Origin of the sequence: Pseudomonas sp. NPDC087803, from assembly GCF_044742995.1 — a bacterium.
Classification (GTDB): Bacteria; Pseudomonadota; Gammaproteobacteria; order Pseudomonadales; family Pseudomonadaceae; genus Aquipseudomonas.
The window spans coordinates 9,832-66,034 of record NZ_JBIUVO010000015.1; the positions used below are offsets into that span (position 1 = coordinate 9,832).

General features: G+C 60.9%; 52 protein-coding genes (1 of these 52 cut by a window edge). 28 read left to right on the top strand and 24 right to left on the bottom strand.

Annotation, left to right across the window (positions count from 1 at the left end):
* Positions 1-62 precede the first annotated feature (62 nt).
* Entirely contained in the window at positions 63-1,052 is a 990-nt protein-coding gene (locus ACIOUG_RS11325; RefSeq protein ID WP_401065355.1) for a sulfate/molybdate ABC transporter ATP-binding protein, read from the top strand.
* Between the two features lie 87 nt (positions 1,053-1,139).
* Here the strand turns inward: ACIOUG_RS11325 and ACIOUG_RS11330 are convergent, their stop codons facing one another.
* Positions 1,140-1,667, bottom strand: coding sequence for a DUF962 domain-containing protein (locus ACIOUG_RS11330; RefSeq protein WP_401065358.1), 528 nt, complete (start codon positions 1,665-1,667; stop codon positions 1,140-1,142).
* Between the two features lie 82 nt (positions 1,668-1,749).
* On the opposite strand from ACIOUG_RS11330, the gene ACIOUG_RS11335 reads away from it, so the two are divergent.
* On the top strand, positions 1,750-2,427 hold the full coding sequence (locus tag ACIOUG_RS11335; protein ID WP_401065360.1) for a Crp/Fnr family transcriptional regulator: 678 nt from the start codon (positions 1,750-1,752) through the stop codon (positions 2,425-2,427).
* Between the two features lie 172 nt (positions 2,428-2,599).
* On the opposite strand, the gene uraH is transcribed toward ACIOUG_RS11335, so the two are convergent.
* A complete protein-coding gene (gene uraH / locus ACIOUG_RS11340; protein ID WP_097086822.1) occupies positions 2,600-3,010 on the bottom strand; it encodes a hydroxyisourate hydrolase in 411 nt (136 codons plus the stop codon).
* Between the two features lie 11 nt (positions 3,011-3,021).
* Positions 3,022-3,513: a heme-binding protein gene (locus tag ACIOUG_RS11345; RefSeq protein WP_401065363.1), complete on the bottom strand. Its 492-nt coding sequence runs from the start codon at positions 3,511-3,513 to the stop codon at positions 3,022-3,024.
* A 136-nt stretch (positions 3,514-3,649) separates the two neighbouring features.
* On the opposite strand from ACIOUG_RS11345, the gene ACIOUG_RS11350 reads away from it, so the two are divergent.
* The gene (locus tag ACIOUG_RS11350; RefSeq protein ID WP_401065365.1) at positions 3,650-4,330 is read left to right on the top strand and encodes a heavy metal response regulator transcription factor; all 681 of its coding nucleotides are present in this window, start codon (positions 3,650-3,652) and stop codon (positions 4,328-4,330) included.
* Positions 4,320-5,705 carry a heavy metal sensor histidine kinase gene (locus ACIOUG_RS11355; RefSeq protein ID WP_401065368.1) on the top strand — a complete coding sequence of 462 codons (1,386 nt, stop codon included), beginning with the start codon at positions 4,320-4,322 and terminating at the stop codon, positions 5,703-5,705. The genes ACIOUG_RS11350 and ACIOUG_RS11355 overlap by 11 nt, the downstream gene beginning before the upstream one ends.
* Positions 5,706-5,837: 132 nt before the next feature.
* Here ACIOUG_RS11355 and ACIOUG_RS11360 read toward each other — a convergent pair whose 3' ends face one another.
* The gene (locus tag ACIOUG_RS11360; protein WP_401065371.1) at positions 5,838-6,842 is read right to left on the bottom strand and encodes an AraC family transcriptional regulator; all 1,005 of its coding nucleotides are present in this window, start codon (positions 6,840-6,842) and stop codon (positions 5,838-5,840) included.
* A 100-nt stretch (positions 6,843-6,942) separates the two neighbouring features.
* Here ACIOUG_RS11360 and ACIOUG_RS11365 point away from each other — a divergent pair, with 100 nt between their 5' ends.
* Entirely contained in the window at positions 6,943-8,016 is a 1,074-nt protein-coding gene (locus ACIOUG_RS11365; RefSeq protein WP_401065374.1) for a fatty acid desaturase, read from the top strand.
* 103 nt (positions 8,017-8,119) lie between these two features.
* Here the strand turns inward: ACIOUG_RS11365 and ACIOUG_RS11370 are convergent, their stop codons facing one another.
* Genes ACIOUG_RS11370 through ACIOUG_RS11380 form a run of 3 tightly spaced genes read right to left on the bottom strand, consistent with a single transcriptional unit; the run spans position 8,120 to position 12,154 of the window.
* Complete coding sequence (locus tag ACIOUG_RS11370; RefSeq protein ID WP_401065375.1) at positions 8,120-9,730, bottom strand: arylsulfatase; 1,611 nt, start codon at positions 9,728-9,730, stop codon at positions 8,120-8,122.
* A 13-nt stretch (positions 9,731-9,743) separates the two neighbouring features.
* Positions 9,744-10,559: an ABC transporter ATP-binding protein gene (locus ACIOUG_RS11375; protein ID WP_401065378.1), complete on the bottom strand. Its 816-nt coding sequence runs from the start codon at positions 10,557-10,559 to the stop codon at positions 9,744-9,746.
* Positions 10,556-12,154, bottom strand: coding sequence for an ABC transporter permease (locus ACIOUG_RS11380; RefSeq protein WP_401065381.1), 1,599 nt, complete (start codon positions 12,152-12,154; stop codon positions 10,556-10,558). Before ACIOUG_RS11380 ends, ACIOUG_RS11375 begins: the two co-directional genes overlap by 4 nt.
* A gap of 397 nt (positions 12,155-12,551) precedes the next feature.
* On the opposite strand from ACIOUG_RS11380, the gene ACIOUG_RS11385 reads away from it, so the two are divergent.
* Positions 12,552-13,565 carry an ABC transporter substrate-binding protein gene (locus ACIOUG_RS11385; protein ID WP_401065384.1) on the top strand — a complete coding sequence of 338 codons (1,014 nt, stop codon included), beginning with the start codon at positions 12,552-12,554 and terminating at the stop codon, positions 13,563-13,565.
* A gap of 85 nt (positions 13,566-13,650) precedes the next feature.
* Here ACIOUG_RS11385 and ACIOUG_RS11390 read toward each other — a convergent pair whose 3' ends face one another.
* On the bottom strand, positions 13,651-14,571 hold the full coding sequence (locus tag ACIOUG_RS11390) for a LysR family transcriptional regulator (protein WP_401065386.1): 921 nt from the start codon (positions 14,569-14,571) through the stop codon (positions 13,651-13,653).
* Between the two features lie 181 nt (positions 14,572-14,752).
* Between ACIOUG_RS11390 and ACIOUG_RS11395 the strand changes: the two genes are divergently transcribed.
* Complete coding sequence (locus ACIOUG_RS11395) at positions 14,753-15,673, top strand: TauD/TfdA dioxygenase family protein (protein WP_401065389.1); 921 nt, start codon at positions 14,753-14,755, stop codon at positions 15,671-15,673.
* 110 nt (positions 15,674-15,783) lie between these two features.
* Here the strand turns inward: ACIOUG_RS11395 and ACIOUG_RS11400 are convergent, their stop codons facing one another.
* Positions 15,784-17,400 carry an alkaline phosphatase family protein gene (locus tag ACIOUG_RS11400; RefSeq protein ID WP_401065391.1) on the bottom strand — a complete coding sequence of 539 codons (1,617 nt, stop codon included), beginning with the start codon at positions 17,398-17,400 and terminating at the stop codon, positions 15,784-15,786.
* A 190-nt stretch (positions 17,401-17,590) separates the two neighbouring features.
* On the bottom strand, positions 17,591-18,535 hold the full coding sequence (locus ACIOUG_RS11405) for a LysR family transcriptional regulator (protein ID WP_401065394.1): 945 nt from the start codon (positions 18,533-18,535) through the stop codon (positions 17,591-17,593).
* Between the two features lie 165 nt (positions 18,536-18,700).
* Between ACIOUG_RS11405 and ACIOUG_RS11410 the strand changes: the two genes are divergently transcribed.
* The 15 genes from ACIOUG_RS11410 to ACIOUG_RS11480 all read left to right on the top strand — a co-directional run bounded on the left by ACIOUG_RS11410 (position 18,701) and on the right by ACIOUG_RS11480 (position 32,569).
* Positions 18,701-21,061, top strand: a complete 2,361-nt coding sequence (locus tag ACIOUG_RS11410) for a TonB-dependent receptor (protein ID WP_401065397.1) — start codon at positions 18,701-18,703, stop codon at positions 21,059-21,061.
* Between the two features lie 23 nt (positions 21,062-21,084).
* Positions 21,085-22,428: an aryl-sulfate sulfotransferase gene (locus ACIOUG_RS11415; protein WP_401065399.1), complete on the top strand. Its 1,344-nt coding sequence runs from the start codon at positions 21,085-21,087 to the stop codon at positions 22,426-22,428.
* A 189-nt stretch (positions 22,429-22,617) separates the two neighbouring features.
* Positions 22,618-22,944 (top strand): hypothetical protein, encoded by a 327-nt coding sequence (locus ACIOUG_RS11420; protein WP_003220553.1) that lies wholly within the window; start codon positions 22,618-22,620, stop codon positions 22,942-22,944.
* A 164-nt stretch (positions 22,945-23,108) separates the two neighbouring features.
* Positions 23,109-23,432, top strand: coding sequence for a hypothetical protein (locus ACIOUG_RS11425; RefSeq protein WP_401065402.1), 324 nt, complete (start codon positions 23,109-23,111; stop codon positions 23,430-23,432).
* Positions 23,433-23,484: 52 nt separating this feature from the next.
* Positions 23,485-23,820, top strand: coding sequence for a hypothetical protein (locus ACIOUG_RS11430; RefSeq protein WP_401065405.1), 336 nt, complete (start codon positions 23,485-23,487; stop codon positions 23,818-23,820).
* 274 nt (positions 23,821-24,094) lie between these two features.
* Positions 24,095-24,910 carry an energy transducer TonB gene (locus tag ACIOUG_RS11435; RefSeq protein WP_401065407.1) on the top strand — a complete coding sequence of 272 codons (816 nt, stop codon included), beginning with the start codon at positions 24,095-24,097 and terminating at the stop codon, positions 24,908-24,910.
* 86 nt (positions 24,911-24,996) lie between these two features.
* Positions 24,997-25,722 (top strand): MotA/TolQ/ExbB proton channel family protein, encoded by a 726-nt coding sequence (locus ACIOUG_RS11440; protein WP_401065410.1) that lies wholly within the window; start codon positions 24,997-24,999, stop codon positions 25,720-25,722.
* 1 nt (position 25,723) lies between these two features.
* A complete protein-coding gene (locus ACIOUG_RS11445) occupies positions 25,724-26,125 on the top strand; it encodes a biopolymer transporter ExbD (RefSeq protein WP_003220570.1) in 402 nt (133 codons plus the stop codon).
* Between the two features lie 291 nt (positions 26,126-26,416).
* The gene (locus ACIOUG_RS11450) at positions 26,417-26,998 is read left to right on the top strand and encodes an alpha/beta hydrolase (protein ID WP_401065412.1); all 582 of its coding nucleotides are present in this window, start codon (positions 26,417-26,419) and stop codon (positions 26,996-26,998) included.
* 56 nt (positions 26,999-27,054) lie between these two features.
* Complete coding sequence (locus ACIOUG_RS11455) at positions 27,055-27,975, top strand: sigma 54-interacting transcriptional regulator (RefSeq protein ID WP_401065414.1); 921 nt, start codon at positions 27,055-27,057, stop codon at positions 27,973-27,975.
* Positions 27,976-28,230: 255 nt separating this feature from the next.
* Positions 28,231-29,028, top strand: a complete 798-nt coding sequence (locus tag ACIOUG_RS11460) for a MetQ/NlpA family ABC transporter substrate-binding protein (RefSeq protein WP_401065417.1) — start codon at positions 28,231-28,233, stop codon at positions 29,026-29,028.
* A gap of 578 nt (positions 29,029-29,606) precedes the next feature.
* Positions 29,607-30,272 carry an amino acid ABC transporter permease gene (locus tag ACIOUG_RS11465; RefSeq protein ID WP_401065419.1) on the top strand — a complete coding sequence of 222 codons (666 nt, stop codon included), beginning with the start codon at positions 29,607-29,609 and terminating at the stop codon, positions 30,270-30,272.
* Positions 30,253-30,912, top strand: a complete 660-nt coding sequence (locus ACIOUG_RS11470) for an amino acid ABC transporter permease (protein WP_401065420.1) — start codon at positions 30,253-30,255, stop codon at positions 30,910-30,912. Before ACIOUG_RS11465 ends, ACIOUG_RS11470 begins: the two co-directional genes overlap by 20 nt.
* Positions 30,909-31,691, top strand: a complete 783-nt coding sequence (locus ACIOUG_RS11475; RefSeq protein WP_401065422.1) for an amino acid ABC transporter ATP-binding protein — start codon at positions 30,909-30,911, stop codon at positions 31,689-31,691. Before ACIOUG_RS11470 ends, ACIOUG_RS11475 begins: the two co-directional genes overlap by 4 nt.
* The gene (locus ACIOUG_RS11480; protein WP_401065424.1) at positions 31,688-32,569 is read left to right on the top strand and encodes a transporter substrate-binding domain-containing protein; all 882 of its coding nucleotides are present in this window, start codon (positions 31,688-31,690) and stop codon (positions 32,567-32,569) included. The genes ACIOUG_RS11475 and ACIOUG_RS11480 overlap by 4 nt, the downstream gene beginning before the upstream one ends.
* A gap of 120 nt (positions 32,570-32,689) precedes the next feature.
* Here ACIOUG_RS11480 and ACIOUG_RS11485 read toward each other — a convergent pair whose 3' ends face one another.
* Complete coding sequence (locus ACIOUG_RS11485; protein ID WP_401065425.1) at positions 32,690-33,850, bottom strand: AAA family ATPase; 1,161 nt, start codon at positions 33,848-33,850, stop codon at positions 32,690-32,692.
* Positions 33,851-34,110: 260 nt separating this feature from the next.
* Here ACIOUG_RS11485 and ACIOUG_RS11490 point away from each other — a divergent pair, with 260 nt between their 5' ends.
* From ACIOUG_RS11490 to ACIOUG_RS11500, 3 genes are read left to right on the top strand one after another with little or no spacing between them, the layout of a single operon-like run.
* Positions 34,111-35,214, top strand: coding sequence for an efflux RND transporter periplasmic adaptor subunit (locus tag ACIOUG_RS11490; protein ID WP_401065427.1), 1,104 nt, complete (start codon positions 34,111-34,113; stop codon positions 35,212-35,214).
* Positions 35,211-36,275 (top strand): efflux RND transporter periplasmic adaptor subunit, encoded by a 1,065-nt coding sequence (locus ACIOUG_RS11495; protein WP_401065428.1) that lies wholly within the window; start codon positions 35,211-35,213, stop codon positions 36,273-36,275. Before ACIOUG_RS11490 ends, ACIOUG_RS11495 begins: the two co-directional genes overlap by 4 nt.
* Positions 36,272-39,325: an efflux RND transporter permease subunit gene (locus ACIOUG_RS11500; RefSeq protein WP_401065431.1), complete on the top strand. Its 3,054-nt coding sequence runs from the start codon at positions 36,272-36,274 to the stop codon at positions 39,323-39,325. Before ACIOUG_RS11495 ends, ACIOUG_RS11500 begins: the two co-directional genes overlap by 4 nt.
* Before the next feature lie 98 nt (positions 39,326-39,423).
* On the opposite strand, the gene ACIOUG_RS11505 is transcribed toward ACIOUG_RS11500, so the two are convergent.
* The 12 genes from ACIOUG_RS11505 to ACIOUG_RS11560 all read right to left on the bottom strand — a co-directional run bounded on the left by ACIOUG_RS11505 (position 39,424) and on the right by ACIOUG_RS11560 (position 51,817).
* Positions 39,424-40,053 carry a class I SAM-dependent methyltransferase gene (locus tag ACIOUG_RS11505; protein WP_401065434.1) on the bottom strand — a complete coding sequence of 210 codons (630 nt, stop codon included), beginning with the start codon at positions 40,051-40,053 and terminating at the stop codon, positions 39,424-39,426.
* Between the two features lie 136 nt (positions 40,054-40,189).
* The gene (locus ACIOUG_RS11510; protein WP_401065436.1) at positions 40,190-40,834 is read right to left on the bottom strand and encodes a methionine ABC transporter permease; all 645 of its coding nucleotides are present in this window, start codon (positions 40,832-40,834) and stop codon (positions 40,190-40,192) included.
* Complete coding sequence (locus ACIOUG_RS11515; protein WP_401065438.1) at positions 40,824-41,945, bottom strand: methionine ABC transporter ATP-binding protein; 1,122 nt, start codon at positions 41,943-41,945, stop codon at positions 40,824-40,826. Before ACIOUG_RS11515 ends, ACIOUG_RS11510 begins: the two co-directional genes overlap by 11 nt.
* A 2-nt stretch (positions 41,946-41,947) precedes the next feature.
* Entirely contained in the window at positions 41,948-42,757 is an 810-nt protein-coding gene (locus ACIOUG_RS11520) for a MetQ/NlpA family ABC transporter substrate-binding protein (protein ID WP_401065440.1), read from the bottom strand.
* A 119-nt stretch (positions 42,758-42,876) separates the two neighbouring features.
* Positions 42,877-44,229, bottom strand: coding sequence for an LLM class flavin-dependent oxidoreductase (locus ACIOUG_RS11525; protein WP_401065443.1), 1,353 nt, complete (start codon positions 44,227-44,229; stop codon positions 42,877-42,879).
* Entirely contained in the window at positions 44,229-45,422 is a 1,194-nt protein-coding gene (locus tag ACIOUG_RS11530) for an SfnB family sulfur acquisition oxidoreductase (RefSeq protein WP_401065444.1), read from the bottom strand. The genes ACIOUG_RS11525 and ACIOUG_RS11530 overlap by 1 nt, the downstream gene beginning before the upstream one ends.
* Positions 45,423-45,445: 23 nt before the next feature.
* Entirely contained in the window at positions 45,446-46,687 is a 1,242-nt protein-coding gene (locus tag ACIOUG_RS11535) for an SfnB family sulfur acquisition oxidoreductase (RefSeq protein ID WP_401065446.1), read from the bottom strand.
* Between the two features lie 394 nt (positions 46,688-47,081).
* On the bottom strand, positions 47,082-47,846 hold the full coding sequence (locus ACIOUG_RS11540; protein ID WP_401065449.1) for a hypothetical protein: 765 nt from the start codon (positions 47,844-47,846) through the stop codon (positions 47,082-47,084).
* Positions 47,847-48,313: 467 nt separating this feature from the next.
* Positions 48,314-49,063 (bottom strand): L-cystine ABC transporter ATP-binding protein TcyN, encoded by a 750-nt coding sequence (gene tcyN / locus ACIOUG_RS11545; RefSeq protein ID WP_401065451.1) that lies wholly within the window; start codon positions 49,061-49,063, stop codon positions 48,314-48,316.
* Between the two features lie 3 nt (positions 49,064-49,066).
* The gene (gene tcyL, locus ACIOUG_RS11550) at positions 49,067-49,732 is read right to left on the bottom strand and encodes a cystine ABC transporter permease (RefSeq protein ID WP_003220607.1); all 666 of its coding nucleotides are present in this window, start codon (positions 49,730-49,732) and stop codon (positions 49,067-49,069) included.
* Positions 49,732-50,532 (bottom strand): cystine ABC transporter substrate-binding protein, encoded by an 801-nt coding sequence (gene tcyJ / locus ACIOUG_RS11555; RefSeq protein ID WP_401065453.1) that lies wholly within the window; start codon positions 50,530-50,532, stop codon positions 49,732-49,734. Before tcyJ ends, tcyL begins: the two co-directional genes overlap by 1 nt.
* A 292-nt stretch (positions 50,533-50,824) precedes the next feature.
* Positions 50,825-51,817, bottom strand: coding sequence for a D-cysteine desulfhydrase (locus ACIOUG_RS11560; protein WP_401065456.1), 993 nt, complete (start codon positions 51,815-51,817; stop codon positions 50,825-50,827).
* 189 nt (positions 51,818-52,006) lie between these two features.
* Here ACIOUG_RS11560 and epsC point away from each other — a divergent pair, with 189 nt between their 5' ends.
* Positions 52,007-52,933 carry a serine O-acetyltransferase EpsC gene (gene epsC, locus ACIOUG_RS11565; RefSeq protein WP_401065459.1) on the top strand — a complete coding sequence of 309 codons (927 nt, stop codon included), beginning with the start codon at positions 52,007-52,009 and terminating at the stop codon, positions 52,931-52,933.
* Positions 52,934-53,391: 458 nt separating this feature from the next.
* A complete protein-coding gene (gene betT / locus ACIOUG_RS11570; RefSeq protein WP_169842759.1) occupies positions 53,392-55,353 on the top strand; it encodes a choline transporter BetT in 1,962 nt (653 codons plus the stop codon).
* A gap of 24 nt (positions 55,354-55,377) precedes the next feature.
* Here betT and ACIOUG_RS11575 read toward each other — a convergent pair whose 3' ends face one another.
* Entirely contained in the window at positions 55,378-55,638 is a 261-nt protein-coding gene (locus ACIOUG_RS11575) for a hypothetical protein (RefSeq protein ID WP_003220613.1), read from the bottom strand.
* 395 nt (positions 55,639-56,033) lie between these two features.
* On the opposite strand from ACIOUG_RS11575, the gene ACIOUG_RS11580 reads away from it, so the two are divergent.
* Positions 56,034-56,203: the 5' portion of a type II toxin-antitoxin system HicA family toxin gene (locus tag ACIOUG_RS11580; protein ID WP_401065462.1), read on the top strand. The gene runs 13 nt beyond the window's last position; 170 of the gene's 183 nt are visible here — the first part of the coding sequence; its start codon is at positions 56,034-56,036; the stop codon falls past the right edge of the window.

The following is a 56,203-nucleotide window of genomic DNA, read 5'->3' on the forward strand; positions in this document are numbered from 1 at the left end:
TGAAGCAGTGGAGAGAAAACCGTATCAACCGCCTGCGCGCCAGCGCCGCGGAGGAATAATTCATGTCGTTCGAAGTGCGTAACGTCAGCAAGAATTTCAATGCGTTCAAGGCGCTGGACAACATCAGCCTGGACATCCACAGCGGTGAACTGGTGGCGCTGCTCGGCCCGTCCGGCTGCGGCAAGACCACGCTGCTGCGGATCATCGCCGGCCTGGAGACCCCGGATCAGGGCAACATCGTGTTTCACGGCGAAGATGTCTCCGGCCACGACGTGCGTGATCGCAACGTCGGTTTCGTGTTCCAGCACTACGCCTTGTTCCGGCACATGACGGTGTTCGACAACGTCGCGTTCGGCCTGCGCATGAAACCGAAAAACCAGCGCCCGAGCGAAAGCCAGATCGCGACCAAAGTTCACGAACTGCTGAACATGGTGCAGCTGGACTGGCTGTCGGATCGCTACCCGGAACAACTGTCCGGCGGTCAGCGTCAGCGTATCGCCCTGGCCCGTGCCTTGGCGGTGGAACCGAAAGTGCTGCTGCTCGACGAACCGTTCGGCGCCCTCGACGCTAAGGTGCGTAAAGAGCTGCGCCGCTGGCTCGCACGCCTGCACGAAGACATCAACCTGACCTCGGTGTTCGTGACCCACGACCAGGAAGAAGCGATGGAAGTCGCCGACCGCATCGTGGTGATGAACAAGGGCGTGATCGAGCAGATCGGCTCGCCGGGCGACGTCTACGAAAACCCGGCCAGCGATTTCGTTTATCACTTCCTCGGCGACTCGAACCGCTTGTTGCTCAGCGACGACAACCACGTGCTGTTCCGTCCGCACGAAGTGTCGTTGTCCAAGCATGAACTGGAAGATCACCACGCCGCTGAAGTGCGTGATATCCGCCCGTTGGGCGCGACCACGCGAGTGACGTTGAAGGTAGAAGGGCAGACGGATCTGATCGAGGCTGAAGTGGTGAAGGATCACGACAGTCTGATCGGTCTGGCCAAGGGTGAAACGCTGTTCTTCAAGCCGAAGGTCTGGCAGAAAGTCGCGAGCCTCTAAAGGCAAAAGATCGCAGCCTGCGGCAGCTCCTACGGGGAAATGCATTCCAACGTAGGAGCTGCCGCAGGCTGCGATCTTTCAAGCGGCCTAAGCCGCCGCTTTACCATTCGGATTGACCCGCACCACCCCCGCCCGCGCTTCGATCTGCTCTTTCAACTCATGTCGCATCCCCAGCAGGAACGCCACTTCGGCCACCACAAACAGCGGCCCGACAATCAGCCCGCTCACGTCATCGACAAACGCCGGTTTGCGCCCCTCGTAGTGGTGCCCGACAAACTGGATCACCCAGCCAATCACGAACATCGCCAGCCCGCTGCTCAGCCAGACCATGGTGCTCTGCTGCGCCAGCGCATGCCCGGCCCAGACTGACAGGCCCATCAGCACCGTCATCAGCACGCCGAGCTTCACTTCCAGACGCAGATAGAACCACGCCGAGGCCAGTGCCAGCAGCACCGCCGGCGATAGCCACAAGCCACCCAGCGACCACTCTGGTCGCGACAACAACACCGCCACCGCCACCACGATCAGCGGAATACCGATAAAGTGGCTGGCGATGTTGCGCGGGTCGCGGTGGTAGGCGGCGTATTGACTGAGATGGTCGACGAGGCTTTTCATTGTTGTTCCTCCTGTAGGGTGAGAGCAGCATGCCCCGGGTTCGGCGTTCGCTCTGTCAGGCAGGCGACAATTGGGAGTGTTCATGGATAAGCGTTCACGGCTGTTGACCGGGCAATGGTTCAGTCATCTGCCGGCATCCTTTCAGGATAGTCTGCTGGCGGCGGCCCGCGAGCGGCGGCTGACGGCGGGGCAGCGCCTGTTCCAGCGCGGTGATGCGCCGTGCGGCTTGTACGCGGTGCTCGACGGCGCGATCCGGATCGGCGCGGTGAGCGAGCAGGGCAAGGAGGCGTTGCTGAGCCTGGTCGAAGCGCCGCACTGGTTCGGCGAAATTTGCCTGTTCGACGGCCAGCCACGCACTCACGATGCTTATGCGGTCGGGCCGTGCACCCTGCTGAATATCCCGCAGGCCACGCTGCTGAAAATCCTCGACGAGCAGCCGGTGTACTGGCGGCATCTGGCGCTGCTGATGAGCCACAAGCTGCGCCTGACCTTTATCAATCTCGAACAGTTGAGCCTGTTGCCGGCCCCGGCGCGTCTGGCCCATCGCTTGCTGATGATCGCCGAGGGCTACGGTGAAATTGATGCGCCACGCCGTGTCCTGCAACTGCCGCAGGAACAGTTGGCGTCGATGCTGTCGTTGTCACGGCAGACCACCAACCAGATCCTCAAGGATCTGCAGGGGCAGGGGATTATCGGCTTGGGGTACGGCGAGATCGAGATTCTCGATGCCGAGCGATTGCGGGCCCTCGCCACGCCCTAAAACTTCACACCGATCCATTGCTGGAGTGGGCCTCTGTGGTGAGGGGATTTATCCCCGATGGGTGGCGCAGCCGCCCCCAAACCTGTGATGAGGTTCGGCGACTGCTGCGCAGTCGGTCGGGGATAAATCCCCTCACCACAGAGCTCATTCCTACAGGGTATTTGTGCGGTAGTCAGGAGCCGCGATAGGTCGAGAACCCATAAGGGCTGAGCAGCAGCGGGATGTGGTAGTGCTGGTCAGTCTGCTTCACTTGGAAAATCACCGGAATCTCCGGGAAAAACGTCTCGCGCTTGTTCTTCTCGAAATACTCGCCGGTCTTGAACACCACCCGGTATTCGCCCGCCTCGAAAGGCTGTTTGGCCGGGAACAGTTCGGCGATGCGCCCCTGTTCGTTGGTGGTGCCTTGGGCCAGTGGCTGCCAGTTCTGGCCGACGTGTTTTTCCAGGGTCACGTTGACGCCCGGCGAGGGCAGGCCGTTTTCCAGGTTGAGCACGTGCACGCTCAGCGGGTTGCCGGCGGCCAGCGCCAGGCTGGAGAAGGCACTCAGGCCGAGTGCGGCGAAGGTCATGCGCAGGGTGGTCATGGTCAGTCTCCTTATTGGGAGCGGGTCAGGGTCAGGCCGGCCTTTTCGGCGGCTTTGATTGCACAGTTTTCGTCCTGCTCGCCGCCACCGGATCCGGCCACACCCATGGCGCCGACCAGTTCATCAGCGGCGAACAACGGAATCCCGCCGCCGAGCAACAGCAGCTCATCGAGGGTGTTGAGATTGGCGGTTTCCGGGTTGCTGCGGGCGCGCTCGGCGAACAGCCGGGTCGGGGTTTTCGTCGACAGCGCGGTGTACGCCTTACGCTGGCTGGCAGCGGTGTTGTGCGGGCCGATGCCGTCGCCGCGCAGGGTCACCAGCAAGTTGCCGCCACGGTCGAGCACCGACACCGTGGCGGTGCAATTGCTCAGCGCCGTGTCGGCCAGCAGGCGTGCGGTTTTCAGATCCAGGTCAGCGTGGCGCGGCAGTTCAGGGGCGGCGAGAACGCTGGCGCTGAGGCCGAGGGCGAGGGCGAGGCTGGCTGCAAGGTATTTGACGGTCATGGACAGGCTCCAAAAGCGAAGGACATCACCTTAGCCGCCGCTCTTCGTCAGAACCCCGTCAGTCGGATTACAAGTTTGTAATGGGCAACGCCGCCGAAGGCGCCTAGCCTGTGGGCCTGATCAATCGAGGTGTGCCATGCGTTTGCTGGTCGTAGAAGATGAAGCCAAAACCGCGAATTTCCTTGCCAAGGGCCTGGGCGAGTCGGGTTTTGCCGTGGACGTGGCGCTCAATGGCCTCGATGGGCGCTATTTCATCGAGCAGCAGGCCTACGACCTGATCATCCTCGACGTGATGCTGCCGGGCCTCAACGGCTGGCAACTGCTGCAACTGATCCGCCAGCGCGGCGCCACCCCGGTGTTGTTCCTGACCGCCAAGGACGCCATCGAAGACCGCGTGCGCGGCCTCGAACTGGGCGCCGATGATTACTTGCTCAAACCCTTCGCCTTCGCCGAACTGCTCGCGCGGGTGCGCACGCTGCTGCGACGCGGACCGCTGCGCGAGGCCGAGTCGTACAGCATCGCCGACCTGGAAATCGACGTGCTACGGCGTCGGGTCAGTCGCGGCGGCCAGCGCATTGCCCTGACCAACAAGGAATTCGCCCTGCTGCAATTGCTCGCCAGCCGTCAGGGCGAAGTGTTGTCACGCACGCTGATCGCCTCGCAGGTGTGGAACCTGAATTTCGACAGCGACACCAACATGGTCGAAGTCGCGGTGCGCCGCTTGCGGGCCAAGGTCGATGACCCGTACATGCCGAAACTGATCCACACCGTGCGTGGGGTCGGCTATCAACTGGAAGCGCCCGACGATGCGCGCTAGGTCGATCGCCTGGCGTCTGGCGCTGGCGTTCGCCGTGGTCTGTGCGTTGGTGTTGAGCGCGATCGGTGTGTTTCTCTACCGCTCACTCGACTCGGAGATCGCCTCTCGCGATGATCTGGCGTTGCTCGGCCGCCTCGAACAGGTACGTGCCCTGCTCGCCGACAGTGACAGCCTCGGCGCTTTGCAGGCGCGGCCACGGCTATACCAGAACATGCTCGGCAACCTCGAAAGCCTGTTGCTGGTGCGGCGGGCCGATGGCTCGAACGTGATCGCGATCAACCCGCGCCAGCGCGAGCTGCCGCCATTGAACGCAATCGCGCGCGAGCAAACGCCACAGCGCCGCGATGTGCTGACCTGGCAAGCACCGGACGGTGCCGAGCTGGCGCTGTTGTCCGGCGACGCTCAAGGGCCGAACGGCGAACCGCTCACCGTGATCGCCGGCAAAGTGCTCACTGAACGGGAACAGATGCTCGCCAGTTATCGCTTGCGCCTGTACCTGGCCGTCGGGCTGGGCGCGCTGCTGGCGTTCGCGCTGGGGCTGGTGCTGCTGCGCCGTGGTCTGCAACCGTTGCGCCAGTTGAGCGCAGCGGTGCGCGGGATTGATCTGCGCAGTCTCCACCAGCGTCTGCCCGCCAGCGGCACCCCCGCCGAACTGCTCGAACCGGTGCAGGCGCTCAACGGCATGCTCGCGCGGCTGGACGACAGCGTGCAGCGGCTGTCGCAGTTTTCTGCCGACCTCGCGCATGAGATCCGCACCCCCTTGCACACCTTGCTCGCCAGCAACGGCCAGGCGCTGAATCACCCGCGCAGCACGGTGGAGTATCAGGAGCTGCTGGCGTCGAACATGGAAGAGTTCGAACGCCTCAAGCGCATGGCCGAGAACCTGATGTTCCTCGCCCGCGCCGAACAGGCGGAACGGGCGCTGGACTTGCGCACGCTGGAGCTGCACAGCGTCGGCAGCGAGTTGTGCGATTACTTCGAAGCCCTCGCCGATGATCGCCAGTTGCGCCTGGAAAACCGCCTGCACGGCGAACTATTGGCCGACCAGCAACTGCTGCAGCGCGCCCTCGGTAATCTGCTGGCCAACGCGGTGCGCCACGCCGATGCAGGCACGCCGATCAGCCTGCGCCGCCGCGATGAATCGGGCGTGTGCTGGTTACAGGTACACAACCACGGCCCGATGATCGCGCCGGAACATCTGGGCAAACTGTTCGACCGCTTCTATCGCGTCGACCCTTCACGGGCGCAGCCTGGGGATTCCGGTGGGTTGGGGCTGGCGATTGTGCAGTCGATCATGCAGTTGCATGGCGGGCGGGTGCGGGTGAGCAGTGATGTCACTGGGACTGTGTTTGAGCTGGGTTTTGAGGTGATCTGACTGGCGCCTTCGCGGGCAAGCCCGCTCCCACAGGTTTATCGGGTGTACATGAGTTTTGTGTACGACACGGACACTGTGGGATCGGGCTTGCTCGCGAAGAGGCCAGTTGCTTCAGCACCAATTCCGGATCAATCAACGCAACTGATCGCGAAACTGCCCCGGCGTCATTCCCGTCCAGCGCTTGAATGCGCGGCTGAAACTGCTGGTGTCGGCAAACCCCAGCAGATAACTGACTTCACTCAACGAACACTGCGGATCGCGCAGGTGCAGCAGCGCCAGATTCTCGCGGCTCTCGTTGAGCAGCGTGTCGAAGCGACAGCCTTCATCCGCCAAGTGCCGTTGCAGGCTGCGCAGGCTCAGGTGCAAGGCCTGGGCAATGCGCTCGGCGCTGGGTTCGCCTTCGGGCAGTTGTTCTTCGATGGCGTCGCGCACCTTGCGTTCCCAGGTCAGCGGTTTGAGCTGGGCCAGGGTGCGCTTGAGCACCGCTTCGTTGTGTTCGGCCAATTCCGGATTGGCGTCGTCGAGGTGGCTGTCGAAGTCGGTGAGGGCGAACTCCAGGCGATCTTCGGCGCAGGAGAAATGCACCGGGGCGCGAAACACCTTGTGCCACTGATGCGCATCGGACGGTTCCGGGCGGCGCAGGTACACCGCCAGCGGCGCGTAGTCGCGCCCGAGGCGATTGCGGCAGGTGCGCACGTAGATCGCGGCAAACGCGTCGATGGCTTCGAAGGCCGGTGCGGGATTGCCTGACGGAATTTTCAGACGGAACAGGTAGCGGTCATCGCTGCGGCTCAGCTCCAGTTCCAGCGCATCGCTGACCACCGGGTGATAACGCACGATGCGCTCGAACACTTCGCGCAGGCTGCCGCTGGCCACCAGCGCGTAACCGAGCGCGTGGAACGTAGTCGGGCTGACGAACCGCGACACCCGCAGGCCGATCGCCGGATCCCCGCTGAACTGCACCGCCAGTTGCCACAGGCGCGTGGTGCCGGACAACGGATAACGCGCGTTCGGGTCGTCCATCAACTGCGGGTCGAGCCCGGCCTGTTGGCACAGGCCGAGACTGTCCAGCCCCAGCGCATCGAGTTGCTTGCGCAAGGCACGGGTCCAACTGGCGAGCGAGGTCGGTTCCTTCATGCTGATTGGCGCTTCCGGTCAACAGGTTGGCGTTCACGGCTACCATCAATGGAGCTTTCGCAAGGCAGGATGCGAACATCAATGACCAGAGGATGGAAGCATGGACCGTACTTCTGCAAGTCCCCAGCGACACAATGCCGCCCAGCGATCAGCACATATTCGCGAAGTAGTGCTGGCCAAGGGCGTCGAACTGCGTGAGCGCTACCCGATTCTGCAGCATCAGGATGCCCTCGGCGCCGGCATTCTGGCCTTCGCCCTGGCCGGGATGATCGGCTCGGCAGCGCTGTACATCACCGGTCATATGGCGTGGTGGGTGTGCCTGCTGCTGAATGCGTTTTTCGCCTCCTTGACCCATGAGCTGGAACACGACCTGATCCACAGCATGTATTTCCGCAAACAACGGGTGCCGCACAACCTGATGATGGGCCTGGTGTGGCTGGCGCGGCCGAGCACGATCAACCCGTGGATTCGTCGCCACCTGCACCTCAATCATCACAAGGTCTCCGGCACCGAAACCGACATGGAGGAGCGGGCGATCACCAACGGCGAGCCATGGGGTTTTGCGCGCTTGCTGATGGTCGGCGACAACGTGATGTCGGCGTTCATCCGCATGCTGCGGGCCAAGACCTGGGCGCACAAATTCAGCATCATCAAGCGCACCCTGAAGGTCTACGCGCCGCTGGCGCTGGTGCATTGGGGCGCGTGGTACGTGTTCCTCGGTTTTCATGCGGCGAATGGCATCGCCTACCTTATGGGTTCACCGATTGAATGGTCGGCGACCATGCTGTCGGTGATGCAGGTGATCGACATCGCGGCGGTAGTGATCATCGGCCCGAACGTGCTGCGCACCTTTTGCCTGCACTTCATCAGCTCGAACATGCATTACTACGGCGACATCGAGGCGGGAAATGTGCTGCAGCAATGCCAGGTGTTGAACCCGTGGTGGCTGTGGCCGCTGCAGGCGTTCTGCTTCAACTTCGGCAGCAGCCACGGGATTCATCATTTTGTGGTGAAGGAACCGTTTTACATCCGGCAGATGACCGTGCCGGTGGCGCATAAGGTGATGCGCGAGATGGGCGTGCGCTTCAATGATTTCGGCACGTTTGGGCGGGCGAACCGGTTTGTTCGTCGGGATGAAGTGGTAGCGGAGGAGGCGCGTACGGCTCAGGCTTGATGGTGAATTTGCGGGCCTCTTCGCGAGCAAGCCCGCTCCCACAGGGGAACGCATTCCAACAGTGGGAGCGGGCTTGCTCGCGAAGGCGCCGGATCAGGCAACCTCAATCCGGCTGAAACGGCGAAGCACTGAGAATCACCCCGGTCTCTTCCACATACTGCTGCCAATGCCCGATCAAGGTGCTGAGCTTGTCCGGCTGACTCGCCGCCAGATCATGAATCTCCCCCGGATCGCTGCTCAGATCATAAAGCTGCCAGGTCGCCGGCCCTACCGGCCCAGGGATCCACACCGCTTTCCACGACCCTTGGCGGATCGCTCGGCGGCCAAACAATTCCCAACCGGTGACGGTGTGCTCGTCGTGCACTTGCGCCGTCTCGCCGGACAAAAAGCCCAGCCATGATTTGCCGCGTAGCGGCGCCACCGGTTTGCCGTGCCATTGCTTGCCGGGATGACGCACGCCGGCCAGATCGAGAATGGTCGGGGTGATGTCCATCACCGTGCCGAAGCCATGGCTGATCTGCCCTTTGATCGGCAATTGCGGATAGTGCAGCAGCGCCGGTACGCGAATCCCGCCCTCGGTGGTGAACGCCTTGAACAGCCGTGACGGCGCGGTCGCCACTTGCGCCCAGCTCGGCCCGTACCAGACGTAGGAATTGGCGCGGCCAATGTTGTCGAGGCTGTTGTCGTAATGCTGATTGAGGTAGGTCAGCAGTTCCGGGCCGAACTTGGGAAACGCCTCCAGCAGTGCGCCCTCGGCACCGTTGTCGGACATGAACAGGATGAAGGTGTTATCGAGTTGGCCCTGCTGGCGCAGGTAATCAACCACGCGGCCGATGTTCCAGTCCATACGCTCGACCATGGCCGCGTAGACCTCCATGGCCCGTGCGGAAATCTGCCGTTGCTCATCACTCAGCGCGTCCCATTGCGCATTCAGTTGAATCAGCGGATGCGGCTCGACGTCCGACTCGATCAGCCCCAGCGCCTTGAGTTTTTCCAGGCGCTCCAGACGCAAGACTTCGGGGCCGGCGTCGTAGCGGCCACGGTATTTTTCGACCACCTCGGCCGGTGCCTGCAACGGCCAGTGCGGTGCGGAGAAAGGCAGATAAGCGAAGAATGGCCGGCTCTGATCGCGCTCCTTCAGGTACTGCAACAGCTTGTCGCCGAAGGCATCCGAGGAATAGAAATCCTTGGGCAATTCGTCGACAAAGGTGTCGTCTTCGATGTACAGCGCCGGGGTCGATTTCAGCAGGCCCGGGGTGTGTTCGTCGTAGGTCGGCTCGAAACCATAGTGGTTGGCCGCGCCCGGCAGCAGCGAGAACGAGCGCTCGAAGCCGCGAGCCTGCGGCGCCAGTTCAGCGGTCAGGCCGAGGTGCCATTTACCGCTCATCAAGGTTTGATAACCGGCCTCGCGCAGCAGCTCGGGCAGAGCGACCACGCGGTCGTTGAGATAGCCTTCGTAACCCGGTTTGCCGATCAACTCCGGGGTCAGCGCTTCGGCCATGGTGCCGATGCCGGCGATGTGGTGGTCGGTGCCGGTCAGCAGCATCGAGCGGGTTGGCGAGCAGGTCGGCGCGGTATGGAAATCGGTCAGGCGCAGGCCGTTATTGGCCAGCGCATCGAGGTTCGGCGTGGCGATTTCGCCGCCGAACGCGCCGATGTCGGAGAAGCCGAGATCGTCGGCCAGAATCACCAGAAAGTTGGGGCGTTGCGGCATCGAAAAACTCCTCTCAGCAGGCAATGAACGACAGCGGCAGATCGCGGATCTGGGCCGGCAGGCTCGGTTGGTAATGGTCGTCACTGGTCAGTTCGTGCAGCAACTCCTCACGCAACTGATGGAAGTCGAAACTGCTGCGCTGGCGCGGATGCGGCAGGGCAATATCGACCACCTGCTTGATCCGTCCCGGACGCGGCTCCATCACCACCACGCGGTCGGCGAGAAAAATCGCTTCTTCGACGTCGTGGGTGACGAGGATCGTGGTGATTTTTGCCCGGTCGCGGATCGCCAGTAGCTCGTCCTGCATCTGCTGGCGGGTCAGCGCATCGAGGGCGCCGAAGGGTTCGTCGAGCAACAGAATCCGTGGGCTGGCGACCAGTCCGCGAGCAATCGCCACGCGCTGGGCCATGCCGCCGGAGAGCTGGTGCGGATAGGCGCGGGTGAAATCGCGCAGGCCGACCAGGTCGATGAAGTCGTTGATGCGTTGCTGCTTTTCGGCGGTGCTCAGCGGCTCGTTGACCAGGCCGAGGCCGATGTTGTCGGCCACGGTCAGCCACGGGAACAGCCGGTGCTCCTGAAACACGATGCCACGCTCGCCGCCGATGCCACTGACGGCTTTGCCATCGACGCTGATCTGCCCGCGAAACTGCGTATCCAGACCCACCAGCAAGCGCAGCAAGGTGGATTTGCCACAGCCGCTGGACCCGACGATGGCGACAAATTCACCCTCGGCGATGTCGAGGTTGAATTCGCGAATCGCCTCCAGTTCGAAGCCGTCGACGTCGAAGGATTTGCCTACGTGGGTGAAGCTGACAATCGGTGCGTTCATGCGTGTCTCCAGCGAGTGGCGCGAATTTCCAGGCGTTGGCCGATGAGGTTGAGCAGGGCGCCGGTGAGGCCGACCAGCAGCATCCCGGCCATGATCAGGTCCATGCGCAGCAGTTGTTGGGCGCCGATCATCTGGCTGCCGATGCCGCCGTTGGACGGCATGAAATATTCGGCGCCGATGGTGCCGAGCCAGGCGTAGATCAGGCTCAGGCGCAGCCCGGCGAAAATCCCTGGCGCCGCCCCCGGCAGCACCAGTCGGCGCAGGCGCTGACCGAGGCTCAGGCGCAGCACCTGCGCGGCTTCGTTGAGTTGTGGCGAAAGGTTGGCGACGCTGCGCTGGGTGGCGATGAACAGCGGAAAAAACGCAGCAAGAGCGACAAACACCCACTTCGCCAATTCACCCAAACCGAACCACGCGGTGAGCAGCGGCACCCAGGCGAAAATCGCGATCTGGCGGACGGCGGCGAGGGTCGGGCCGAGCAGCCGTTCGCTGGTACGCGACAGGCCCAACAGCAGACCGAGGGCAAAACCGAGGCCGCCACCCAACAGCAACCCGCCCAGGGTGCGACCGAGGCTCAAGGCCATGCCGCTGATCAGCGTGCCGTCGAGCAGACCGTTCTTGGTCGTGTCCAGCACCGCCAGCGGGCTGACCAGAATGTTCGCGTCGACCCACTGCTGATCGCTCGCCACCTGCCACAAGCCGATCAGGCCCAGCGGCAGCAGCCACGGTTGCAACCGCTGCCAGCCTTCATAACGCGGGCCACGGCGGATTTCCGCAGTCGCCGGGTGCGGCCAGTGCACCAGTTTGCGGTCGAGAAAACCGATACCGCGATCCATCACCACGCCGAGCACGCCGATGACCACGATGCACACGAACACGATGTCGAGCATGAACAGTTGCCGTGCCCAGACCATCAGGTAACCGATGCCTTCGCTGGACGCCAACAGCTCCACCGCCAGCAATGAAGTCCAGCCAGCGGCCAGCGCCAGGCGCACGCCGGCCATGAACGCCGGCAGTGCGGCGGGCAGCACCAGTCGGCGGATCAGCAGGTACGACGGCAGGCGTAATACGGCCGCGGCTTCGCGCAGTTTCGGTTGCGCATCACGAACGCCGACCAAGGTGTGCAGGGTCACCGGCACCACGATGGCCTTGATCAGCACCACCAGTTTCAGCACTTCGCCGATGCCGAAAAACACCATGAACAACGGAATCCACGCCAGCGTTGGCACTTGTGCCAGACCGGCAAATGTCGGGAAGACCAGGCGTTCGAGACGCCGGCTGAAGCCCAGCGCAGCACCCAGCACCGCGCCGGCGGAGATACCTGCCAGCAAGCCCCAGAGCAGGCGTTGCAGGCTGATCCACAAATGACTCCACAGTTCGCCTTGGGACAACTCGACGGCGCTGCTCCACACCAGCGATGGTGCTGGCAGGATCTGCTCGCTCATCCATTGATTGCGTGCGGCCAGCCACCACAAGGCGAACAGGCTGATCGGCAGCAGCCATGGCAACAGACGCTGGTTGAGGCTTGGCCACGCTCGCCGACTTTTCAGAGGCGGCGCGGGCAGCGGCAGGCTGAGCAGGGAATCACGGGCCATGGGTGACCTCCGTTGTCGGGTTGGATCGGGAGCAAGATCAAAAGATCGCAGCCTTCGGCAGCTCCTACAGGGGGGCGTGTCCGTAAATTCGCTCCTGTAGGAGCTGCCGAAGGCTGCGATCTCTAGCGGCATTAGCTAAAAACAAATTGTTATAAGAGATATTTAAAATCTTGAATTTGGAGATAAGCAGCGCCATTTAAGGCTTCCAGCGCATCGCGCATCCAATGCATTCGAAGAATATTTTCGATGCTGTTAATGCATACGCCGCTGCAACCCGCGTCGTTGCTTGCTTAGCGTCAAAAGCTATAAAAATGTGCATTTATAGTATTTAAGCGAAGGTCATGCTTCGGCCTACTTTCGGCTCCTCAACGCCTGTCGTGATCAAGGAGCCGCACCCATGAACCTTCCCTTCAAACGAGTCTTCAGTCTGTTTGCCATCCCGGCACTGGCGGGTCTGCTGGCGTTTACCGCGCAGGCCGACGAACTCAAGGAAATCAGGATCGCCGTGCCCGACCTGAGCGCCGGCACCCAGCACAGCGGCGGCGGCGTGGTGGACGTGCTGCGTGATCGGCAGATCTTCGAAAAAGCCTTCGCCGATCAGGGCATCAAGATTCAATGGAGCTTCTTCAAGGGTGCCGGGCCGGTGATCAACGAGGCATTTGCCAACGGTCAGATTGACCTGGCGTATCTGGGCGACCTGGCGGCGATCATCGGCAAGTCCAATGGCCTCGACACGCGGCTACTCAGCGCCACTGCGCGTGGGGTGAAGCAATATCTGGGCGTGGTGCCGGGCTCCGGGATCAAGACCCTGCAGGATCTGAAAGGCAAGCGCGTGGCGATCTTCCGTGGCACCGCCACGCAGTTGTCGTTTGACGCGGCACTGGCCAGTCAGGGCTTGAGCGAGAAGGATCTGAAAGTGATCAATCTCGATTTCAGCGGGGCCACCGCCGCGCTGGCGGCCAAGCAGATTGATGCGTCGTGGGGCAGCTCAGGTCTGGCCGCTTTGCAGAGCAAGGGTCTGGCCGAATTGCCGCTGAACACCAAGGATCTGGGCGGTGCCGGCAGCGTGCAGTCGGTGTTGGTCGGAACGGGCAAATTTGTCGACGGTCATCCGGAGGTGGTGGCGAAACTGCTCAAGGCGCAGCAGCAGGCCGTGGAATGGTTGACTCAGGACAGCAACAAGGCCGCTTATGTACAACTGGTGTCGGGTCTGGCGAGTTATCCACCGGTGATTCTGACCGAGGATTTGAAGGATCAGAAATTGAGCGAGGTATTCCCGTCGACGCTCGACCCGGTATTCCTCGGCAAATTGCAGGACTCGGTGGACCTGGCGGCGCAGCAGAAGCTGATTCGCAAGCCGTTCAAGGTCAGCGATTGGGTGGCGCCTGAACTGGCGGCGGCCAAGCTGTAAAAGCAAAAGATCGCAGCCTTCGGCAGCTCCTACAGGAGAACCCATTCCCATGTAGGAGCTGCCGAAGGCTGCGATCTTTTGATCTTCAAACGGCCACGCTGATTGTCTGCTTATCCACCGCCACCAACGTCTCGATCATCGCTCTGGCTGCCGGTGACAAGCGAAACCCGGTACGACTGACAATCCCGCAGCGTGCATTCATGCTCTCCAGATTCTGCGGCAGATTGCGCCAATGCAGCAGCGCCAGCGAACCCTGGGCAATGTCCTCGTAAAACGCCTCTTCCGTGCCGATGCCGATGGCATTGGATTGCAGCACCACTTTCACCAGCGCCGGGAAATGCTCGGTCTCGATGGTCGGCGAAAAATCGATGCGTCCACTGAGGTTCGCCAGCAGTTTGCGAATGCCCGGCGGGATCAGTGTGGTCGCCAGCGGGTAATCGAACATGTCGTTGGTCGACAGGCTTTCCTTGGCCAGCAGCGGATGCCCGGGCCGGCAGAAAAACACCCCGCGCTTAGGCGTCAGGGCCTGGGTCTGGAAGTTCGGATCGGCTTCGAAGTGGCGGATGTCGGCGATGAAGAATTCGATCTCTTCGCGGCTCAGTGCGCGGCTGAGTTTTTCCCAGTTATCCACCTGAAAACAGGTGCGCACTTTCGGGTGCGCGTTGATGAATTGCGCCACCGCATCCGGCACCAGTTTCACCGCCGGGGCCGGGCCGCAACCGAAGTGCAGTTCACCGGCATCGAGCTTGGTCATCTGCGTCACTTCGGCGCTCAGCAGCGCCGCGCCTTGCACCAGGGTCAGGGCGTGTTGCAGCACCACCTGGCCTTCAGGCGTCGGACGCAGATCCTTGTTGCCGCGATCCACCAGCACACAGCCGAACTCTTGCTCCAGCCCTTGAATGCTGCGGCTGAACGCCGGTTGAGTGATGCCCATGGCGTCCGCCGCACGGACAAAACTGCGGTGTTCGTTGAGGGCGATGAAGTAGCGCAACTGGCGAAGATCCATATGCTTTTCCGGCATCCTAAAAATAGCTCGAAGGCATTTGCGACGAGGGTTGCTTGAGGTTTTAAATGCAAGCTCTTATTCCGTCAACGAAGCATGTGAATATCTATTAGATGTAAATGGAATATAGATAGAGCGATGTTTCGCTGCCGTCCAACCGCAAGCAGTCGATGAGGGTCTACCCATGAGCAATGCCGCACTCGCTGTAAAACCCGCTGTCCACGCGCTGGAAATCCATCCGGTGGCCGGCCGTATCGGCGCCGAGATCCGTGGCGTGCACCTGTCCGGTGAACTGGACGCCGCCACGGTCGAAGCCATCCAGCAGGCGCTGATCCAGTACAAGGTGGTGTTCTTCCGCGAGCAGACCCAGCTCGACGATCAGCGCCAGGAAGCCTTCGCCCATCTGCTCGGCGAACCAGTGGCGCATCCGACCGTGCCGGTGCGTGAGGGCACGCGTTATCTGCTGGAACTGGACGGGGCCGAGGGCCAGCGCGCCAACTCCTGGCACACCGACGTGACCTTCGTCGACGCCTACCCGAAAGCCTCGATCCTGCGCTCGGTGGTGGCCCCGGCCTTTGGTGGCGACACCCTGTGGGCCAACACGGCGACTGCGTACAACGAACTGCCGAGCGAGCTGCGTGAGCTGGCGGACAAACTGGTCGCCGTGCACAGCAACGAATACGACTACGCCGGGGCCAAGCCGGACGTGTCGGCGGAGAAGTTGGAGCGCTATCGCAAGATCTTCACCTCGACGGTCTACGAGACCGAGCATCCGGTGGTGCGTGTGCACCCGATCAGCGGCGAGAAAAGTCTGCTGTTGGGGCACTTCGTCAAACGCATCAAGGGTTATTCGCAGGCCGATTCGGCACATTTGTTCGGCCTGTTGCAAAGCCATGTGATCCGTCAGGAAAACACCGTGCGCTGGCGCTGGAAGGCCGGTGATGTGGCGATCTGGGACAACCGTTCGACTCAGCATTACGCGATTGATGATTACGGCACTCAGGATCGCATCGTGCGGCGGGTGACGCTCAAGGGGGAAGTGCCGGTTGGGACTTCGGGGCAGCGTAGTCAGACGATTAAAGGTGCCGAGCTCGTCGGCGTCTGATCGGGCCCTTTCGCGAGCAAGCCCGCTCCCACAGTGGAAGTGTGTTGAACACAATGGATGTGAACGACACAGAACCCTGTGGGAGCGAGCCTGCTCGCGAAGCTTTTATTTCACCAAACGCCAATCTGCACGACTTTCTCGGTCTCCGGCTCGCCATAGCGAAACCGCTGCCCACGCAGATCAATCTCCTGATGACTGATCGTGGTCCGCCGCTTCAAGCCGCGCACCCACTCGAACAGATACCCCGCATGCTCCTCGCGCACCGCCGCGTAATCAGGATCATCACCCAGGTCGCGCAGCTCCTGTGGATCACTCAGCAGATCAAACAACTGCGGCCGGAAGCCGTCGTACGCCAGGTATTTCCAGCGCTCGCTGCGCACCATGGTCATGCGGCAACGGTCGATCGGTTGGCCAAGTCGCTCGCGTGCCGGGGCCTGGAAGGCGTAGTCGTATTCGCTGATCGCGTAGCGACGCCAGTCGGGATTTTCGCCGTGCAGCAGCGGGATCAGCGAGCGTCCTTCCAGCCGATGCTCGGCGCCGGGCAAGCCCAGTGCCTGCAGAAACGTCGGCAATGCATCAATGGTTTCCGCCAGCCGCTCATCCACCGTGCCCCGAGTGATATCTGCTGCGGCGCGTGGGTCGCGCACGATCAATGGCACGCCCACCGCTTGCTCGAGCAAAAACTCCTTTTCGCCCAACCAGTGGTCGCCGAGAAAGTCGCCGTGATCGCTGGTGAACACGATCAACGTGTCATCCCAACGCCCGTTGCTCTGCAGAAAATCGAACAGCCGCCCGAGTTGATCATCCACTTGCTTGATCAGGCCCATGTAGGTGGGGATTACATTCAATCGTACTGAGTCACGGGAGAAGTTGAGACTTTCCTCGTGTTGACGAAACGCCGTGTATACGGGGTGCAGGCTGACTTCGGAGGGTGTCGCGCGGACCGCTTCGAGAATCGATTTCGTACTGTACAAAGCGTGGTATGGCGCCGGTACGATGTAGGGCCAGTGCGGTTTGATGTAGGACAGGTGCAAACACCAGGATTTGTCACCTTGCTCGGTGATGAAGTCGATGGCTCGATTTGTAGTGTAGACAGTCTCTGAGAACTGCTCGGGAATTCGCGCTGGCAAATGCGCATGCCGCATCTGCCAGCCGCTGAGGATTTCGCCGTTCTCGCCTTCGGCGGCGTTGGCCCAGTCGTGCCAGGGATTGCGCCCGTCGAAACCCTGCTCGCGCAGGTAGTGGGTGTAGGGCGCGGATTCGCGTTTGTCGTCGAACACCGGGTCGTCGGGGAAAATCCCGTCGTGGCGAAAGTACGGTTCGAAACCGACCTCGTTGAGCACCTCGGCCTGTGCGCTGTCCGGGTTGATCGCCAGGCGCTGCAGGGCATCGACGTTGGCCGTGGCGTGGGTCTTGCCGACCAGTGCGGTGCGAATGCCGTGGGGGCGCAGGTAGTCACCGATCGTCAGTTCTTCCAGCGGCAGCGGCACGGCGTTCCATGCGACCTGATGGCTGCTGACGTAGCGCCCGGTATAGGCCGACATTCGCGACGGCCCGCAGATCGTGCCCTGGGTGTAGGCACGGCTGAAGCGCACGCCGGCGGCGGCCAGGCGATCGATGTTCGGCGTGTGCAGATGCGGATGGCCATAGCAGGACAGGTAATCGCGGCGCAGTTGATCGCACATGATGTACAGCACGTTGCGCACGGAGTTTTGCGGGTTGGACATGAGGTTCACCGGTCAGAAAGACAGGCAAGGGTTGTCGCTTTCGGCGGGGGTGTTCGGCAAGTGCATTTGGGGAATGGGTTTTATGCAGTGGTTGCATCGGTGCCTGGGCTGACGCTATCGCGAGCAGGCTCACTCCTACAATTGGAATGCGATCCATTGTAGGAGTGAGCCTGCTCGCGATAGTGATATATCAGACGGCAAAATTCTCCAGCGAACACACCTCCTCATCCACCGCATCAATCGCCTTGATCTGCTCAATCATCGCCTCGGCCAGCGGCGACAACCGATACCCCGCCCGACTGACGATCCCGTAGCGGGTGTACAGCTCCTCCAGATCATCCGCCAGACCCTCGATCCGCAAACACACCAGCTCACCCTTGGCCTGGTGCAGTGCATCGGAATACGCCCCGACAATCCCGATGGCATCCGAACGCAGCACCACGCTGAGCAGACTTGAGCTGTTTTCGCATTCGACATTGGGGCTGAAATCCGGACGGCCGCTGAGGTCGACGATGACCTTGCGCAGGTTCGGCGGACGAATGCTGACCGCCATTGGATAACTCATCAGTTGGTCGGCCGAGACCCGTTCAAACGCCGCCAACGGATGCCCGGCACGGCAGCAGAAATGCCATTTGCGTGGCCGCAGGCGGTAAGTCAGGTAATCCGGGTCGGCCTCGAAATGTCGGGTGTCGGCGACGAAGAATTCAAACTCCTCACTGAGCAGGCGTTTGCTCAGGCTTTGCCAGTCATCGACCTGGAACTGCACCCGCGCTTTTGGATAGCGACCGATGAAGGTGCCGATCGCGCGCGGGATCAATCCGGCTGCCGGCGCCGGGCCGCAACCGAAGCGCAGCTCGCCCGCCTCCAGCCCATTGAACTGACTGATCTCGTTGGCCATCTGCTGCGCGCCGCTGACCAGTCGCCGCGCGTGTTCGAGCAGGACCTGACCCTGCTTGGTCGGCGGCAGATCCTTGCGCCCACGGTCGACCAACTGACAACCGACGCTGTGCTCCAGCGCCTGAATGCTGCGGCTGAACGCCGACTGCGACAGGTTCACCGCCTGCGCGCCGGCGACGAAGCTGCGTTGTTCGGCGAGGGCGATGAAGTGTCGAAGTTGGCGCAAGTCGATATGCATTTTTCACATAAAAAATATCCGGGAAATGCATTGGATATGCATTAGGTCGACTCCTTATAAAGGCAATCTCTTATGCAGTAAATATTTGTAAATCCATAAATAAATAACTGAAAAGAATATGCAGCACTGAAGATGTCTGTGTGTTTTTTGACCAGGAGCCGCGCCATGAGTCCGTTGAACCTTGCGTCACCCTTAACGCCACGACGGCTCAAACGCCTGCCTCTGGCCCTGTTGCTGGCGGGGAGTGCCAGCTGGACTCACAGCTACGCCGCCGACGCCGACACCCCGGCGCCAGTCCCCGCCGGCAAACCGGCGGCCAACAGCTCGCAGCTGGAAACCGTGACCGTCACCACCCGCCGCCGCGAAGAAAGCTCGCAGGATGTGCCGACGCCGATGAGCGTGGTCAGCGGCCAGACTCTGGAGACCCAACGCGTTTACCGGATTCAGGATTTGCAGCAACTGGTGCCGAGCGTCAACGTCGCCTACATGCATGCGCGCCAGTCCAGCGTGTCGATTCGCGGCCTCGGCAACAACCCGGCCAGCGACGGTCTGGAGGGCAGTGTCGGTCTGTACATCGACAACGTGTATCTGGGCCGTCCGGGGATGGCGGTGTTCGACCTGATGGACATCGAACAGCTCGAAGTCCTGCGCGGGCCGCAGGGCACGCTGTTCGGCAAGAACACCACCGCCGGGGTGATCAACATCAGCACCCGCGCGCCGACCTTCACCCCGGAGCGCAGCATCGAAACCTCGTTCGGCGAGGACGGTTATTTCCAGACCAAGGGCACCATTTCCGGGCCGCTCAACGATGAGCTGGCCGGGCGCTTTTCGGCCTATCGCACTCGCAGCGACGGCGACATCAAGAACGAATACAACGGCCATGATTTGAACGGTGGCTCGCGCGATGGCTTCCGTGCGCAATTGCTGTTCAAGCCCAACGAAGACTTCAACGTGCGCTGGATCGGCGACTACAACGAAGAGGATTCCAGCGCCGGCACCCGCGTGCTGTACAACACCGGGCCGACTATCAACGGCGTCAACCTCTACCAGTCCCGGGCCAATGCCGCCGGTGCGACGCTGGTCAACGGCTCGCACCGCAAGGTCAATCTGGACAACGACCAGCACGTCACCGTGCATCAGGGCGGCACGTCGGTGGAGGCCAACTGGACGCTGCCGAGCGACTTCACCCTGACCTCGATCAGCTCTTATCGCTTCTGGAATTTCACCCCGGCCAACGACGATGGTCTCAACGTCGCGGCGACCTACAACGCTGGCGTTTCGGTGGAAGACAAACAGTACTCGCAGGAATTTCGCCTGGCCTCGCCTAAGGGCGAGTTTTTCGACTATGTGCTCGGCGCGTACTACTTCGGCTCGGATCTGGACAACAAATCCTTCGCCTATTACGGCCCGCAGGCCGACATCTGGAACGGCACGCCACGCGGTGCACTGGCCAACGTCGGCAGCGTCGGTAACGGCCACATCAAGACCGACAGTTTTGCCCTGTTCGCCCAGGGTACCTGGCACCTTACCGAACGCCTGGACTTCACCGCCGGGGTGCGTGGTACCTATGAAGAGAAAAACGCCTGGGTCACTCGCGATGCTCCGGTCGGTGGCGCCACGGTCACCGGCACAGCGGCCACGGCACGACGCGGACGTGCTGGCGCCTACGACTCTGGCGATCTCAATCAGTACAGCTCCAGCCCGTCCGGACTGCTCAACCTCAGCTATCGCATCACCGATGACCTGCTCGGCTACGCCACCCTGTCCCACGGTGAAAAATCCGGTGGGGTGAACCTCGCGGTGGGCTCGGCGCCGACCGCTGGCGCCGACTCGCTGCTGATCGGCACCGAGCGCGCCAACAACGCCGAACTCGGCTTCAAGAGCACCCTGTGGGACCGGCGTTTGCAGCTCAACGCCAACGTGTTCTGGACCCAGGTCAACGCCTACCAGACCAACGCCTACGACGACGTCAACCGTGTGCAATACCTGACCAACGCCGGTTCCGTGCGCTCGCGCGGCGTCGAGTTCGAAAGCACGGTGATCCCGTTGCGCGGCCTGACGCTGAACTTCAACGGCTCGTACAACGACGTCAGTTACCTGTCGTACAAAGATGCGCCATGCCCACCAGAAGTCAGCCAGGCACCGGGCGCACCAGCGTCCTGCGACCTCAGCGGCCACCAGGTGGTCGGCGCTTCGAAATGGATCGGCAACGCCAACGGCGAATACAAATGGAACCTGGCCAACGGCTTCGAACCCTACGTCACCGCCAGCTATGCGTTCCGCTCGAAAGCGGTGGGCACGGTCGAGGATTCCGACTACGGGCAGATCCCGAGCTACGCGGTGGTCAACCTGTCCACCGGTCTGCGCGGTGATTTCAATCAGGGCCAGTGGGACGTTTCCCTGTGGCTGAAAAACGCCTTCGATAAAACCTACTACACGACCCTGTGGACCGGCGGCAACGGCGGTTATGAAGGCCTGCTCGGTACGCCGCGCACCCTCGGCGTTACCGGTCGCTACGACTTCTGATCTGTCATTCAAGGAGCTGCATCATGTTGCCAGGCAAAACCGCTTTAGCGCTGTTGTTATCCGGCGCGGCGTTGAGTACCACGGTGTTCGCCGCACCCAGCGTGTACCCGACCGGCGTTACCCGTTACGACCCGGACAAGGCGTTCAATCAGTATGTGATCTTCAGTGGCGCCGACAAGCAGACGCACCTGATCGACATGAACGGCAACGAGGTGAAAACCTGGCCGCAGGCCGGTTTCCCCTCGGCGATCATCGACCCGCAACTGGTCGGCGGCGAGCGCGGGCATGTGCTGCTGCAACTGAGTGACAAGGATCCGGGCAAACTTGGCTCTGCCGGCAACGGGCTGGGCAATCAGAGCGTCGGCGAACTGGACTGGAACGGCAAAGTGATCTGGCAGTGGGGGGACAAGGCGCCCGGTGGCGCGGCGCAACAGCATCATGATCAGCGCCGGTTGAGCAACGGCAACACCGTGGTGCTGGCGAACAAGGTGCACCAGGTCAAAGGCTTCAAAGTGCCCGAGGTGATCGACGATGCGATCTACGAAGTCAGCCCCGACGGGCAGGTGAAATGGCAGTGGCTGGCCTCGGAACACCTGAACGAATTCGGCTTCACCCCGGAGCAACTGAAACTGGTACGCGCCAGCGACAACCCAGACTACCTGCACATCAACAACCTCAGCGTGGTCGGGCCGAACAAGTGGTTCGATGCCGGGGACAAACGCTTCAATCCGGACAACCTGTTGCTTGATTCGCGCAACGCCAACTTCATCGCGATCATCGACAAGCACAGCGGCAAAGTGGTCTGGCGCCTCGGTCCGAACCTGCCGTTGATCAACCCGAAAACCGCGCAGAAACTGCCGCGTCCGGTGGATCAGTTCGTCGGTCAGCATGACGCGCACATCATACCCGCGGGACTGCCCGGCGCCGGCAACCTGCTGGTGTTCGACAACCAAGGCTCGGCGGGGTATCCGAACGTCACCCTCGGGCTGATTTCCGGCTCGAGAGTGCTGGAAATCGATCCGCTGAAAAATGAAATTGTCTGGCAGTACAGCGCGGCGAATTCGAAGCAGCCGGGGTGGGCCTTCTACAGTTCGTTCATCAGCAGCGCGCGGCGTTTGCCCAACGGTAATACGTTGATCGACGAAGGCATGAACGGGCGGTTTTTCCAGGTCACCGCCAGCGGTGAAAACGTCTGGGAATACGTCAGCCCGTATCTGGGCAAGGCGCCGGGTAGCGATGCAATCAGCAACTGGGTCTATCGCGCGTTGCCTGTGAGTTATGACTGGGTGCCGGCCGGAACCCCGCGTTCCGAGACTGCGGTTGTCGCGCCGACACCATCAGCGCGACAAGTCAGTGCCAGTCGATAGTTGAAAAGGAATTAATGCTCGAATAAATGGCGATAAGTTATGTGAGAGATGAATGGTGCTTATTGCAATTTCGTTGAAAAGTCGCGTGGACAATAAGTGAATGGCCAACCATCCTGAGTGTCGTGAGTTTCCAGGAGGAAACTTGCTCTCATCGGAAGACACTTATCCAACGATAAAGGAAATCTCGTTATGTCGAGCATTAATGGCAATTATGTAAACGCTAACGCTGGCGCCAAACTGACGATTACCGATGGCAACGACTCCAACGGCACCTTCAGCGGCAAGTTCAGCCAAAACGGCGTGAATTACGACATCGCTTACGGGCATTACCATTTCCAGAACAGCACCGGGCAGCCTACGATCATCACTTTCGCGGCGCTGAATGACGGCACGGGCTATCAGTCGTGGACGCTGTTCTCGCCGGATCACAACTATTCAAAAGTTCGTGCGGTGGGTTCGCGTACCAACTTTGATGGTGATGTTGTGGGTCTGGCTGGAGAGTTTATTAAACAGTAATTCAATGTTGCAGAAAAAGCCGCCAGGCTATTCAAGCCTGGCGGCTTTTTTCTTACATGAAATAAGTCACTTTCATGTTGGTTATGCTTCCTCTGGATGACAGCGTTTGCCGGCGTTTGATTCTAAGCTCGCGGTGAACTTAATCATTCGATCAGGACGCTTATATGCAAAACGCGCTTTATTCCAACACCCTCGATGGGCCCTCTCTGACGATTGTCGATTCCGATGACCGCACCGGGGTCTTCGGCGGCACGTTGCATCACCAAGGCATCAACTACGGCATCGTCAATGGCCGTTATGCCAGCCTTAACGGCTACCAGCCGCCAACCGTGGTCACGCTGATTGCCAATAATCAGGATCACGGTTATTTCGCCCTGACCCTGTTCTCGCCAAGTCGCGGCACCCATGAATTGCGCGGGCACTGCGTGCGCGTTACCTATGACGGCGCGGTCAGCAGCCTGCCGGGCGACTTCGTTCGCCATGCATGAGGCGCAGCCAGCGCCAGATTTCTCTCTCAAACATCAAGCAAGGATGCTGTACATGTCCACGATCAACGGCGTTTATCGTCATGAACCTTCAGATACAACCTTGACCCTCGTCGAGGGCGATGACCGCACCGGCAGTTTCTCCGGGACGTTGTCCATCTCCGGGAGAGATTACCCGCTCGCGTTCGGCAACTTTCATTTCCGGCATGGCTTTTCAACGGGCCCGGTCGCCATTACGTTCAGCACGTTCATGTCCGACGGTATGGGGCAAGCGTGGGTGCTGTTTTCGCCCGATCAGTCCTATGCGCGTCTGCGGGCGATGGGCAGCGCTGCCGATCTGAGCGGTGAGGTCGCACTGACGGGCCTTGAATTCGTCCGACAAGAGCCCTGAAAAAGCCCGGATTGAAGGCTTTTCGCATGCCTTCGCTGAATATTTTTCATGCTTGAAAAGCATTGTAAATTTTCACCTCGGCGCCAGGCCTTTCAGGGCGCGGCTTCGGAGTGATCAGTGAAAATTTATATTCATAAAAATTCTAAATACATCGATAAAAGTTACTTTCGGAGATAAGCAATTGCTCCAATGATTCACCCAACGACCTGTCGCCCGGGGGATGTTTGCGGCGACCCGTCGGGTACTTCGCAAAGAGACCGCAGGGAGTGAATCAATGGGCAATGTCCAGACCGCCGCCAGTGCACAGGAGGTGCTGTGGCGCCAGGCACCGAGTGGCGAATTGGTCGATCTCGGCCGGCCCCATCGTGTGCCGCTGGGGCAACTGCGTTTGCAGCGTGCGCCCAAGGGCATTCTGAGCCGCCGTGAAACCATTCTGCTCGGCGTGCTGGCGCTGCTGGTGCACGGTGCGGTGATCTACTGGATCAACCAGCATCCGACGCCGGCATTGCCGATCGTGCCGCCGGAAATTCCACCGATGACCATCGAGTTTTCGCGGCCGGCGCCACCCGCGCCGCCGGTGGTCGAACCGCCGCCACCGGCACCGGTCGTGGAGCCACCGCCGCCGGTTGAAGACGAGCTGGCGGTAAAGCCGCCGCCACCTAAACCGATTCCCAAGCCCAAGCCGAAACCCGTGGCCAAGCCGGTGCCGAAACCGGCACCCAAAACAGTCGAGCAGCCTCCGGCACCGCCACAACCGGCCGCTCCGGTTGCCGCCCCGGCACCGCCCGCGCCACCGGCTCCCGCACCGGTGACGCCGGCCTCGGCCAACGCCGCGTACCTGAAGAACCCGGCGCCGGAATATCCATCGCTGGCCCAGCGTCGCGGCTGGGAAGGCACGGTGATGCTGAGGGTGCATGTATTGGCCAACGGCAAGCCCGGTGAGATCCAGATTCAGAAAAGCAGCGGTCGGCAGCAACTCGACGATGCAGCGCTAAGCGCGGTCAAGCAGTGGAGCTTTGTGCCGGCCAAGCAGGGTGATGTCGCCCAGGACGGCTGGGTCAGCGTGCCCATCGATTTCAAGATTCATTAATTGGTAATCAGCTGACTTTATTCTCGCGGTGTGTCTGGAACCGCCATCGCGAGCAAGCTCGGCTCCCACACACGAGGGAATACATCATGACGTTACTGGCCTCTCCACTGGAATCCATCGAAAGCGCGGTGATCTGGCTGCTGGTGGTTTTTTCCGTTGCCACCTGGGGACTGGCGCTGCTCAAGGCTGTGCAGTTCGGTCGTCTGAAGGCGCAGGATCGCAAGTTTCATAAACGCTTCTGGGCGGCGTCGAGTCTCGACTCCGCCGCCGAGTTGAGTGAAACCCAACCCGGCGCTGCGGCACGAGTAGCACAGGCTGGTTACGCGGCGATCCAGGTCGGCGAAGCGCCACAGGCGAATGACCTGAGCCAGGCGATCAACCATCAGGATCGCCTCGAACGGGCCTTGCGTCAGCAGATCGTGCGCGAACGGCGTTCGCTGGAAACCGGTCTGGCCGTGGTCGCGAGTATTGGCAGTACCTCGCCGTTCATTGGTCTGTTCGGCACGGTGTGGGGAATCATGGAAGCGCTTAAAGGCATCAGCGCGGCAGGCTCGGCGAGCCTGGAAACGGTCGCCGGTCCGATCGGTGCGGCACTGGTTGCCACCGGGGTGGGGATCGCGGTCGCGGTGCCGGCGGTGCTGGTTTACAACTACTTTTTGCGGCGTCTGAAACTGACCGCGGCGGATCTGGATGACTTCGCCCACGACTTCTACAGCCTGGCGCAGAAGAGTGCCTTCCGCGTGCTGATCCACCCGACTGCAAACAAGGTAGCGGCACCGGGTAGCGCGGCAAAAGTGAAGGAGGCGTCCTGATATGGCCTTCTCCACGCAAGACAGCGACGAGGTGCTGAGCGAGATCAACGTGACGCCGCTGGTGGACGTGATGCTGGTGCTGCTGGTGGTGTTTATCGTCACCGCGCCGCTGCTGACCAACGCGATCCCGATCAACCTGCCGAAGACCGAGGCGGTAGCACCGGTCGAGCAGAAAGATCCGCTGGTGGTGAGCATCGACGGCGCCGGCAAACTGTTTATCAACAAGGATGAAATCCAGCCGGACCTGCTGGAATTCAACCTCAAGTCGGCCAAGGCCAAGGACCCGGAAGTGCGCGTGCAATTGCAGGCCGACGACGGGGTGAACTACGGCGAAGTGGCGCGGGCCATGGCCTCGATCGAGCGGGCGGGGATTACCAAGTTGTCGGTGATCACCGCGCGGTAACAGGATTTATGTTTTTCCGGGGCCGTCTCCTTGGCAGGGTGCGGCCCCTTTTTTATCCCGGTTTTAACCCACACGCGATCCCTGTAGGAGCTGCCGAAGGCTGCGATCTTTTGATTTTGATTTTGATTTTGCTTTTAAGAACAAGATCAAAAGATCGCAGCCTTCGGCAGCTCCTACACAAGGCAACTGATATTTCTTTTGGGTCTTAATAAATAGCTTCTTATTCCTTAACGAATATAAATCCCGTCCCTATACTCGATCAGGAACAGACACGACGCAGGAGAGCTCCCCATGCGCAACGAATCAATCCGCTACCTGATTGTGCCGGGCTGGCAAGGATCGCCAGAAGATCATTGGCAAACCCACTGGCAGCACAGCCTGCCCAACAGCGCACGGGTGGAGCAGGCCGACTGGCTGACACCGCGCCGGGAAGACTGGGTGGCAGCGCTCGCCGAGGCGATTGCCGCCGACAGCACGCCGGTGATCCTGATCGCTCACAGCCTCGGTTGCATCACAGTTGCGCACTGGGCCGCGACCGCGCCGCTGCAATATCTGCGTCAGGTACGCGGTGCACTGCTGGTCGCACCTGCCGATGTCGAGCGTCCGGCCTGCGCGCCTGCGTTGCGCAATTTCGCGCCGATCCCGACAGATCTGCTGCCGTTCCCAAGCCAAGTGGTCGGTTCCGACAACGACGCCGCCGTCAGTGCGCCGCGCGCGCTGGAGCTGGCGCGCAACTGGGGCGCCGAAGCGGGGATTCTTGCCGGGGCCGGGCACATCAACGTCAAGTCCGGGCATCAGCGCTGGGAGCAGGGTTTCGCTTATCTGTATCGCCTGCAGAACCGCCTGGAACATCACGCCCGGCGTCGCGCTTGAACCTTTTTCTTTTCTGAACGCCCCCGTCTGCCGGCGGTTCTGGGCGGGAGTCTGCCATGAGTTTCGAAACATTCGGTCAGCCGTTGCTGACCTTTCCCGATGCGGAAAAAAGTCCCCTGAGCATTCGCGCCAAGGCGCTGGTGTTCGTCGATCCCCGTTCCCGCCAGTTGCGCGAGGAACTGGAACACCTGGCACCGCGTGCCATCTCGGTATTGATTCGTGGCGAGACCGGCACCGGTAAAGAATTGCTCGCCCGCCACATCCATCGTGCCAGTGATCGCAGCGGTCTGTTCGTCTCAGTCAATTGCGGCGCGATCAGCCCGACCTACGCCGATGCCGAGCTGTTCGGCTATGCCGCCGGCAGTTACACCGGTTCGGCGAGCAGTCGCGCCGGCTGGTTCGGTTCGGCCAACGGCGGCACGTTGTATCTGGACGAGATCGGCGATCTGCCGTTGCCGATCCAGATCAAACTGCTCGCCGCCCTGGAAAACCACGAAGTCACCCGCGTCGGCGCGCATCAGCCAAGCCCGGTGGATGTGCGGCTGGTGGCGGCGACCAGCATCGACCTAGCGCAAGCGGTAGACGCGGGGAAATTTCATGAACGGCTCTACCACTACCTCAGCGAAGGGCAGCTGGAATTGCCGGCCCTGCGCGAGCGGATTGGCGACATCCTGTCGCTGGCGGAATATTTTCTCGGCATCTACAGCCAGCGCCTGGATCTGCCGGTGCCATTGATCAGCGAAGCGGCGCAGCACCTGTTGGAGCGCCACAGTTGGCCGGGCAACACCCGTGAGCTGGAAAACGTCATTCACTTTGCGCTGCTGGTCAGCACTGGCGACGAAATTCTGCCGGAGCACCTGAACCTGCCACAGACGCTGGTGCAGATCGAAAGTCAGATCAAACAAATCCTGGAAAATGGCACCGCTTCCGATCAGCAGGCGCTGAAGCAGTTACTGAAAAACGCCGGCCTCGTGTAGGAGCTGCCGCAGGCTGCGATCTTTTGCTCTCCAGCGGTTTCAACCTATTGAAAAGCAAAAGATCGCAGCCTGCGGCAGCTCCTACACGTCTGTTTCGCGTGTATGAACGAAATGGAATATCAAAGTGAATAATCGTTATTGTCCGGGAATAAAAAATCCCGGTATTGTCCGCTTCACGCCAGAGATAGCACTTCACTGGCACTCGTATTAATAGCCGTCGCCATTCGCGACCGTGATTCTCGATAAGGACACTGCATGAAAAAGGTTCTGTTGTTTACCGCATTGGCGGCTGCTCTGACTGCTTCCCTGGCCCAGGCCGGCGAGAAACTGGTGGTGGCGGCGACTCCGGTGCCGCACGCGGAAATTCTCGAGCTGATCAAACCGACCCTGGCCAAAGAAGGCGTGGATCTGGAAATCAAAGTCTTCACCGACTACGTGCAGCCGAACGTGCAGGTTGGCGAGAAGCGTCTGGATGCCAACTACTTCCAGACCGAACCGTACCTGAACAGCTTCAACCAGGGTAAATACAAGGACGACAAGACCAAGTACCTGGTGACCGTGAAGGGCGTGCACATTGAACCGTTCGGTGGCTACTCGAGCAAGTACAAGAAACTGGCTGATCTGCCGGACGGCGCGACCATCGCTATCCCGAACGAAGGCAGCAACAGCGGCCGCGCGCTGATCCTGCTGCAGAAGGCTGGCCTGATCGAACTGAAAGATCCGAAAAACGCCCTGGCAACGCCGAAAGACATCGCCAAGAACCCGCACAACTTCAAGTTCAAGGAACTGGAATCGGCCCTGCTGCCACGCGTCCTGAAGGAAGTTGATCTGGACATGATCAACACCAACTACGCGCTGGAAGCCAAGCTGAACCCGACCAAGGATGCGCTGGTGATCGAAGGCTCTGATTCGCCGTACGTGAACTTCCTGGTGGCCCGTGAGGACAACAAGGACAGCGACGCCATCAAGAAACTGGCCGCTGCCCTGACCAGCCCGGAAGTCAAAGAGTTCATCGAGAAGAAGTACAACGGCGCGGTACTGCCAGCGTTCTGATCCGACGCTTGAACCACCCCTTCAAGGTATGAAAACGCCGATGGCCAGTGATGGTCATCGGCGTTTTTGTGTGTGCGATTTGTGGGGGGCGCCACAAAATCTAGAGCCAGAAGCAAAAGATCGCAGCCTTCGGCAGCTCCTACAGAGGAATGCGATCTCCTGTAGGAGTTGCCGAAGGCTGCGATCTTTTGATTTTTTCGCTGACTCAGGCCACTTGAGCCTTCAACGCCCGGCGCAACGCCACGAGCAATTTCACGATGTCCTGCGGGTCCAGTCGCTGCGGCACTTTTACGTCCATGTTGTCTTCCTTGTAATGGTTTGGCCGGGGGAGTCTGGCCAAAAGCTGTTCGTCCTTGGAGGGCTTTCATGCAAAAAAGATCCTTCCTACAGCGCAAGGGAAAATAGCCTTCTTATTCCTTCCCGGCAAACCCACAGGATAGTTTTTTGGGTGATATCAATATGCTTTAACGGTATTTAAATTCTGGTTTTTATACCTATAAAGTCAGTGCCTGCCGGACAGCCACCCGCTGTCCATGGACTGCATCACCGCCACTTACCGAGTGGCGTCAGGACGTTTCATGACCTTCGATTACGCATTCATTCTCAGCACCCTGCCGGCCTTTCTCAAAGCCGTGGGCGTGACGCTGCAGGTCGGCTTCATCGCCATCGGCACGTCGCTGCTGGTGGCGCTGCTCAACGCGACGATTCTGGTGTTTCGCACGCCTTACTTGCAGCGCGCCGTCGGCCTGTATGTCGAGCTGGCGCGCAACACGCCGCTGCTGATCCAGTTGTTCTTCATCTACTTCGCCCTGCCGGCGCTGGGGATCAAGGTTTCCGGGTTCACCGCTGCAATCATCACCATGACCTTCCTCGGCGGTGCTTACCTCACTGAGGTGCTGCGTGCCGGTGTCGACGCGGTGCCGCAGGCGCAACTGGAATCGGGGCGTTCCATCGGCCTGTCCCACGGCCAGTTGCTGCGCTACGTGATCCTGCCGCAAGCGGGCATTCTCAGCCTGCCGTCGCTGTTCGCCAATTTCATTTTCCTGCTCAAGGAAACCACCTTGGTTTCGGCGGTGGCCGTGCCGGAAATCCTCTACACCACCAAGAGCTACATCGCGCTCTACTACAAAACCTACGAAATGCTCGCCGTGCTGACGCTGATCTGCGTGCTGTTGTTCTTGCCGCTGTCGCTGCTGCTCAGCCGTCTGGAAAGGAGGCTCCAGCATGGCCAGTTCGGGTCTTGAACTGCTCTGGGTGTCGTTGCCGCAACTGGCAAAAGGCGCCGGTCAAACTCTGTCGATCTCGTTCCTGAGCATCGCCATCAGCACCGTCGGCGGCGTGCTCTATGGCGTGTTGCGCACGCTCAATGTGACGTGGCTGAACCTGATCCTGCGGGTTTATCTGGAACTGTTCCGGGCGATCCCGGTGCTGGTCTGGTTGTACCTGCTGTTTTTCGGCCTGCCGATTTTCTTCGGCCTGAGCCTGCCGAGCTTCTGGTGTGCGGTGCTGGTGCTGTCGCTGTGGGGCGCCAGCGAGGTTGGCGAAGTGGCACGCGGTGCGTTGCATTCGTTGCCGCGCGGGCAGCGTGAGGCGGGGCTGTCGATTGGTTTCAACACGGCGCAACTGTATGGCTACGTGCTGCTGCCGCAGGCGCTGAAACGCATGACGCCGCCGGCCATCAACGTCTACACGCGGATCATCAAGACCAGCTCGCTGGCGGTGCTGATTGGCGTGGTCGATGTGATCAAGGTCGGCCAGCAGATCATCGAACGCACCTACGAATCGGTGCTGATCTACGGCGCGCTGTTCCTGTTTTTCTTTTTCATCTGCTACCCGCTGTCGGCCGCCTCGCGCGTGCTTGAGCGGCGCTGGACGCAAGCATGAGCGCATTGATCGAGTTTCACGGCTTCAACAAATTCTATGGCGAGCAGCAGGTGCTCAACGGCATTGATCTGCAAGTGCAGAGCGGCGAAGTGATCGTCATCCTCGGCCCCAGCGGTTGCGGCAAAAGCACCTTGCTGCGTTGCCTCAATGGTCTGGAGGAGGCCCACAGCGGCAGCCTGAAATTTGTCGGCCGCGAGCTGCTGGACAAGGCTACCGACTGGCGCGAGATCCGCCAGCAGATCGGCATGGTGTTCCAGAGTTATCACCTGTTTCCGCACATGAGCGTGCTCGACAATTTGCTGCTCGGCCCGCTCAAGGTGCAAAAGCGCCAGCGCCGTGAAGCGCAGCAGCAGGCCGAAGCCCTGCTCGAGCGCGTGGGCCTGGCGGACAAGCGCGACGCTTTCCCGCGCCAGCTCTCCGGCGGCCAGCAGCAACGCATCGCCATCGTCCGCTCGTTGTGCATGAACCCACGGGTCATGCTTTTCGATGAAGTCACCGCCGCCCTCGACCCGGAGATGGTCAAGGAAGTGCTGCAAGTGATTCAGGGCCTGGCCCGCGAGGGCATGACCCTGCTGATCGTCACTCATGAAATGGCCTTCGCCCGCGCGGTGGCCGACCGCATCGTGTTCATGGATGCCGGGCGCATCCTTGAACAGAACCTGCCCGAGATTTTCTTTACGAACCCGCAAACCGCACGCGCGCAGCAGTTTCTGGAGAAGTTCTCCTTCGTTGCAACACTGCCTGAAACGAATCCGACAAAGGAACTGGAACCGCTATGAAAACTGCCAAGTCATCCCTGTTTTTCCTGCCGCTGCTGGGGCTCGCGCTGCTCGCCGGCTGCAACAAATCCGAAGAACCGGCCAAGCCGAAAGTTGCCAGCGAAAGCGCCGCGCCGGCCGGCTACCTGGACAAGATCAAGGCCCGCGACAAACTGATCGTCGGCGTATTCACCGACAAGCCGCCGTTCGGTTTCGTCGATGAGGCCGGGCGCTACGTCGGCTTCGACACCGACATCGGCCGGCGCTTCGCCAAGGATCTGCTTGGTGACGAGAACAAGGTCGAGTTCGTGGCCGTGGAGCCGGCAAGCCGTATTCCGTTCCTGCAAAGCGACAAGGTCGACCTGATCCTCGCCAACATGACCGTGACTCCAGAGCGCAAGGAAGCGGTGGAATTCACCAACCCGAACCTCAAGGTCGCGGTGCAGGCACTGGTGCCGCAGGGCAGTTCGGTGAAAAACCTCGATGATCTCGCGAGCCGCACCACCATCGTCACCACCGGTACCACGGCCGACATCTGGCTGACCAAGAATCATCCGGACTGGAAGCTGCTGAAATTCGAGAAAAACTCCGAGTCGCTGCAAGCCCTGGCCAACGGTCGCGGCGATGCCTACGCGCAGGACAATCTGGTGCTGTTCAGCTGGGCCAAGCAGAACCCGGGCTACCGTTTGCTGGACGAAAAACTCGGCGCCGAAGCACCGATTGCCCCAGCGGTGAAGAAGGGCAATATCGAGCTGCGTGACTGGGTGAATACCGAGCTGGCCAAGTTGGGTGAAGAGAAATACCTGCTCAAGCTGTATGACCAATACGTGCGTAAAGAGCTGAGCGATGACACCAAGCCTGAGAGTGTGATTGTCGAGGGTGGCAAGTGGCAGGGTTGATTTATTAAGGTGCAAAAAGATCGCAGCCTGCGGCAGCTCCTACAAGGGCAGCGACTTTCGCCATATCACGGCGCGACGCGAAACCTGTAGGAGCTGCCGCAGGCTGCGATCTTTTCGCTTTCAATCCGGCCAGTTCCACGCCGGCTCATCCAGCACCCGCTGGCCGACAATTCCGGTCTGCCCCAGCGTCTTCTCCAGCACGATGCAGTTGCATTCGGGGTCTTCCTGCAACGCCGAAATCAACCGTCGCGCATGGGACACCACCCACACCTGACACTCCTGCGAGGCGCGGATGATCAAGCGTGCCAGCGCCGGCAACAGATCCGGATGCAGACTGGTTTCCGGTTCGTTGAGCACCATCAATGACGGCGGGCGTGGTGTCAGCAGCGCGGCGATCAGCAACAGATAACGCAACGTGCCGTCCGACAGCTCCGCCGCCGACAGCGGTCGCAGCAATCCTTCCTGATAAAACTCGATGGCAAAGCGTCCGCCGGCCAGCGGTGCGATGTTCAGCCGTGCGCCGGGAAAGGCATCGCTGATCGCCGCCTGCAACGCCTCGGGGTCGCCGATTTCGCGAATGGTCTGCAACGCTGCGGCCAGATCCCGGCCGTCGTGATGCAGCACTGGCGTGCGCGTACCCAGTTGCGGCTGGCGCACCGGAGCATCGGCATCGCTGCGAAAGTGATCGTAGAAGCGCCAGCGGCGGATGAACTCGCGCATCTGGAACACCTCCGGTGAACTGCGCAGGCTGCCGACCTGATCGAACAGACTGTCGAAGTTCGGCGTGTGCTGTGCCAGCACGTCCCAGCTGCGTCCTTCGCGGGCGCGAATCATCGGGCCGTGACGATCCACCAGCAGGCTCGCCGGACGATAAAGCGGCCCGGCCCAGATGCATTCTTTCTTGATCTCCGGATCGAGGGAAAAGAACGACAGGCTCGGCTCCGGCAAGCCGAGGGCAATGGCGTAGCTGAAGTCTTCCCCGGCAAACCCCAGACGCAGGCGTTTGACGCCCTGGCGCACGGTCGGCTCGATGGCGACCTCGCCATTGCGCATGCGTCGGCTGATGGTTTCCGGCCCGGCCCAGAACGTCGAATCCAGCCCGCCCTCGCGGGCCAGCGCATTGACCACGCCACCCTGCGCGGTCTCCGCCAGCAGGCGCAGGGCCCGATAGAGATTGGATTTGCCACTGCCGTTGGGGCCGGTGATCAGATTCAAGCGGCCCAGCGGAATCACCAATTTATTGATCGAGCGGTAATTGGCCACCGCGAGGGTCTTGAGCATGGGCGTTTCCTTCTGCCGGAACCGATAGTGTGCCGTGCCTGTACCCCTGTGGCGAGGGAGCTTGCTCCCGCTGGGCTGCGAAGCGGCCCCAACCTCCGATTCGAGAGGTTTGCGCCTGCTTCGCAGTCGAGCGGGAGCAAGCTCCCTCGCCACAGAAATCAATGTGGAAAATGCGTTATTCCCGCGAGCGAAGGTTGAACCCTGTTCTAAGCTCACAGTCGTATCGTCACTTGCACGTTCGTACACAGGAAGGAGTCTGCATGGCGAGTCCCGGATTGAAAACAGTCTTCGTCTTGAGCCTGCTCACGATGCTCACCGCTTGCGGCAAGAAAGAAGCCCCTCAGGAGTACCTGCCACGGGTCTTTGTGCAAGAGGTCAAACCGGCTGACTACGCCGCTGCCGTGACCCTCACCGGTGACGTGCAGGCGCGGGTGCAGACTGAACTGTCGTTCCGGGTCGGCGGCAAGATCATCCAGCGCATGGTCGATGTCGGCGACCGGGTCAGCGCCAGGCAGGTGCTGGCCAAACTCGATCCCAAGGATTTGCAGACCAACGTCGACTCCGCCCAGGCGCAGGTGCTTGCCGAGCAGGCGCGGGTCAAACAGAGCGCCGCAGCGTTCGTGCGCCAGCAAAAACTGTTGCCCAAGGGCTACACCAGCCAGAGCGAGTACGATTCCGCCCAAGCCGCGTTGCGCAGCAGCCAGAGCGCCCTGAGCGCGGCGCAGGCGCAACTGGCCAATGCCAAAGATCAGTTGAGCTACACCTCGCTGATCGCCGATGCACCCGGGATCATCACCGAGCGCCAGGCTGAAGTCGGCCAAGTGGTCCAGGCGACCGCGCCGATGTTCAAACTGGCCCGCGATGGCGACCGCGACGCGGTGTTCAATGTCTACGAATCGCTGCTGTCGGAACGTCCTGCCGATCGCTCGATCGTGGTCAGTCTGCTCGACAACCCCAACATCAAGACCACCGGCACCGTGCGCGAGATCACCCCGGCGGTGTCGGCACAGTCCGGCACGGTGCAGGTCAAGGTCACCCTCGACAGTCTGCCGCAAGGCATGCAACTGGGCTCGGTGGTCAGTGCCAGCGCCAAAGGCTCCGGCAAGTCGGCGGTGCAGTTGCCGTGGTCGGCGTTGACCAAAAACATCAGCGACCCCGCCGTGTGGATCGTCGATGACCAGGGCGAAGCGCAACTGCACAACGTCACGGTCGGCCGCTACCTGACCGGCAGCGTCATCATCAGCGACGGGCTCGCCGGCGGTGAGAAGGTGATCGTGGCCGGTGGGCAACTGCTGCACCCGGGGATGAAAGTCGAGGTGGCCGAAAACACCTACAAGGATCTGCAACCGGGAGCGCAGCCATGAAGCATTTAGGGCTGTTGTCCATTGGCGTGCTGCTGGCTGCCTGCTCGAAAAGCGAACCGCCGCCGGAGCCGGTGCGGCCGGTGCTGTCGATCAAGGTGCAGGCGCTGAACGAGGAAACCCTCGGGCGTTTTGCCGGGAGCATTCAGGCGCGTTACGAGAGCAACACCGGGTTTCGCGTCGGCGGCCGTATCGCCAGTCGCAACGTCGATGTCGGCGCTGAAGTGGACAAGGGCACGCTGCTCGCCACCCTCGACCCGACCGACCAGCAGAACCAGTTACGTTCGGCCCAGGGCGATCTGGCCAAGGTCCAGGCGCAATTGATCAACGCCCAGGCCAACGCCCGGCGGCAGCAGGCGCTGTTTGATCGCGGAGTGGGCGCCCAGGCACAACTGGACATCGCCACCACCGACCTGAAAACCACCCAGGCTTCGCTCGATCAGGCGCGGGCGGCGGTCAATCAGAGCAAGGATCAACTCGGCTACACCGAACTGCGCGCCGACCACAAAGCCGTGGTCACCGCGTGGAATGCCGAGGCCGGTCAAGTGGTGACTGCCGGCCAGCAAGTGGTGACCCTGGCGCAACCGGACATCAAGGAAGCGGTAATCGACCTGCCGGACACGCTGGTCGATCAGATCCCCGCTGACGTGGTGTTTCTGGTGGCCGGACAGCTCGACCCGAGCATCAACACCACGGCGATCATTCGCGAAATCGAACCCCAGGCGCAGAGTGCCACGCGTACCCGTCGCGCCCGCCTGACCCTGAGCGAAACGCCGCCCGGGTTTCGTCTCGGCACGGCGATCAGCGTGACCCTCAGCTCGGCGATCAAACCGCGCATCGAATTGCCCGCCACGGCGTTGCAGGAAGTCGACGGCAAGACCCGCATCTGGGTCGTCGACACCCAGAGCAAAACCGTCTCCCCGCGCGACGTCAGCGTCACCAGCCGCACCGACAGCACGGTGGTGCTGGCCGGCGGGGTCAAGAGTGGTGAGCAGGTGGTCAGCGCAGGCGTCAACAGCCTCAAACCCGGACAAGCCGTGAAACTCGACGAGGACAGTCAATGAAAGGCTCTTTCAATCTCTCCGAATGGGCCCTCAAGCATCAGTCGTTCGTCTGGTACTTGATGTTCGTCGCGCTGCTGATGGGGGTGTTTTCCTACTTCAATCTGGGGCGCGAAGAAGACCCCTCGTTCACCATCAAGACTATGGTCATCCAGACCAAATGGCCGGGCGCGACCCAGGAAGAAACCCTCAAGCAGGTCACCGACCGCATCGAGAAAAAGCTCGAGGAGCTCGACTCCCTCGACTACGTGAAAAGCTACACGCGCCCCGGTGAATCGACGGTCTACGTGTACCTGCGCGACACCACCAGTGCCAAGGACATCCCGGAAATCTGGTATCAGGTGCGCAAGAAGATCGACGACATTCGCGGGCAGTTTCCCCAAGGGATTCAGGGCCCCGGATTCAACGATGAGTTCGGTGACGTCTACGGCTCGGTCTACGCGTTTACCGCCGACGGCCTAACCATGCGCCAGTTGCGCGACTACGTGGAACAGGCGCGCGCCGAGATCCGCAACGTACCGGGGCTGGGCAAGATCGAGATGGTCGGCCAGCAGGACGAAGTGATCTACCTGAATTTCTCCACGCGCAAACTCGCGGCGCTGGGCATCGATCAGCGCCAGGTGGTGCAGAGCCTGCAATCGCAGAACGCGGTGACCCCGGCGGGTGTGATCGAGGCCGGGCCGGAGCGGATTTCCGTGCGCACTTCGGGGCAGTTCGCTTCGGAGAAGGATCTGGCCGAGGTCAATCTCAAGCTTAATGACCGCTTCTATCGTCTGGCCGACGTCGCCGACATCAGCCGTGGTTACGTCGACCCGGCCACCCCGGAATTCCGTTTCGACGGCAAACCGGCCATCGGCCTGGCGATTGCCATGCAGAAGGGCGGCAACGTGCAAGAGTTCGGTAAAGCCCTGCACGCGCGCATCGACCAACTGACGGCCGACCTGCCGGTGGGCGTCGGCGTGCACACCGTGTCCGATCAGGCGGTGGTGGTGGAAGAGGCCGTCGGCGGCTTCACCAGCGCATTGTTCGAAGCAGTGATCATCGTACTGGTGGTCAGCTTCATCAGCCTCGGTGTGCGCGCCGGACTGGTGGTGGCGTGCTCGATTCCGCTGGTGCTGGCGATGGTCTTCGTGTTCATGGAATACAGCGGCATCACCATGCAGCGGATCTCCCTCGGCGCCCTGATCATTGCCCTCGGCCTGCTGGTGGACGACGCGATGATCACCGTGGAAATGATGGTCACGCGCCTGGAAATGGGCGAGACCAAAGAGCAGGCGGCCACGTTCGCCTACACCTCGACGGCGTTCCCGATGCTCACCGGTACGCTGGTGACGGTCGCCGGTTTCGTGCCGATCGGCCTCAACGCCAGCTCCGCCGGTGAGTACACTTTCACCCTGTTTGCGGTCATTGCGGTGGCGATGCTGGTGTCGTGGATCGTCGCGGTGTTGTTCGCACCGGTGATCGGTGTGCACATCCTCAGCACCAACGTGAAACCCCACGAAGGCGAGCCGGGGCGCATTGGCCGGGCGTTCAACCACGGTTTGTTGTGGTCGATGCGCAACCGTTGGTGGGCGATCGGGATCACCGTGTTGTGCTTCGTGCTGGCGGTGTTCTGCATGCGCTTTGTGCAGAACCAGTTCTTCCCGTCCTCCGATCGCCCGGAAATCCTCGTCGATCTGAACCTGCCGCAAAACGCCTCGATCGACGAAACCCGCAAGGCCGTGGACAAGCTCGAAGCCACGCTCAAGGGTGACCCGGACATCGTGCGCTGGAGTACTTACATCGGTCAGGGCGCGATCCGTTTCTACCTGCCGCTCGACCAGCAATTGCAGAACCCGTACTACGCGCAACTGGTGATCGTCAGCAAAAACTTCGAGGCCCGCGAAGCCCTCAGCCAACGCCTGCGTGAACGCTTGCACAAGGACTTCGTCGGCATCGGCAGTTACGTGCAGGCGCTGGAAATGGGCCCGCCGGTGGGGCGCCCGATTCAGTACCGGGTCAGCGGCAAAGACGTCGATCAGGTGCGCAAGCATGCCATCGACCTGGCGACTGAACTGGACAAGAACGAACACATCGGCGAGATCATTTACGACTGGAACGAGCCGGGCAAAGTCCTGCGCATCGACATCGCCCAGGACAAGGCGCGTCAGCTCGGGCTGTCGTCGGAGGACGTGGCGAAGCTGATGAACAGCATCGTCAGCGGCTCGCCACTGACCCAGGTTGATGACGATATCTACCTGATCAACGTCGTTGGCCGGGCGGTGGATTCCGAGCGCGGCACCCCGGAAACCCTGCAGAACCTGCAGATCGTCACGCCCAACGGCACCTCGATTCCGCTGCTGGCCTTCGCCACCGTGCGGTATGAGCTGGAGCAACCGCTGGTGTGGCGGCGCGACCGTCTGCCGACCATTACCATCAAGGCCTCGGTGCGCGACGAGATCCAGCCCACCGACCTGGTGAAGCTGCTCAAACCGTCGATCGACGCTTTTGCCGACAAACTGCCGGTCGGCTATAAAGTCGCCACCGGCGGTACGGTCGAGGAAAGCGGCAAGGCCCAGGGGCCGATTGCCAAGGTGTTGCCGTTGATGCTGTTTTTAATGGCGACCTTCCTGATGATCCAGTTGCACAGCGTGCAGAAGATGTTCCTCGTGGCGAGTGTCGCGCCGCTGGGGCTGATCGGCGTGGTGCTGGCGCTGGTGCCGACCGGCACGCCGATGGGCTTCGTGGCTATCCTCGGGATTCTGGCACTGATCGGCATCATCATCCGTAACTCGGTGATTCTGGTGACGCAGATCGATGAGTACGAGAAGAAGGGCTATGCGCCGTGGGATGCGGTGGTGGAAGCGACCGAGCACCGCCGCCGGCCGATCCTGCTGACCGCAGCGGCGGCGAGCATGGGCATGATCCCGATTGCCCGGGAAGTGTTCTGGGGGCCGATGGCTTACGCGATGATTGGCGGGATCGTGGTCGCGACGTTGCTGACGCTGCTGTTTTTGCCGGCGCTGTATGTGGCCTGGTACCGGATTCGCGAGCCGCAGAAAGAGGCCGCTTAAAAGCGAGTGCTGCGCACTCATCGCGAGCAGGCTCACTCCTACAGGGGAGCGCATTCCAACTGTAGGAGTGAGCCTGCTCGCGATGGCGTCAGAATGGACTACGCAGATTTACGCCAAACGCTGGCCAGCCAAGGCTGCTGCTCGCGCGGCAACCCCGCCGGCCGGTAGTAATGCTCCAGCTCGACAAACCCCGCCGCCGTCAACAACCCGCGCCACGCTTCCAGATCGTGGTACGAACCATAGCGCGGCCCGTTCCAGCCCTCACGGTTATCCCCGCGCGGATTGGAACTGAACAACACCCCGCCCGGTTTCAACGTGCCATGCAGTTGCTTGAGCACTCGCGGCAATTCCTGCAGCGGCACATGAAACAGCACCGCGTTGGCGAAAATGCCGTCGAAGCGTGCGGCCGGCAGGTCGAGTTTCAGAAAGTCCTGACACCACACTTCACAGCCACTGTCTGCCCGTGCCATTTGCGCGAATTGCTCTGCACCGTCGAGGCCGACCGCAACGTGGCCCATGCGGGTGAACGTCCGCAGGTCACGCCCCGGCCCACAGCCGAAATCGAGAATGGAAAACGGCGCCGAACCCTGGATGTGTCGCAGCAAGGCGTCGATGTTCTGGCTGACATCGTGATCGCGGGTGCCTTCGCGAAAGTCTGCGGCTACCGAGTTGTAGTGGCCGAGGGTGGTGGCGGTGATCTGTTCGAGATCGATGGGAGTCTGTTTCATGGGGCGGACTGTTTGGGGGAGTTGAGCAGACTATAAGCGCTTTCGCGCTGTAAAAGATCGCAGCCTGCGGCAGCTCCTGCAGAAGATCACGTTCCCCTGTAGGAGCTGCCGCAGGCTGCGATCTTTTGCTCTTGCTTCAGCGCTTGTTCAGGCCCCGCGCCAGACGATCCCCACCCAACTGAATCACCGCCACCAACACCACCAGCAACACAATCACCGTCAGCATGATCTGGCTGTCGAAACGCTGATAACCGTAGCGGTAAGCAATATCGCCGAGGCCGCCGGCACCAATCGCCCCGGCCATGGCCGATGAGTTGATCATCGTCACCAGCGTAATCGTGAACCCGCCAACAATCCCCGGCAGCGCTTCAGGCAACAGCACATGCCAGACGATGTGCCAGCGTCGGCAGCCCATGGCCTGCGCCGCCTCGATCAAACCATGATCGACCTCACGCAGACTCACTTCGGCAATCCGTGCGAAGAATGGCGTCGCCGCGATTGTCAGCGGCACCACCGCCGCCCACACACCGTACGTGGTGCCGACAATCAGCCGGGTGAACGGTATCAGCGCGACCATCAGAATCAGGAACGGGATCGAGCGGAACAGGTTGACGAACGCGCCCAGCACCCGGTTGAGCAGCGGCGCCTGGTAGATCCCGCCCTTGTCGCTGGTGACCAGAATCACCGCCATCGGGATCCCCACCAGCAAGGCGATCAGCGACGACACACCGACCATCAGGAAGGTGTCGATGAAACCCTGGAGCAAACGATCAAACCACATAACCCGCTACCTCCACTCGTTGCGCCCACTGCCCGGCGCGCTCGCGCAATTGTTCGGCGCTCAGGGCCGAGCCGCTGGCCGCCAGCAACAATTGTCCCAGCGCGTGGCCCTGAATCCGTTCGACGCCGCCCTGCAGCAACTTCACCCGACCACCGAGGGCGGCGAACAGCGCCGCCAGATCCGGCTCGTCGCCGGCACTGCCAGTGAACTGCAAACGCAAGACCACCGCCGCGCCCGGGGAGGGCGGTTGGGCATGCAGGCGACTCTGCAGTTCTGCCGGCAAGGCGTGTTGCAGCGGCGCGAGCAAGGTCTGGCTGACTTCGTGCTGCGGATTGCCGAACACTTCCCAGACCGGGCCCTGCTCGACGATCCGCCCATGCTCGAGCACGACCACGCGGTCGCAGATTTCGCGGATCACCGCCATTTCGTGCGTGATCAAAACAATCGTCAGGCCCAGGCGCTGATTGATCTCGCGCAGCAGGCCGAGGATCGATTGGGTGGTCTCCGGATCGAGCGCCGAAGTGGCTTCGTCGCAGAGCAGAATGTCCGGGTCATGCACCAAGGCGCGGGCGATGCCGACACGCTGTTTCTGCCCGCCGGAAAGCTGCGCCGGATAGGCCTTGTGTTTGGCTTGCAGGCCGACCAGTTCGAGCAGTTCACGCACCTTCTGCTCGCGTTGTGCCTTCGGCACGCCGGCGACTTTCAGCGGCAGTTCGACGTTCTGCCACACGGTCTTGGCCGACATCAGGTTGAAGTGCTGGAAGATCATGCCGATGCGCCGGCGCAGGGCGACCAGGCGATCCTCATCGAATTCGCCGATGTCGACTTGGTCGATCAGCACCCGCCCCGCAGTCGGTTGCTCCAGACGATTGATCGTGCGGATCAGCGACGACTTGCCGGCGCCGCTGCGACCGATGATGCCGAACACCTCGCCACGCTGGATCGCCAGATCAATGCCTTGCAGGGCCGCGACCGGGCCTTGTCGGCCCTCGTAGGTTTTACCCAGACCGATGAAGCGTACGTGGGCGCGATTCAGCTCGGGATGCAGTTCGGTTTTTTCAGCATTTTCTGGCTCTGGAATATCCAGTCGCCGTTGGATTGCGGCGGTCATGCTCAGCTTTCCCAACCGGCCTGATACAGCTTGCCGTGAGCCTTATCCAGCGCGGCGCGAACGGCCGGCGAGTGCTGGTAGATGTCGACGAATTTGATCAGGCGCGGGTCGTCCTTGCTTTTGGGCTGGATCACGAACTGGATCACGTATTCCTTGTGGTCGAGACCGTCGAACAGCAACGCGGAGCCGGCGTCAAAAGTCTTCGCCAGACGGATGTAGGCCGGGTAGCCCTGGACCAGATCGGCGTCATCGTAGGCGCGCACCAGTTGCACGGCTTCGACTTGCAGGATTTTGATCTTCTTCGGGTTGGCGACGATGTCGTCCTCGGTGGCCTTGTAGCCGACACCTGGTTTGAGGGTGATCAGACCGGCCTTGGCCAGCAGTTGCAGGCCGCGGCCGCTGTTGATCGGGTCGTTGGCGATGGCGACGCTGGCGCCTTCGGGCAACTCGTCGAAGCTCTTGTATTTTTTCGAGTAGAGGCCGACGTTGTTGATGATTCCCGGGGCGAAGGGCACCAGGTCAAAACCGGCGGCGGCCTTGGCATTTTCGAGGAACGGGATGTGCTGGAAGTAGTTCACGTCGATGTCGCCGGCGGCGAGGCTGACGTTCGGTGCGATCCAGTCGGTGAACTCCACCAGCTCGACTTTCAGGCCTTGTTTGGAGGCCTCTTCGACGGCGGCTTCCAGCGGAATGGCGAAGGCGGCGGTGGTGCCGATTTTCAACGGCACATCGGCGGCGAACACCGCCGAGCTGAACAGGCCGAAGGCCAGGGCCAGTGCTTTGACTGGGTGGGACAGGAATTTCTGGGTCATGGTGATTTTTCCAGTCAGTGCATGAATTTTGTGGTGTCTGGTCAGGCCTCATCGCGAGCAGGCTCACTCCTACATTTGGAATGCGTTCCCCTGTAGGAGTGAGCCTGCTCGCGATGCTTTCAACGGCGGAATGAAGAACCGGTGTGTTGCTCAGGCAAATGCGCCTCACCGTGGAACAACTTCTCGCGCAAACTGCCGCTGTCATACGCAGTCTTGTACGACCCGCGCCGTTGCAACTCTGGAATCACCAGCTCGATGAAATCGACATAGCTTTCCGGGGTCACGATGCGCGTCAGGTTGAAGCCGTCGAGTCCCGTTTCGGCGATCCACGATTCCAGTTCATCCGCCACTTGCTCAGGCGAGCCGACCACGGTGATGTAGCGGCCACCGAGGGCGTGCTGCTCGAGCAATTTGCGTCGGGTCCAGTCGTTGTTCTGCAGATTTTTGGTGGCGGACTGGATGGCATTGCTCTTGACGTACTGGATCGGTTCGTCGATTTCGTATTGGGAAAAGTCGATGCCGGTGGAGGCTGAGAAATGCGCGACGCCGGCCTCGGCGCTGGCATAACTCAGGTACTCGGCGTGCTTGGCCCACGCGGCTTCTTCGGTCGCGCCGACGATCACGTTGAGGCCCATGAACACCTTGATGTCCTCGGGATTGCGTCCGGCTTCGACGGCGCTGGCGCGGACCTTGTCCACCTGCACTTTGGTCGATGGCTTGTTCTGGCCGCTGATGAACACGCACTCGGCGTGACGCCCGGCGAACAGCAATCCACGATCGGAACTGCCGGCCTGGAACAGCACCGGCGTACGCTGCGGCGATGGTTCGCAGAGGTGATAACCCTCGACCTGATAGAACTCGCCGTGGTGTTCGACCTTGTGCACCTTCTCCGGCTGCGCGTAGATGCGCTGCTCACGGTCATTGAGCACCGCGCCGTTTTCCCAACTGCCTTCCCAGAGTTTGTAGAGCACTTCGAGATATTCGTCGGCCTGATCGTAACGCCGGTCATGCTCGACCTGTTCGCGCAGGCCCATGGCCTTGGCGGCGCTGTCGAGGTAACCGGTGACAATGTTCCAGCCGACCCGACCGCGGCTCAGATGATCGAGCGACGACATGCGGCGGGCGAACAGATAGGGCGGTTCATAGGTGAGGTTGGCAGTGAGACCGAAGCCGAGGTTTTTCGTCACGGCGGCCATCGCCGACACCAGCAGCAGCGGGTCGTTGACCGGCAACTGGATCGACTCTTTGAGCGTGACGTCCACCGAGTTCTGGTAGACGTCGTACACGCCGACGATGTCGGCGATGAACAGTCCGTCGAACAAACCGCGCTCCAGCAACTGCGCCAGCTCGGTCCAGTACTCGATGGTGTTGTAGCGCGTCGACGTGTCGCGTGGATGCGTCCACAGGCCATGGTTGATGTGGCCGATGCAGTTCATGTTGAACGCGTTGAGCAGGATCTTTTTCTTGCTCATCAGATAGTGCCCCGCAGTGGCGGCTTTTCATCGTTGAGGTAGTAATTGCCCACCGCGTGATACTTCCAGCGCACCGGGTCGTGCAGGGTGTGCACCCGGGCGTTGCGCCAGTGACGGTCGAGGCCATGCTCGATCAGGGTCGCCTGACTGCCGGCCAGTTCAAACAGGGTGCTACCGGCGGCGAGCGAAATTTCCGTGCTGATCGCCCGTGCTTCGGCGACCGCAATCGAGGCGGCAGCGACGGTTTCGGCGTTGGTCTCGGCCTGGGCCTTGTCGAGGAATTCGCCAGAGCGCTCAAGCAGCGCTTCGGTGGCGTGCAGACGGATGCTCAAGTGGCCGAAACTCTTCAGGGTCAGCGGGTCTTCGGTGGCCTTGTCGTTGCCGGAGTCGATCCATGGCCGGGTCTTGCTGCGCACGAAGTGCAGGGCATCTTCGTAAGCGGCTCGGGCAATGCCGGTGTCGATGGCAGCGTGAAGAATCTGCGCCAGCGGGCCGACCGTGGTTGGACGCTCGAATGCGCTCTGGAACGGGATCACGTCTTCGGCAGCGACATACACGTCTTCGAACACCACCGAACCGCTGCCGGTGGTGCGCTGGCCGAAACCGCTCCAGTCGTCGATCACCGTCAGGCCTTTGCTGTCACGCGGGACGAAGGCCAGCTGCTGCGCGCCATTTTCATCAACCACCGACGTCGGAATGCGCTGGGCGTAGATCGCGCCGGTCGCATAAAACTTGCGCCCGTTGATGCGATAGCCGTCGCCGTCACGCTTGAGGCTGGTGACGCGGTCATGGGCGGTTTTGGTGCCGAGTTCCGCCAGGGCATTGCCGAAGCGCTGACCGGCCAGCACCTCGGCGTACAGCCGTTGTTTCTGCTCATGGCTGCCATTCACCCGCAGCACTTCGAGGGCGTAGAAATGGTTCTGCGGAATCTGTCCGAGAGAGCCGTCGGCCTGAGCGATCAGGGCGATGACTTTGGCTAAGGTCACGTTGGACACACCGGCGCCGCCAAACTCTTTGGGCACGCTGATGCCCCACAAGCCGGAGCGGGAAAATACGTCGAGTTCCGGCAGTGGCAGGCGGCGTTCACGGTCGCGCACGGCACTGTCGCGTTTGAAATCTTCGGCCAGGTCGCTGGCGACGATCAGGGCTTGCTCATCGCTGGTGATGACCGCGACAGGGTGAGAATAAGTCATGTGCTTCTCCAGATGTCTGGTCGTTAAATCCAGGAGTGGCGAGCCGGCAAAGTACCGTTCAGGCGAAAGGCGCCGACCGCGTGATATTTCCAGCGCACCGGGTCGTGCAGGGTGTGCACCCGGGCGTTGCGCCAGTGACGGTCGAGGTTGAATTCGGCGAGGGTCGCGCGGCTGCCGGCCAGTTCGAAAAGCTTCTCGCTGGCGAGCAAGGAGATCTCGGTAGTCAGCACTTTGGCTTCGGCCACCGCAATTGAAGCGCGGGCGGCGGATTCGGCGGTCAGCGGCGCGGCATGGACTTGGTCGAGCACTTTGCCGGCCTTGCGCAGCAGCGCTTCGGCGGCGTGCAGTTCGATTTTCAGCTTGCCGATGTCGGCGATCACATAGAGGTCATCGCTGGCGCGTTCGACCTTGGCGTCGATCCATGGCCGCGCGCGGGTTTTGACGAATTCGATGGCGTCGTCGATGGCGCCACGGGCGATGCCGGCGTCGATGGCCGCCTGAATCAGCTGCGACACCGCGCCTTGAGTATTTGGCTTCTCGTTGATCTTCCAGTTATCGACGACCAGGCTCGACTCGACGCGCACGTTGTTCAGCAAAATCGTGCCGCTGGCGGTGGTGCGCTGACCGAAGCCCGACCAGTCATCAACGATGCGCAGGCCCGGGGTGCCACGGCGGACGAAGGCCAGCACTTGCTTGCCGTCGTCATTGAGCGCCTTGACCGCCACCCAGTGTGCGAACAGCGCGCCGGTGGAATAAAACTTCTGGCCGTTGATCACGTAGTCATCGCCGTCGGCGGTGATGCGCGCTTTCAATTCCAGGGTGTTTTTGGTGCCGCGCTCAGGGCCGGCATTGCCAATGCGCCAGCCTTCGAGAACGCTCTGGAACAGCTGTTTTTTCTGCGCTTCGGTGGCGCTGCCGAGCACCAGGTTGATGATGCCGAACTGGTTCTGCGGGATCTGTCCCAGCGCCGGGTCGGCCGCGGAAATGATCGCGAACACCTCGGCCAGGGTCACGAATGAAACTTGTGGCCCACCGTATTCACGCGGGATGGCAATACTGCCCAGGCCGCTGCGGGTGAACTGTTCGATTTCCGACCACGGCAGCTTGCGCTGGCGGTCGCGTTTGGCCGCCTGCACGCGGGCGACTTGCGCTAGTTCGTGGGCGGCCTTGATGGCTTGGGCGTCGTTGCGCAAAACCTGCGCGGGCAACAACAGTGGGGCGATGTCCAGATCAGACTGGAGATTTGCGTCTGCCAGACTGGACATCAGTGCCGCTCCTTGGCTGCACGCAATGCCCTGGCGATCTGCACTGGGGTGATTGTGTTCCGGACCATACTACCTACCTCACATCTCATGAAAAACGCCGCAGAAGTGCGGCGAACGAAAGAATGTCCGGTGGTCCGGTTCATATACCCTAAGCGTGTATAAATATTAAATAAACTAACTTTTAGGAATATGTATAGAAGGGGTGGTGGTCGGATTGGTTAACAGGCTTCGAGCCGTGCAATACAACCTGTGGTGAGGGGATTCATCCCCGACAGGCCGCACAGCGGCCTTTTCTGAGTCATAAAAAACGGGACTGCTTCGCAGTCCATCGGGGCGCTGCGACGTTTCGCTAAATCACCTCACTACAAAGCTCCATGAGGACAGGAGTGCGACATCAATCCTTGGTCGATTCAGCGGCCTTCAGCTCCTGGCGCAGCGGCACCTTCAGATAAGGGTTCACACAGCCGATCTTCAGCGTCCGTGGCGGTGCCCAGCGCGAGTTGTTGCCTACCCAGTCGAGGATGCAATAGGTCACGTCCAGACGCAGATCCTCACCGCCTTCGACGATCACTGCCGGTGGTACCCAGACCTGAATCGGCAGGCCGACATCGGCTGCGGTGATCCGTGCCAGGTCCATGCGCGCGTCGCCCCAGCGCAAGGTGATGGCGTCGTCCTCGGCCATGTTCAGGTACGGCTCGATGGTCAGGGGCACACCGCGTTTGATCTGATTGGGGTTCACGCCCTGGCGGCGGATGGCCTCGGGCAGCGTGACCGGCGCCAGTTGCTGATTCTCGTCACCGCACAGCGGCGAAGGCTGGCCGCCGGGGCAGTCGAGCTTGACCTGCACCCGGGTTGCCGCCGACAGCGCCGGTCCCTGGCCGATCTGCATCACCCGATAATGAATCCGCGCGGTGCCACTGGCGATGAAACTCTCCGGCACCCGCAGGCTGACCGTTGCGCCAAGGTCTTCACTGGTCAGGACCCGCGAGGCGACGTAACAGTTGTTCCAGAACAGCTCGATCAGATCGCCGGCATCCATGCCGGGGTAGGGCAGGACATCAATCAGCAGGTGCGCGGCAGCCGTCAGATTGATCGCGTTGTTGTGTGCGGATGCGAGGTTCGGCGCTGCCAGTTCGGTGGTATGCGAAGTGCGGGTCATCGGGTTCTCTCCTTGAAGTCTTGCAGCGAATTCCGTTTCTGAAAAAACAAAAGGCGTGATGAATCGGTAATGCAGCCATGAACTTTTGTTCAGGCTGAGTACGGGTTGATTCAACTAAGTGGTGCCGGTTGGTGACTAGATAAGAGTGTGCGGGAAAGAGTGTCAATAGAGCGCCTTAGTTAATCCATGAATTACGGATTAATCAGAAGCTTCCTACGTTGATGAGGCATGCTGCCTAGCCTTGATGGCGAATGGAACTACGATTTTTCCGGAGTTTTTGCGGTTTCTGTGCGGGCCTGTTTAGACCGTTTCAAAGGTACGCGAGCACGCCGCAGATTACTTGTATCTGTTGCAGAACATATATGAATTGTTTTGACAGGTTTAAGCTGGCGGAATTTAGATGGTTTGCAGTCGGGGGAACTATAACTTCCTTCCATGGAAGTTAATGACTCAAAACAATAAGGTTCTCAGGCGTGATTGAGGAACTTGCTGAGAAACTGTTGGGTACGTTCTTGTTTCGGGTTGGCAAACAACGCCTTGGCTTCGCCTTGCTCGACGATCACGCCCTTGTCGAAAAACACCACACGGTTGGCCACGTCGCGGGCAAAGCCCATTTCGTGAGTGACGATGACCATGGTGCGTTTTTCTTCAGCCAGTCCGCGAATGGTCGCCAGCACTTCGCCCACCAGTTCCGGGTCGAGGGCCGAGGTCGGCTCGTCGAACAGGATCACTTCCGGCTCCATCGCCAGCGCCCGGGCAATCGCCACGCGCTGTTGCTGACCGCCGGACAGACGACGCGGATACGCATCTTCCTTGCCTTCCAGACCGACCTTGGCCAGCAGCTTCATGCCCAGGGCAACGGCTTGCTCGCGCGGCATCTTCTTGACTACGATCGGCCCTTCGATGACGTTTTCCAGTGCGGTGCGGTGGGGGAACAGGTTGAAGTTCTGAAACACGAAGCCTACGTGCTGGCGCAGGTTGCGCACCAGACTCTGCTGCTGGCTCAGCGGGCGGCTGGTATCGATTTCGATATCGCCGACCTTGATCCGGCCGCTGGTGGGTTGTTCAAGGAAGTTCAGGCAGCGCAGGAACGTGGTCTTGCCCGAACCGCTGGGACCGATGATGGCCACGACTTCGCCTTCCTTCACCTCAAGATCGATGCCTTTGAGCACCTCTTGACCCTTGAACTGCTTTGTCAGTTTTTCCACGACAATCATGGGTCAGGACTCCTGGTCGTGCCGATTGGCCCGCTCTTCCAACTTGTTCTGCAGGTGCGACAGCACCGTGGCCAGAATCCAGTAGATCAGCGCGGCGGCAAGATACATGGTGAAGACTTCGAAAGTCCGGGCGGTAATCAGTTGCGCCTGACGGAACAGTTCCGGCACCTGAATGGTGGCGGCCAGTGCCGTGTCCTTGACCAGCGAAATGAAGCTGTTGCCCAGCGGCGGCAGCGCGGTGCGCATGGCCTGCGGCAGGATGGCCCGGCGCAGGGTCTGCGCACGGGTCATGCCGATGCTCGCAGCGGCTTCCCACTGACCACGCTCGATCGAACCGATCGCGGCCCGCAGGATTTCACAGGCATAAGCGGCCATGTTCAGCGAGAAGCCGATCAGGGCAGCTGGGAGCGGATCCAGTTCCAGACCCAATTGCGGCAAGCCGTAATAGATCACGAACAGTTGCACCAGCAACGGCGTGCCGCGAAAGAACGACACGTAGATGCGGGCAATCCAGCTCACCAGTTTGAAGCGCGACAGACGCATCAACGCCAGGCCGAAGCCCAGCAGCAAGCCGAAAAACATGCCGCCCAGACTGAGGATGACCGTGTAGTACGCGCCCTTGAGCAGAAAGGGCGCGGAGTCCAGTGCGAGTTGGAAAGCTTCTTCCATTATTTGGTGACGTCAGCGTTGAAGTACTTCGTGGACAGCTTCTCAAGAGTACCGTCGGCACGCAGCTCGTCGAGAGCCTTGTTCACCGCAGCCAGCAGCTCAGGCTCGCCTTTGCGCAGAGCGATACCGGATTCCTGACGGGAGAACGCTTCACCGGCAGCCACGGTTTTCGGGGCCTTCTTGGCGTATTCAAGTGCAGCCAGACGGTCGATCAGGATGGCGTCGGTGCGGCCGTTGTTCAGGTCGGCGAACTTGGTCGGATCATCGTCGTAGGTACGCACGTCAGCGCCCGGCACGTTGGCGCGGACCCACTGTTCGTAGTTGGTGCCCAGGCCGACACCGACTTTCTTGCCGGACAGATCGGCAGCAGTCTTGATGTTCAACTTGGCTGCCTTGTCCTTCAGCACCAGCGCCTGAATCCCGGAAACGGTGTACGGCTCGGAGAAGTCATACTTCTTCTTGCGCTCGTCGGAGATGGTCACTTGGTTGACCACGACGTCCAGACGCTTGGATTCCAGCGCGGCGAGAATGCCGTCCCACTTGGTCGGCTGAATCTTGGCTTTGACGCCGAGTTTCTGCGCCAGGGCTTCGGAGAGTTCCACTTCGAAACCGGTCAGTTTGCCGTTCTCGTCAACGAAGCTGAACGGTGGGTAAGTGCCTTCCAGGCCGACGTTGATAACGCCTTTGTCCTTGATCTGTTGCAGCTGCTCACCGGCGGTTGCCTGGCCGATCAGGCCGGCGCTCAGTGCAAGGCCCAGCGAACCTACCAGCAGATTGCGACGTAGTGCGGAAAAATTCATGACAAGCCCCTGTGTTTTCTTATGGAAGACGCTTAAGGAAAGTTGGCGAATTCGGGAATTGAACGACTGCGTTATCGTGCCCTAAAGCAGCTTATGCGTCTTGCCCGAAATTCGCCTGCGGCGAGACTATAAGATGTCTGCTTTAGACTTGAAAATACTTAATATTTGAAATGTTATTTCTTTGTGGAATATGCGCGGTTCGCGAAAAAGATCGCAGCCTGCGGCAGCTCCTACATTTGGAATGCGTACTCCTGTAGGAGTTGCCGCAGGCTGCGATCTTTTGATCTTCCGGTTACAGAAAATCCCGATACGCAAACAACGCCGGCGCCCCACCCGTGTGCAGGAAGATGATCGGGCCCTCGTCGAAACGCTGGCGGCCGATCCCGTCGAGCAGACCGGCCATGGCCTTGCCGGTGTACACCGGGTCGAGCAGCACCGCGTCCTGACTGGCCAACAGTTTCACCGCAGCCAGTGTCCCGGCATTCGGCTCGCCGTAACGCGGGCCGAAGTATTCGTCCCACAACTCGACCTTGAAGTTCACCGGCAATTGCACGCCCAGCAGGTCCGCCGTGCGTTCGGCCAGACCCTGCACTTTCGGTCGCTGATCTTCTTCGCTGCGTGATACGGTCACGCCGATTACTGACAATTGCGGCAGCGCTTCGCTCAACGCCAACGCCAGACCGCTGTGGGTCCCGGCGCTGCCCGAGGCCAGTACCACGGCGGCGAATTCCAGACCGGTGTCCTTGATCTGCTCCGCCAGTTCCAGGCCGGCACGCACGTAACCCAGTGCGCCGAGGGCATTCGAGCCACCGATCGGTACCAGATACGGTTTCTTGCCATTGCTGCGCAGGCGCACGGCGAGGGCGGCGAGTTGTTCGTCGGCGTTGTCGAGGTTGTCCACCAGCTCGACCTTGGTATCGAACAGGTCGAGCAGCAGGCGGTTGCCGTTGCCGGTGTAATTGCTGTCGTCGGTGCCCAGTGGATTTTCCAGCAGCGCCACGCAACCCAGGCCGAGTCTGGCAGCCAGCGCGGCGGTCTGGCGCACATGGTTCGATTGCAGGGCGCCGGCGGTGATCAGCGTATCGGCGCCTTGGGCGAGGGCATCGGCGGCGAGGTATTCGAGTTTGCGCAGCTTGTTGCCGCCCATGGCCAGCGGCGTCAGGTCATCGCGTTTGATGTACACCTCGCGGCCGAGCCAGGCGGACAGGCGTTCGAGTTTTTCCAGCGGCGTGGGTTGGCCGAGCAAGTCGAGACGGTTAAAGCGGTCCAGCTGTTGTTTGATCATGAGCCCGTACTGGCGGAGGAAGATGGGAGGACTATAGGCACGCCGTTTTACCGGAGCAACCGTGGATCGCTTATAGCCAAATGTGCTTAATCCAGCACTATCGGTTCTTAATTCGTCCTCGCGGGCATGCCGTAAAGTAGTCGCCGTTGACGCGGCCAGACCGTCCGGCCGCCCTGAGGAGTCTTTACCGTGAGCGAGCGTTCCAGCCATTGGCAATTGCAGACCATCGTCAGCCAGCTGCGTACCGCGCGGGATCAGTGGCGTACCCAGAATGGCCGGGCCAGCGGCGAGCAGGGTGGCCGCGAGTTGCCATCCCGCGCGGCGATGGCCGAGATTCTCGAAGCGCTGTGTGGCGCGTTGTTCCCGATGCGGCTGGGGCCAGTGGATCTGCGTGAAGAGAGTGAGGACTTCTATGTCGGGCACACCCTTGATACCTCGTTGAATGCCTTGCTGGCGCAGGCGCGGCTGGAGCTGCGTTATGTCGCCCGGCACAGCGCTCAAGATGACGCTGACGTCGAAGCTCAGGCGATCCGTATCATTCAGGATTTCGCGCTGGCCTTACCGGGCTTGCGCAGCCTGCTCGACACCGACGTGCTGGCGGCCTATCACGGTGATCCGGCGGCACGCAGCGTCGATGAAGTGCTGCTGTGTTATCCGGGGATTTTGGCGGTGATTCACCATCGTCTGGCGCACCATTTGTATCGCGCCGGGTTGCCGTTGCTGGCGCGGATCAGTGCGGAGATTGCGCACTCGGCCACCGGCATCGACATCCACCCAGGCGCGCAGATCGGCCGCAGTTTCTTCATCGACCACGGCACGGGTGTGGTGATCGGTGAGACCGCGATCATCGGCGAGCGCGTGCGGATCTATCAGGCCGTGACGCTGGGCGCCAAGCGTTTCCCGGCAGATGAAGACGGGCAGTTGCAGAAGGGCCATCCGCGGCACCCGATTGTCGAGGACGACGTGGTGATTTATGCCGGGGCGACGATTCTCGGGCGGATCACCATCGGGCAGGGTTCGACCATCGGCGGTAATGTGTGGCTGACGCGCAGTGTGCCGGCGGGGAGCAACCTGACGCAGGCCAATCTGCAGCATGATGACGGCACGCAGAAGTAACCCGCTCACAACCCCCCTGTAGGAGCTGCCGAAGGCTGCGATCTTTAAAATCAAAAGATCGCAGCCTTCGGCAGCTCCTACAGAGCGCGGGTTTCAGGACGAATCGAAATAGTGGCATTCAGCCAATTCAGCAGTGAACGAATCGCTCGACCCTCACGTCATAGCCTTCCTTGAACTAGCGTAAAGCGGGCCATTTCACGCTGGAACAGGGAGGGCCGCTGCGCGGCCCATCGGGGATAAATCCCCTCGCCACAAGCTACCGCTTGGCCGTGCGATTAGTCCTTGGCGCCCTATCCATGTTTAACTTGAATGTTCATTCAAGTTAAACCGGTGGTTCGCTGCCCGCTCACAACAGGAGGCTTGCCTTTGCTGAGTCCGATCATTTCAGCCACGTTTCAATTCCTCGAGGTGCACGTTTCATGAGTGCATCGTCTACCCCCGCCAGCGGTCTGGTACGCATGAATCCGCCGGTGTTCTACTTCGCCGCGACGGTCATTCTGCTGTTTGGTCTGGTGGTCATCGCCATGCCGGAGCAGGCTGGAGCCTGGCTGCTGGCCGCGCAAAACTGGGCGGCCAACACGGTCGGCTGGTACTACATGCTCGCGATGACGCTGTATCTGGTCTTCGTGGTGGTCACCGCGTTATCGGGCTACGGCAAGATCAAACTCGGTGCCGACCACGACGAACCCGAGTTCAGTTACCTGTCCTGGGCCGGCATGCTGTTCGCCGCCGGGATCAGCATCACGCTGTTTTTCTTTTGTGTCTCTGAACCGCTGACGCACATGCTCCAGCCGCCACAAGGCGAGGCCGGCACGGCGGACGCGGCGCGGCAGGCGATGCAGATTCTGTTTCTGCACTGGGGCCTGCACGGCTGGGGCGTGTTTGCCTTCGTCGGCATGGCGCTGGCCTATTTCGCCTATCGGCATAACCTGCCGCTGGCCTTGCGTTCGGCGCTGTACCCACTGATCGGCAAGCGCATCAACGGCCCCATCGGTTACGCGGTGGACGGCTTCGGCATCATCGCCACGGTGTTCGGTCTGGGGGCCGACATGGGCTTCGGCGTGCTGCACCTCAACTCCGGTCTCGACTACCTGTTCGGCATCGCACACACCCAGTGGATTCAGGTCGGTCTGATCACGCTGATGATGGGTGCGGCGATCATCGTCGCGGTCTCGGGTGTGGATAAAGGCGTGCGGGTGATGTCCGACATCAACATGCTGCTGGCCTGTGCGCTGCTGCTGTTCGTGTTGTTCGCCGGGCCTACTCAGCACCTGCTCAACACCCTGATCCAGAATCTTGGCGACTATCTCGGCGCCTTGCCGATGAAGAGTTTCGACCTCTATGCCTACGACAAACCAAGCGACTGGCTTGGCGGCTGGACCGTGTTCTACTGGGCCTGGTGGATCGCATGGTCGCCGTTCGTGGGCCTGTTCATCGCACGGATTTCCCGTGGTCGGACCATCCGCGAGTTCGTCTTCGGCGTGCTGTTGATTCCGCTCGGTTTCACCCTGGCGTGGATGTCGATTTTCGGCAACAGCGCCATTGATCAGGTGCTCAATCACGGCATGTCGGCGCTGGGTATGTCGGCCCTCGACAATCCGTCGATGAGCCTTTATCTGCTGCTGGAAACCTACCCGTGGAGCAAGACTGTCATCGCGGTGACGGTGTTCATCAGCTTCGTGTTCTTCGTCACTTCCGCCGACTCCGGCACCGTGGTGCTTTCGACGCTGTCGGCCAAGGGCGGCAACCCGGACGAAGACGGGCCGAAATGGCTGCGAGTGTTCTGGGGCGCGATGACCGCACTGGTGACCAGTGCGCTGCTGTTCTCCGGCAGCATTGATGCGCTGAAATCGGCGGTGGTGCTGACCTCGTTGCCGTTCTCTTTGATTTTGCTGCTGATGATGTGGGGCCTGCACAAGGCGTTCTATCTGGAATCGCAGAAGCAGATCGCGCAACTGCATTCGCTGGCACCAGTGTCCGGTTCGCGGCGTGGCACGGGCGGCTGGCGCCAGCGCCTGAGTCAGGCGGTGCACTTCCCGTCGCGCGATGAGGTGTACCGCTTCATGGACACCACGGTGCGTCCGGCGATCGAAGAAGTGACGGCGGTATTCGTCGAGAAGGGCTTGAACGTGGTCACCCAGCCGGATCCGGCGCACGACAACATTAGCCTGGAAATCGGCCACGGCGAGCAGCATCCGTTCATCTACCAGGTGCAGATGCGCGGCTACTTCACGCCGTCGTTCGCCCGGGGTGGCATGGGTTCCAAACAGCTCAACAACCGCCGCTACTACCGCGCTGAAGTGCACTTGAGCGAGGGCAGTCAGGACTACGATCTGGTCGGCTACACCAAAGAGCAGATCATCAACGACATCCTCGACCAGTACGAACGCCACATGCAGTTCCTGCATCTGGTGCGTTGATTGGCAACTGAGCGCCGGGACGGTTCACGACTCGGCGCTCAGCACCATGAACAACACCATCGCCGCCATCGGCACCCCGAACACCGCACTGCCCACCGCGATTTCCGATCCCAGCGGCTGCCCGGCATGCACCACCCCCACCGCGCCATTGATCACCGTCAACGCCAGCCACAGCGCGGCGAAGCTGTAGGCCAAAGTCTGCCGGCTGAAGCCGACGCGCTCGCCGATGTAGAGCATCAGGGCGAGCAGGACCAGGCCGAAGAAGATGATGATGGCGGTGTGCATAGGCGTGCCTGCGGGTTATGCGGTGCTTGATCGGACGCCTTCGCGGGCAAGCCCACTCCCACAGTGATCTCGGTCATTCACAGGTTCTGTGTACAACCAAAATCCCGTGGGAGCGGGCTTGCCCGCGAAGGGGCCACCTCGGTGTCATTAAGAGCATAGCCAAGACAGCCCGCATCAATACAAGACAACCATTCTCGATCAGACACATTTCGCGACGCATTCAAGGTATCTGGACGGCAGGGCCCTTTCCTGCTCGCCTGCGCCTGCCGTTGGTCGAACCAATTACCGAGCGTTTGCTCACCCAGCTAATATTTATCAGAGTGTGTATCGTGTGTATAAATCGGTTGCTCACGCCCTAAGGTGACCAGCTCTTGCTGTCGAACAGGGCGAAGGAAATGCGTAGTCGGGAAATGATCAGGATGATCGAGGAGGATGGTTGGTATCTGGTTGCAGTGAAGGGTAGTCACCATCAGTACAAGCATCCGCGCAAGCCGGGTCGGGTGACGATCAAGCATCCGGATTCAGAACTTCCCAAAGGGACGATCAACAGCATTTTGAAACAGGC

Coding starts and splice junctions, on each gene's coding strand:
- ACIOUG_RS11485 (WP_401065425.1), bottom strand. CDS start 33,850: ATGCTCAAGACCCTCGCGGTGGCCAATTACCGCTCGATCAATAAATTG.
- ACIOUG_RS11445 (WP_003220570.1), top strand. CDS start 25,724: ATGGCCTTCTCCACGCAAGACAGCGACGAGGTGCTGAGCGAGATCAAC.
- ACIOUG_RS11420 (WP_003220553.1), top strand. CDS start 22,618: ATGTCGAGCATTAATGGCAATTATGTAAACGCTAACGCTGGCGCCAAA.
- ACIOUG_RS11475 (WP_401065422.1), top strand. CDS start 30,909: ATGAGCGCATTGATCGAGTTTCACGGCTTCAACAAATTCTATGGCGAG.
- ACIOUG_RS11535 (WP_401065446.1), bottom strand. CDS start 46,687: ATGTCCAGTCTGGCAGACGCAAATCTCCAGTCTGATCTGGACATCGCC.
- ACIOUG_RS11560 (WP_401065456.1), bottom strand. CDS start 51,817: ATGATCAAACAACAGCTGGACCGCTTTAACCGTCTCGACTTGCTCGGC.
- ACIOUG_RS11370 (WP_401065375.1), bottom strand. CDS start 9,730: ATGCCGCAACGCCCCAACTTTCTGGTGATTCTGGCCGACGATCTCGGC.
- ACIOUG_RS11330 (WP_401065358.1), bottom strand. CDS start 1,667: ATGAAAAGCCTCGTCGACCATCTCAGTCAATACGCCGCCTACCACCGC.
- ACIOUG_RS11490 (WP_401065427.1), top strand. CDS start 34,111: ATGGCGAGTCCCGGATTGAAAACAGTCTTCGTCTTGAGCCTGCTCACG.
- ACIOUG_RS11350 (WP_401065365.1), top strand. CDS start 3,650: ATGCGTTTGCTGGTCGTAGAAGATGAAGCCAAAACCGCGAATTTCCTT.
- ACIOUG_RS11435 (WP_401065407.1), top strand. CDS start 24,095: ATGGGCAATGTCCAGACCGCCGCCAGTGCACAGGAGGTGCTGTGGCGC.
- ACIOUG_RS11510 (WP_401065436.1), bottom strand. CDS start 40,834: ATGTGGTTTGATCGTTTGCTCCAGGGTTTCATCGACACCTTCCTGATG.
- ACIOUG_RS11375 (WP_401065378.1), bottom strand. CDS start 10,559: ATGAACGCACCGATTGTCAGCTTCACCCACGTAGGCAAATCCTTCGAC.
- uraH (WP_097086822.1), bottom strand. CDS start 3,010: ATGACCACCCTGCGCATGACCTTCGCCGCACTCGGCCTGAGTGCCTTC.
- ACIOUG_RS11410 (WP_401065397.1), top strand. CDS start 18,701: ATGAGTCCGTTGAACCTTGCGTCACCCTTAACGCCACGACGGCTCAAA.
- ACIOUG_RS11395 (WP_401065389.1), top strand. CDS start 14,753: ATGAGCAATGCCGCACTCGCTGTAAAACCCGCTGTCCACGCGCTGGAA.
- ACIOUG_RS11455 (WP_401065414.1), top strand. CDS start 27,055: ATGAGTTTCGAAACATTCGGTCAGCCGTTGCTGACCTTTCCCGATGCG.
- ACIOUG_RS11480 (WP_401065424.1), top strand. CDS start 31,688: ATGAAAACTGCCAAGTCATCCCTGTTTTTCCTGCCGCTGCTGGGGCTC.
- ACIOUG_RS11505 (WP_401065434.1), bottom strand. CDS start 40,053: ATGAAACAGACTCCCATCGATCTCGAACAGATCACCGCCACCACCCTC.
- ACIOUG_RS11360 (WP_401065371.1), bottom strand. CDS start 6,842: ATGAAGGAACCGACCTCGCTCGCCAGTTGGACCCGTGCCTTGCGCAAG.
- betT (WP_169842759.1), top strand. CDS start 53,392: ATGAATCCGCCGGTGTTCTACTTCGCCGCGACGGTCATTCTGCTGTTT.
- ACIOUG_RS11530 (WP_401065444.1), bottom strand. CDS start 45,422: ATGACTTATTCTCACCCTGTCGCGGTCATCACCAGCGATGAGCAAGCC.
- ACIOUG_RS11325 (WP_401065355.1), top strand. CDS start 63: ATGTCGTTCGAAGTGCGTAACGTCAGCAAGAATTTCAATGCGTTCAAG.
- ACIOUG_RS11470 (WP_401065420.1), top strand. CDS start 30,253: ATGGCCAGTTCGGGTCTTGAACTGCTCTGGGTGTCGTTGCCGCAACTG.
- ACIOUG_RS11520 (WP_401065440.1), bottom strand. CDS start 42,757: ATGACCCAGAAATTCCTGTCCCACCCAGTCAAAGCACTGGCCCTGGCC.
- ACIOUG_RS11380 (WP_401065381.1), bottom strand. CDS start 12,154: ATGGCCCGTGATTCCCTGCTCAGCCTGCCGCTGCCCGCGCCGCCTCTG.
- ACIOUG_RS11450 (WP_401065412.1), top strand. CDS start 26,417: ATGCGCAACGAATCAATCCGCTACCTGATTGTGCCGGGCTGGCAAGGA.
- ACIOUG_RS11335 (WP_401065360.1), top strand. CDS start 1,750: ATGGATAAGCGTTCACGGCTGTTGACCGGGCAATGGTTCAGTCATCTG.
- ACIOUG_RS11515 (WP_401065438.1), bottom strand. CDS start 41,945: ATGACCGCCGCAATCCAACGGCGACTGGATATTCCAGAGCCAGAAAAT.
- ACIOUG_RS11400 (WP_401065391.1), bottom strand. CDS start 17,400: ATGTCCAACCCGCAAAACTCCGTGCGCAACGTGCTGTACATCATGTGC.
- ACIOUG_RS11500 (WP_401065431.1), top strand. CDS start 36,272: ATGAAAGGCTCTTTCAATCTCTCCGAATGGGCCCTCAAGCATCAGTCG.
- ACIOUG_RS11345 (WP_401065363.1), bottom strand. CDS start 3,513: ATGACCGTCAAATACCTTGCAGCCAGCCTCGCCCTCGCCCTCGGCCTC.
- ACIOUG_RS11390 (WP_401065386.1), bottom strand. CDS start 14,571: ATGGATCTTCGCCAGTTGCGCTACTTCATCGCCCTCAACGAACACCGC.
- ACIOUG_RS11460 (WP_401065417.1), top strand. CDS start 28,231: ATGAAAAAGGTTCTGTTGTTTACCGCATTGGCGGCTGCTCTGACTGCT.
- ACIOUG_RS11465 (WP_401065419.1), top strand. CDS start 29,607: ATGACCTTCGATTACGCATTCATTCTCAGCACCCTGCCGGCCTTTCTC.
- ACIOUG_RS11355 (WP_401065368.1), top strand. CDS start 4,320: ATGCGCGCTAGGTCGATCGCCTGGCGTCTGGCGCTGGCGTTCGCCGTG.
- ACIOUG_RS11415 (WP_401065399.1), top strand. CDS start 21,085: ATGTTGCCAGGCAAAACCGCTTTAGCGCTGTTGTTATCCGGCGCGGCG.
- tcyL (WP_003220607.1), bottom strand. CDS start 49,732: ATGGAAGAAGCTTTCCAACTCGCACTGGACTCCGCGCCCTTTCTGCTC.
- ACIOUG_RS11540 (WP_401065449.1), bottom strand. CDS start 47,846: ATGACCCGCACTTCGCATACCACCGAACTGGCAGCGCCGAACCTCGCA.
- tcyN (WP_401065451.1), bottom strand. CDS start 49,063: ATGATTGTCGTGGAAAAACTGACAAAGCAGTTCAAGGGTCAAGAGGTG.
- ACIOUG_RS11525 (WP_401065443.1), bottom strand. CDS start 44,229: ATGAGCAAGAAAAAGATCCTGCTCAACGCGTTCAACATGAACTGCATC.
- ACIOUG_RS11405 (WP_401065394.1), bottom strand. CDS start 18,535: ATGCATATCGACTTGCGCCAACTTCGACACTTCATCGCCCTCGCCGAA.
- tcyJ (WP_401065453.1), bottom strand. CDS start 50,532: ATGAATTTTTCCGCACTACGTCGCAATCTGCTGGTAGGTTCGCTGGGC.
- ACIOUG_RS11425 (WP_401065402.1), top strand. CDS start 23,109: ATGCAAAACGCGCTTTATTCCAACACCCTCGATGGGCCCTCTCTGACG.
- ACIOUG_RS11430 (WP_401065405.1), top strand. CDS start 23,485: ATGTCCACGATCAACGGCGTTTATCGTCATGAACCTTCAGATACAACC.
- ACIOUG_RS11440 (WP_401065410.1), top strand. CDS start 24,997: ATGACGTTACTGGCCTCTCCACTGGAATCCATCGAAAGCGCGGTGATC.
- ACIOUG_RS11575 (WP_003220613.1), bottom strand. CDS start 55,638: ATGCACACCGCCATCATCATCTTCTTCGGCCTGGTCCTGCTCGCCCTG.
- ACIOUG_RS11365 (WP_401065374.1), top strand. CDS start 6,943: ATGGACCGTACTTCTGCAAGTCCCCAGCGACACAATGCCGCCCAGCGA.
- ACIOUG_RS11385 (WP_401065384.1), top strand. CDS start 12,552: ATGAACCTTCCCTTCAAACGAGTCTTCAGTCTGTTTGCCATCCCGGCA.
- ACIOUG_RS11495 (WP_401065428.1), top strand. CDS start 35,211: ATGAAGCATTTAGGGCTGTTGTCCATTGGCGTGCTGCTGGCTGCCTGC.